This is a genomic window from uncultured Roseovarius sp. (assembly GCF_947489715.1).
GTDB lineage: Bacteria > Pseudomonadota > Alphaproteobacteria > Rhodobacterales > Rhodobacteraceae > Roseovarius.
This window is the reverse complement of sequence record NZ_CANLER010000008.1, coordinates 113,476-171,146: the sequence shown is the minus strand read 5'-3', so window position 1 is coordinate 171,146 and position 57,671 is coordinate 113,476. Positions and strand designations below refer to the sequence as shown.

At 57.8% G+C, this 57,671-nt stretch carries 51 protein-coding genes, 1 tRNA gene and 1 pseudogene (1 of these 53 running past the window's edge); 28 read left to right on the top strand and 25 right to left on the bottom strand.

What is annotated here, in order from left to right:
• Both Q1B27_RS18725 and Q1B27_RS18720 read right to left on the bottom strand, forming a co-directional pair.
• Nucleotides 1-897 carry the 5' portion of a pyridoxal phosphate-dependent aminotransferase gene (locus tag Q1B27_RS18725; protein WP_299849832.1) on the bottom strand. 291 nt of this gene lie to the left of the window's left edge, so only the first 897 of its 1,188 coding nucleotides appear in the window; the start codon lies at nt 895-897; the stop codon falls past the left edge of the window.
• Complete coding sequence (locus tag Q1B27_RS18720) at nt 894-1,646, bottom strand: TetR/AcrR family transcriptional regulator (RefSeq protein WP_299849830.1); 753 nt, start codon at nt 1,644-1,646, stop codon at nt 894-896. Before Q1B27_RS18720 ends, Q1B27_RS18725 begins: the two co-directional genes overlap by 4 nt.
• Nucleotides 1,647-1,650: 4 nt before the next feature.
• Here Q1B27_RS18720 and Q1B27_RS18715 point away from each other — a divergent pair.
• Nucleotides 1,651-2,253: pseudogene (locus tag Q1B27_RS18715) on the top strand (ATP-binding cassette domain-containing protein); the annotation flags it as partial.
• A 334-nt stretch (nt 2,254-2,587) separates the two neighbouring features.
• On the opposite strand, the gene Q1B27_RS18710 reads toward Q1B27_RS18715, so the two are convergent.
• The 5 genes from Q1B27_RS18710 to Q1B27_RS18690 form a co-directional block, all read right to left on the bottom strand.
• The gene (locus Q1B27_RS18710; protein ID WP_299849828.1) at nt 2,588-3,001 is read right to left on the bottom strand and encodes a universal stress protein; all 414 of its coding nucleotides are present in this window, start codon (nt 2,999-3,001) and stop codon (nt 2,588-2,590) included.
• 68 nt (nt 3,002-3,069) lie between these two features.
• Entirely contained in the window at nt 3,070-4,398 is a 1,329-nt protein-coding gene (locus Q1B27_RS18705) for a TRAP transporter large permease (protein WP_299849825.1), read from the bottom strand.
• Nucleotides 4,399-4,408: 10 nt separating this feature from the next.
• Complete coding sequence (locus Q1B27_RS18700) at nt 4,409-4,921, bottom strand: TRAP transporter small permease (RefSeq protein WP_299849823.1); 513 nt, start codon at nt 4,919-4,921, stop codon at nt 4,409-4,411.
• A 122-nt stretch (nt 4,922-5,043) separates the two neighbouring features.
• Nucleotides 5,044-6,192, bottom strand: coding sequence for a TRAP transporter substrate-binding protein (locus Q1B27_RS18695; protein WP_299849821.1), 1,149 nt, complete (start codon nt 6,190-6,192; stop codon nt 5,044-5,046).
• 22 nt (nt 6,193-6,214) lie between these two features.
• Nucleotides 6,215-6,400, bottom strand: coding sequence for a hypothetical protein (locus Q1B27_RS18690; RefSeq protein ID WP_299849819.1), 186 nt, complete (start codon nt 6,398-6,400; stop codon nt 6,215-6,217).
• Between the two features lie 138 nt (nt 6,401-6,538).
• Here Q1B27_RS18690 and Q1B27_RS18685 point away from each other — a divergent pair, with 138 nt between their 5' ends.
• From Q1B27_RS18685 to Q1B27_RS18675, 3 genes are all read left to right on the top strand, one after another.
• Entirely contained in the window at nt 6,539-7,561 is a 1,023-nt protein-coding gene (locus tag Q1B27_RS18685; RefSeq protein WP_299849816.1) for a LacI family DNA-binding transcriptional regulator, read from the top strand.
• A gap of 215 nt (nt 7,562-7,776) precedes the next feature.
• Nucleotides 7,777-8,502, top strand: a complete 726-nt coding sequence (locus tag Q1B27_RS18680) for an ABC transporter substrate-binding protein (RefSeq protein WP_299849814.1) — start codon at nt 7,777-7,779, stop codon at nt 8,500-8,502.
• 6 nt (nt 8,503-8,508) lie between these two features.
• Nucleotides 8,509-10,686, top strand: a complete 2,178-nt coding sequence (locus Q1B27_RS18675; protein WP_299849812.1) for a bifunctional diguanylate cyclase/phosphodiesterase — start codon at nt 8,509-8,511, stop codon at nt 10,684-10,686.
• A 244-nt stretch (nt 10,687-10,930) separates the two neighbouring features.
• Here Q1B27_RS18675 and Q1B27_RS18670 read toward each other — a convergent pair.
• The 4 genes from Q1B27_RS18670 to Q1B27_RS18655 all read right to left on the bottom strand — a co-directional run bounded on the left by Q1B27_RS18670 (nt 10,931) and on the right by Q1B27_RS18655 (nt 16,023).
• Nucleotides 10,931-11,007 (bottom strand) — tRNA-Met (locus Q1B27_RS18670).
• Between the two features lie 44 nt (nt 11,008-11,051).
• Nucleotides 11,052-14,075, bottom strand: coding sequence for an efflux RND transporter permease subunit (locus Q1B27_RS18665; RefSeq protein WP_299849810.1), 3,024 nt, complete (start codon nt 14,073-14,075; stop codon nt 11,052-11,054).
• A 4-nt stretch (nt 14,076-14,079) separates the two neighbouring features.
• Entirely contained in the window at nt 14,080-15,183 is a 1,104-nt protein-coding gene (locus Q1B27_RS18660) for an efflux RND transporter periplasmic adaptor subunit (protein WP_299849808.1), read from the bottom strand.
• 15 nt (nt 15,184-15,198) lie between these two features.
• Nucleotides 15,199-16,023: a DeoR/GlpR family DNA-binding transcription regulator gene (locus Q1B27_RS18655; protein ID WP_299849806.1), complete on the bottom strand. Its 825-nt coding sequence runs from the start codon at nt 16,021-16,023 to the stop codon at nt 15,199-15,201.
• A gap of 112 nt (nt 16,024-16,135) precedes the next feature.
• Here Q1B27_RS18655 and glpD point away from each other — a divergent pair, with 112 nt between their 5' ends.
• From glpD to glmM, 3 genes are all read left to right on the top strand, one after another.
• A complete protein-coding gene (gene glpD, locus Q1B27_RS18650; protein ID WP_299849804.1) occupies nt 16,136-17,710 on the top strand; it encodes a glycerol-3-phosphate dehydrogenase in 1,575 nt (524 codons plus the stop codon).
• Nucleotides 17,711-17,770: 60 nt separating this feature from the next.
• Nucleotides 17,771-19,249: a glycerol kinase GlpK gene (glpK, locus tag Q1B27_RS18645; RefSeq protein ID WP_299849801.1), complete on the top strand. Its 1,479-nt coding sequence runs from the start codon at nt 17,771-17,773 to the stop codon at nt 19,247-19,249.
• Nucleotides 19,250-19,348: 99 nt separating this feature from the next.
• Complete coding sequence (glmM, locus tag Q1B27_RS18640) at nt 19,349-20,689, top strand: phosphoglucosamine mutase (protein WP_299849799.1); 1,341 nt, start codon at nt 19,349-19,351, stop codon at nt 20,687-20,689.
• Between the two features lie 126 nt (nt 20,690-20,815).
• Here the strand turns inward: glmM and Q1B27_RS18635 are convergent, their stop codons facing one another.
• The 14 genes from Q1B27_RS18635 to Q1B27_RS18570 form a co-directional block, all read right to left on the bottom strand.
• Nucleotides 20,816-22,324, bottom strand: a complete 1,509-nt coding sequence (locus Q1B27_RS18635) for a TIGR01777 family oxidoreductase (RefSeq protein WP_299849797.1) — start codon at nt 22,322-22,324, stop codon at nt 20,816-20,818.
• 5 nt (nt 22,325-22,329) lie between these two features.
• Nucleotides 22,330-22,974 (bottom strand): DUF4166 domain-containing protein, encoded by a 645-nt coding sequence (locus tag Q1B27_RS18630; RefSeq protein WP_299849795.1) that lies wholly within the window; start codon nt 22,972-22,974, stop codon nt 22,330-22,332.
• A gap of 78 nt (nt 22,975-23,052) precedes the next feature.
• The gene (locus Q1B27_RS18625; RefSeq protein ID WP_299849793.1) at nt 23,053-23,613 is read right to left on the bottom strand and encodes a MarR family transcriptional regulator; all 561 of its coding nucleotides are present in this window, start codon (nt 23,611-23,613) and stop codon (nt 23,053-23,055) included.
• A gap of 194 nt (nt 23,614-23,807) precedes the next feature.
• On the bottom strand, nt 23,808-24,038 hold the full coding sequence (locus Q1B27_RS18620) for a hypothetical protein (RefSeq protein ID WP_299849791.1): 231 nt from the start codon (nt 24,036-24,038) through the stop codon (nt 23,808-23,810).
• Nucleotides 24,039-24,050: 12 nt separating this feature from the next.
• Nucleotides 24,051-25,490 carry an ammonium transporter gene (locus tag Q1B27_RS18615; RefSeq protein ID WP_299849789.1) on the bottom strand — a complete coding sequence of 480 codons (1,440 nt, stop codon included), beginning with the start codon at nt 25,488-25,490 and terminating at the stop codon, nt 24,051-24,053.
• A gap of 306 nt (nt 25,491-25,796) precedes the next feature.
• Nucleotides 25,797-27,074 carry an aminotransferase class III-fold pyridoxal phosphate-dependent enzyme gene (locus tag Q1B27_RS18610; protein ID WP_299849786.1) on the bottom strand — a complete coding sequence of 426 codons (1,278 nt, stop codon included), beginning with the start codon at nt 27,072-27,074 and terminating at the stop codon, nt 25,797-25,799.
• Between the two features lie 11 nt (nt 27,075-27,085).
• Nucleotides 27,086-28,189, bottom strand: coding sequence for a mandelate racemase/muconate lactonizing enzyme family protein (locus Q1B27_RS18605; protein WP_299849784.1), 1,104 nt, complete (start codon nt 28,187-28,189; stop codon nt 27,086-27,088).
• Nucleotides 28,190-28,342: 153 nt separating this feature from the next.
• Nucleotides 28,343-29,452 carry a mandelate racemase/muconate lactonizing enzyme family protein gene (locus tag Q1B27_RS18600; protein ID WP_299849782.1) on the bottom strand — a complete coding sequence of 370 codons (1,110 nt, stop codon included), beginning with the start codon at nt 29,450-29,452 and terminating at the stop codon, nt 28,343-28,345.
• The gene (locus Q1B27_RS18595) at nt 29,449-29,733 is read right to left on the bottom strand and encodes a cupin domain-containing protein (protein ID WP_299849780.1); all 285 of its coding nucleotides are present in this window, start codon (nt 29,731-29,733) and stop codon (nt 29,449-29,451) included. Before Q1B27_RS18595 ends, Q1B27_RS18600 begins: the two co-directional genes overlap by 4 nt.
• Nucleotides 29,730-30,842, bottom strand: a complete 1,113-nt coding sequence (locus tag Q1B27_RS18590; RefSeq protein WP_299849778.1) for a mandelate racemase/muconate lactonizing enzyme family protein — start codon at nt 30,840-30,842, stop codon at nt 29,730-29,732. The genes Q1B27_RS18595 and Q1B27_RS18590 overlap by 4 nt, the downstream gene beginning before the upstream one ends.
• 181 nt (nt 30,843-31,023) lie before the next feature.
• Entirely contained in the window at nt 31,024-32,154 is a 1,131-nt protein-coding gene (locus Q1B27_RS18585; protein ID WP_299849776.1) for a mandelate racemase/muconate lactonizing enzyme family protein, read from the bottom strand.
• Nucleotides 32,151-32,750, bottom strand: a complete 600-nt coding sequence (locus Q1B27_RS18580) for a dimethylsulfonioproprionate lyase family protein (RefSeq protein WP_299849774.1) — start codon at nt 32,748-32,750, stop codon at nt 32,151-32,153. Before Q1B27_RS18580 ends, Q1B27_RS18585 begins: the two co-directional genes overlap by 4 nt.
• Nucleotides 32,747-33,832 carry an alcohol dehydrogenase family protein gene (locus Q1B27_RS18575; RefSeq protein WP_299849772.1) on the bottom strand — a complete coding sequence of 362 codons (1,086 nt, stop codon included), beginning with the start codon at nt 33,830-33,832 and terminating at the stop codon, nt 32,747-32,749. The genes Q1B27_RS18580 and Q1B27_RS18575 overlap by 4 nt, the downstream gene beginning before the upstream one ends.
• A complete protein-coding gene (locus tag Q1B27_RS18570) occupies nt 33,829-36,291 on the bottom strand; it encodes an FAD-dependent oxidoreductase (protein ID WP_299849770.1) in 2,463 nt (820 codons plus the stop codon). Before Q1B27_RS18570 ends, Q1B27_RS18575 begins: the two co-directional genes overlap by 4 nt.
• A gap of 71 nt (nt 36,292-36,362) precedes the next feature.
• Between Q1B27_RS18570 and Q1B27_RS18565 the strand changes: the two genes are divergently transcribed.
• From Q1B27_RS18565 to Q1B27_RS18465, 21 genes are all read left to right on the top strand, one after another.
• A complete protein-coding gene (locus Q1B27_RS18565; RefSeq protein ID WP_299849768.1) occupies nt 36,363-37,250 on the top strand; it encodes a MurR/RpiR family transcriptional regulator in 888 nt (295 codons plus the stop codon).
• Nucleotides 37,247-38,326, top strand: coding sequence for an aromatic ring-hydroxylating dioxygenase subunit alpha (locus Q1B27_RS18560; protein ID WP_299849766.1), 1,080 nt, complete (start codon nt 37,247-37,249; stop codon nt 38,324-38,326). The genes Q1B27_RS18565 and Q1B27_RS18560 overlap by 4 nt, the downstream gene beginning before the upstream one ends.
• Nucleotides 38,327-38,329: 3 nt before the next feature.
• Nucleotides 38,330-38,974, top strand: coding sequence for a DsbA family protein (locus tag Q1B27_RS18555; protein WP_299849763.1), 645 nt, complete (start codon nt 38,330-38,332; stop codon nt 38,972-38,974).
• Nucleotides 38,968-39,786: a hypothetical protein gene (locus Q1B27_RS18550; protein ID WP_299849761.1), complete on the top strand. Its 819-nt coding sequence runs from the start codon at nt 38,968-38,970 to the stop codon at nt 39,784-39,786. The genes Q1B27_RS18555 and Q1B27_RS18550 overlap by 7 nt, the downstream gene beginning before the upstream one ends.
• Before the next feature lie 48 nt (nt 39,787-39,834).
• On the top strand, nt 39,835-40,575 hold the full coding sequence (locus tag Q1B27_RS18545) for a sulfotransferase family protein (RefSeq protein WP_299849759.1): 741 nt from the start codon (nt 39,835-39,837) through the stop codon (nt 40,573-40,575).
• 82 nt (nt 40,576-40,657) lie between these two features.
• Nucleotides 40,658-42,100 carry an aldehyde dehydrogenase family protein gene (locus tag Q1B27_RS18540; protein ID WP_299849757.1) on the top strand — a complete coding sequence of 481 codons (1,443 nt, stop codon included), beginning with the start codon at nt 40,658-40,660 and terminating at the stop codon, nt 42,098-42,100.
• A gap of 161 nt (nt 42,101-42,261) precedes the next feature.
• A complete protein-coding gene (gene ppk2 / locus Q1B27_RS18535; protein WP_299849755.1) occupies nt 42,262-43,092 on the top strand; it encodes a polyphosphate kinase 2 in 831 nt (276 codons plus the stop codon).
• Between the two features lie 133 nt (nt 43,093-43,225).
• Nucleotides 43,226-43,612 (top strand): carboxymuconolactone decarboxylase family protein, encoded by a 387-nt coding sequence (locus Q1B27_RS18530; RefSeq protein WP_299849754.1) that lies wholly within the window; start codon nt 43,226-43,228, stop codon nt 43,610-43,612.
• Between the two features lie 42 nt (nt 43,613-43,654).
• Nucleotides 43,655-44,488 (top strand): 3-keto-5-aminohexanoate cleavage protein, encoded by an 834-nt coding sequence (locus Q1B27_RS18525; RefSeq protein ID WP_299849752.1) that lies wholly within the window; start codon nt 43,655-43,657, stop codon nt 44,486-44,488.
• A 377-nt stretch (nt 44,489-44,865) separates the two neighbouring features.
• A complete protein-coding gene (locus Q1B27_RS18520) occupies nt 44,866-46,008 on the top strand; it encodes a porin (RefSeq protein ID WP_299849750.1) in 1,143 nt (380 codons plus the stop codon).
• 97 nt (nt 46,009-46,105) lie between these two features.
• Nucleotides 46,106-46,933, top strand: coding sequence for a sulfotransferase domain-containing protein (locus Q1B27_RS18515; RefSeq protein ID WP_299849748.1), 828 nt, complete (start codon nt 46,106-46,108; stop codon nt 46,931-46,933).
• Nucleotides 46,933-47,802: a sulfotransferase domain-containing protein gene (locus tag Q1B27_RS18510; RefSeq protein WP_299849746.1), complete on the top strand. Its 870-nt coding sequence runs from the start codon at nt 46,933-46,935 to the stop codon at nt 47,800-47,802. The genes Q1B27_RS18515 and Q1B27_RS18510 overlap by 1 nt, the downstream gene beginning before the upstream one ends.
• Nucleotides 47,803-47,909: 107 nt before the next feature.
• Nucleotides 47,910-48,416, top strand: coding sequence for a hypothetical protein (locus Q1B27_RS18505; RefSeq protein ID WP_299849744.1), 507 nt, complete (start codon nt 47,910-47,912; stop codon nt 48,414-48,416).
• A gap of 503 nt (nt 48,417-48,919) precedes the next feature.
• A complete protein-coding gene (locus Q1B27_RS18500; RefSeq protein WP_299849742.1) occupies nt 48,920-49,177 on the top strand; it encodes a hypothetical protein in 258 nt (85 codons plus the stop codon).
• A gap of 11 nt (nt 49,178-49,188) precedes the next feature.
• Nucleotides 49,189-50,838, top strand: coding sequence for a hypothetical protein (locus Q1B27_RS18495; RefSeq protein ID WP_299849740.1), 1,650 nt, complete (start codon nt 49,189-49,191; stop codon nt 50,836-50,838).
• A complete protein-coding gene (locus tag Q1B27_RS18490) occupies nt 50,838-51,611 on the top strand; it encodes a hypothetical protein (RefSeq protein WP_299849738.1) in 774 nt (257 codons plus the stop codon). The genes Q1B27_RS18495 and Q1B27_RS18490 overlap by 1 nt, the downstream gene beginning before the upstream one ends.
• A 9-nt stretch (nt 51,612-51,620) precedes the next feature.
• A complete protein-coding gene (locus Q1B27_RS18485; protein WP_299849736.1) occupies nt 51,621-54,233 on the top strand; it encodes a G8 domain-containing protein in 2,613 nt (870 codons plus the stop codon).
• Nucleotides 54,234-54,243: 10 nt separating this feature from the next.
• Nucleotides 54,244-54,612, top strand: coding sequence for a hypothetical protein (locus Q1B27_RS18480; RefSeq protein ID WP_299849734.1), 369 nt, complete (start codon nt 54,244-54,246; stop codon nt 54,610-54,612).
• 222 nt (nt 54,613-54,834) lie between these two features.
• Entirely contained in the window at nt 54,835-55,875 is a 1,041-nt protein-coding gene (gene dusA / locus Q1B27_RS18475) for a tRNA dihydrouridine(20/20a) synthase DusA (protein WP_299849732.1), read from the top strand.
• A gap of 72 nt (nt 55,876-55,947) precedes the next feature.
• Entirely contained in the window at nt 55,948-56,772 is an 825-nt protein-coding gene (locus Q1B27_RS18470; RefSeq protein WP_299849730.1) for a sulfite exporter TauE/SafE family protein, read from the top strand.
• The gene (locus tag Q1B27_RS18465; RefSeq protein ID WP_299849728.1) at nt 56,766-57,554 is read left to right on the top strand and encodes a hypothetical protein; all 789 of its coding nucleotides are present in this window, start codon (nt 56,766-56,768) and stop codon (nt 57,552-57,554) included. The genes Q1B27_RS18470 and Q1B27_RS18465 overlap by 7 nt, the downstream gene beginning before the upstream one ends.
• Nucleotides 57,555-57,671 lie beyond the last annotated feature (117 nt).

Sequence of the window (57,671 nt, the reverse complement as noted above, 5' to 3'; positions counted from 1 at the left end):
TTCTGCATATCGCTGGCGCATGCCGGGGGCGACGCTGGAGCCTTCTCGAATGGCTTTTTCAGTCATATCTGCGATGAAGGGCTGATTGCCGAAAAGCATGGTTTCCGAAAGTGGTAGCAATGCCTCGGTAAAAGCGGTCGGTCCGACGCACCAGCCACTGCGGAAACCGGGAGCGGCATGGGATTTCGAAATCGACGACACGACAATCACTCGGTCTGCCAATTCGGATCGAGAAAGCGGAGAGGAGAATTTTAAACCGTCGAAAATCAGTTCTTCATAAACCTCGTCCGAGATAAGCCACAAATCATGTTCAATTGCCAATCGGCCAATCTCGTTGATGTCAGCATCGGTCAGGATGGATCCGGTGGGATTATGCGGTGTAGTCAACAAAATTGCGGATGTCTTGGATGTGATACGTTCGGCAACGTCTTGTGCGCTGATGCGAAATCCGTTTTCGCTCCTCAAAGGCACCGGAATCATGTCGGCACCGCTGGCTCGGATAACGCCCGCATATGTGGCATACATCGGGTCGCCGACAAGCACCTCGCAGCCCGCTTCGGCCACGCCCATAAGTGCGGCAAAAAGCGCGGTTTGCGTGCCTGGAAAACAAAGAATCTGATCGCTTGAAATATCACGACCTGCGCTCCGCGAATATCGCTCCGCCAGCGCGGCTCGCAACCCGGCCTCGCCACGCCCGTTGGAATATGTGGTGCGCCCTTGATGTAGCGCGTCCACAGTAGCGTCAATCAGTGTATTAGGGGTTGGAACATCCGGTTCACCAATGGTCATTTCGATGATGTCGTGCCCTTCCGCCACCAAATCCTTTGCCTTTTGGTAAACTTCCCATTTGGCGCCGCCCAGACCTGCAAGGCGCTTGGTGATTGCAGTGTGTTTCATGAACGGTTCTCCGTTTCTTCCAAATCCAATCCAATAATCGCCCCAACCGATCTGAGGCCGATTTCAGGCAATTCGCCGGTTTCAAATGCGCCGGGTAGGGCACCACCTTCCATCCATAGGCCGTCGATAACGGCGTTACAGGCAATCGCCAGTCCACGTAGCTGTGAAGACGGGGTGTCAATCTCCGCTTCGGTCAAAGCATCTGCGATCAAAGCCTCAAGCCGGTCGCGAAAATCGTGATATGTTTGTTCGTGGATCGCCTGCATCCGTGGATCTTCGCGGATTTTATTGAGAAAGCCCGCCCACAATGAGACTGAGCGGGGATCAACCACTGGTGGCTTCAAACCGTTTGTAACAAAAGCTGCCAATCGTGATTTGCAAGAGTGGTGTGATGCAGCGCCAGGCGCTGCGGTCAGATCAGTCATGTGGCTCATATGGTGTTCGTAGGCCGCAGTGATCAGATCTTCCTTGGACGAAAAATGATGGCGAATTAACCCCTGCGTGACATCAGCCCTGCTGGCAATCGCGCGCACGGTGGCCCCCCGGACACCCTTTTCGGCAATCAACGACAAGGTTGACAGAATCAGCGCTTCTTTGCGCTGTTCAGCAGGCTCACGTCTGAATTTTGGTCCAGATTCCGACACAGGGTTTCCACGCAGTATAATTATACACTTGTATAAATACCAAATGCCAGCATTACTACAACCCATAAAATGGGGGTTGGGCGCTGAAGAACCAATCAACGGCACAGATATGGCATCTGACGTTCAAGGTGAGGCCATAAGCATTACCGATCTACAAAAGTCGTCCGATGAGCTTGAAGTGTTGAAAGGGTTCCCTAACCGCTCAAAAAGGCAACGTGGTGGCGATCATTGGAGGAAGTGGATCGGGCAAGTCTACTTTCTTGCGTTGTATCAATTTCCTGGAAACCCGATTTCCGGCCAGATCGTGTTGAATGGTGAAGAGATTGCCACGCGGCCCGATGGCGTTCCGGTCAATCGCCGCCAGATTGAGCGTATATGCAGCCATCTGGGTATGGTTTTTCAAGCATTCAATCGTTGGACGCACCGAACCTTGTTAGAGAATGTAATCGAGGTTCCGGTCTGTGTACTCAAAGCACCGCGCACCGAAACCGTTGAGCGTGCCAAGGTCTTGCTGGATCGGGTTGTCCTGGTTGATAAAGCCGAAACTTTCCCCTCTTATCTGTCTGGTTGCCAACAACAGCGCGCGGCCATCGCCCGCGCTTTGGCAGTAAACCCAGGTGCGATGTTGTTTGACGAACCGACCAGCGCGCTTGATCCTGAATCTGTAGGTGAGGTGTTGACCGTCTTTCGTGACCTTGCCGCAGAAGGCCGCATCGAAGAGCAGGGTCCTCCTGCCGACCTTGGGTGGCGAACCATTCTTCAACTCAAAGCGACGCCGTTGGTCGCGACAATCACTGTGGTCGAAATTTGTTCGGTGTCATCTCGCGTCCGTCCGGACACCTTTATCGTCTATGAGCCACTACTTTTGCTGGCGGTGTTATACATGATGATTGCGGTGCTACTCACGTTGATGTTCCGGTGGTTTGGAGACCGTGTTCCCGGATAATATTGGCCTGGTTCCTGTTTCTCAGGGAATGTGTCAGGCATATGCAAACAAACACTTCGGGTTTATCTAACTCAGTGAACCGATACTGAAAGCGAAGGCGTCACTTTTGATCGCGTTGAACGTGAACTGCGCAGACCGCGTGGCGCACAACACGACTTGCTGTCGAACCCAGAAAAAAATCACTCAGGCCGGGTTTGTGCGAACCCATTACAATGCAGTCGATGGCGTTTTCTGATGCGAAATCGATGATTGTGCGGGCAGAGTGCCCTTTCACGATCTTCGGCGTGATCCGTGACAAGCCAGCCAACTTTTCAACAAGCTGGCGCTCAGCCGCTTCAAATCCGGCCTTCACATCATCCTTGTCAAGATAAGCACTGACCGAACCTTGTGGCATTTCATAGACATGAAGAGCGATGATTTCGCCACATTCTGCACACAGGGTTTCTGCAACCTTAAGCGTTTGCGGTGACAAACCGTGGTCAAGCGCCATCGGTACGAGGATCTTATTGTACATATCTTATCTCCGTAGAAAGGATCATCGTCTCAACCAACAGGGGTATGAAAGGTCGTTAGTGTGTGGGTTTATTTGTATATATCCGGAAGGAAGGTTGTTGATAGGGCAGGGACGTAGGCAATCAGCAGCACCACGATGAACATGCATAGTACAAAGGGCACGGCACGGGCCGCGATCTTCAGGATAGATTCCCCGGTGATACCTGACACGACGAAGAGGTTCAGCCCAAGCGGCGGTGTGATAAAGCCGACGCCGAGTGCGGTGATCATCATGATACAGAATTGAATCTCGTTCATGCCGATATTGTCTGCCAGTGGTTTCAGGATCGGGGCCAGGATCACGATGTTGGGCGTCGTTTCCATCACGCAGCCAGCGGCAATCAAAATTCCGATCATCAGCAGGATCAGCAACCATGGCTCATCTGTCAGCGAGGTCACCGAGGTCACGAAGCCTTGTGGCACGCCCATAATCGCAAGTGCTTCTGCCAGAGGGGCGGAAAAGGCGATGATTGGCAGAATGACACCGTTCACCTTGGCTGAGCTTACGAGCATCGCAGGGAAGTCCGACAGCGACAGTGTTTTGAGGATAAATCCCATGGCAATCGTCACAACGACGGCAGTTGCTCCAGCTTCGGTCGGCGTCAGACGACCAGAGAAGATGCCGTAGAAAATAATTCCGGGAACGATAAAGGCATACCAGCCAGATTTCAGCGAACGACCCAGATTGCCGAACCATTCCGCCGCAGTCATCATGCCACCACCCTCATACCCGTAGATGCGGTTCACAATCAGGTTGGTGATCAGGATCGAGATCAGGATGGCCAGACCGGGTATCAGTGCGGCAAGGAAAAGCGTTGATGCAGATATGCCCAGCACGAGGCCGATGATGATATAGGCGATCGAGGGGGGAATGAGGATACCGGTACATGCCCCGGCTGCCACAAGCGCGCAGGCATAGGGGCGTGGGTAGCCGCTCTCAACCAGCCTGTCGATCGTCATGCGCCCGACTGCGGCTGCACCAGCGGCATCCGATCCGGAGATCGCGGCAAACATGCCGCAGACCAACACTGTGGCCGATCCGAAGCCGCCCTTTGCGAAGCAGGTCAACGCCTCGGCTACATCCAGGAACTTTCGCGACAGGCCTGTTCTGACCAGCACGTCACCCGTCAAGATAAAGAGTGGTACAGCGGTAAGTGCGAAGGCATCAATGCCGGCAAAAAGGCTTTCGCCCACCAGGCTGAGAGGAAGATCGCCGGACATGATCAGCATCGTGATCGCGGCGGTTCCGATTGCGGCCCACACCGGTACTGCGAGTGCAATGAGACCCACGAACATTATTACGGGCAGATAGAAATCCCAGCCCAATTCAACCGTCTGATTGAGTGTATTCCAAAGCATGATCTATTCCTCAATCAAAAAGCTTGTCGCCTTCGAAGACGGGGGTCCCGTCTCTTAGGGATTTCAAATCGCGAAGAAAGGATTGCAGCAATCGCCAGATCATCAGCGCAAACCCGGTGGGAACTGCCATCAGAAACCAGACTTTGGAAATGCGCAGCCCGTCAGTGACCGAACCGAACTTGGCCGAGACATGGACGGCCTCGAAAGACCAGTAGAGGGCGATGATCGCGACTACAAACATCACCAGATCACCGAATATGTACAATAACGCTTTGGGACGTGGTCCGATGTAGTGCATCACCACATCAATTCGGATGTGCGCGCGTTCCTTGACTGCCGCTGCCGCACCGATCCATGCCAGATAGATAAAGGAATAACGCACGATTTCCTCTCCCCAGATGGAGGAGTAGGAGAAAATCTCGCGGCGCAGCACTTCGATTGCCATTGTGATGACAAGCATCACGTAAAAGACGAGAAGCAGCCATCGCTCGGCGTCACGGTCAATTCGGCGGAGTGTGTCCATTACTTATCCAATCTATTGGCAACAGTGCTTTACGGCGGACCTAGCGGCCTGCGCACGGTGATCTAAACGGATTCAGGAAAAGGTGCGGGCGCCTGCTCTTGCTGAGGCACCCGCGCAGCTGTTTATGCGTCGTGGACGTAATATTTGCCCTGCGTGCTGGCCGCTTCTTCCAGTTTATTGAAAGCCTCGATTGACCCTGCGAGCTCAGTCTTGAATTCATCCCATTCAGACCGCTGGTAACCGCCAGCTTCCTGCCACTCAGCTAGCTGATCTGCGCTCAGTGAATGGAACTCAACACCAGCCTTGCGCAGTTCCGCCATTGCATAGGCACGAGCCGATGGCACCTTAGACAGATTTTGATGTGCAGTCATTTCCGAACCCCACATAATCCCTTCTTGCACATCAGCCGGCATGGAGTTGAACCATTCTAGATTGCACGAATAGACTTGGCTGTCTGGCACCGCCTGCGTGAAGGTCACATGGCTGAGGATATCCTTGAAGCCAAAGACGTAAAGCGCGCCCACAGACGGATCCAGCGCGTCGGCGACACCTTGTTTGATTGCGGATGGCGTTTCACCCCATGCTACCGGTGTCGGGTTTGCGCCAACCATCCGGTAATATTGCTGCAACATCTTCGAACCGGGGACGCGGAATTTGACACCCGAAAGGTCACCTGGGCTTAGCACGGCTCCGGCGCCGCCTTTACGCACGGCGACGACACGAGGGTCAATATTGACATAAAACAATGCCTTGAATCCCGCGGCTTCGACCTTGGGATGCACTTCGGCATTCCAGTAATCTGAGTTAACCAGGTTGGTGAAGCGTTGGTTTGAACCACACAGATAGGGCATGTTGATGAGATCAACGGTCGAGGCAAAGGGAGCAAAGTTCGACAGCGAATGCTGCGCCGCCTGAATGGTACCACCCTGAACTTTCTGAACCAGCGAGCCGCCTGCGCCCAACTGACCACCCGGGGCCAGTTTGACGTACACCTTGCCGTTAGTGGCATTCTGAATGTTCTCTTTCAGATCAAGCTGCATAATAGGATAGCTGCGCGAGGCACCCAGCACATAGGCTGTTGCCAAGGTCATCACGTGCTCTGCCGCTTTCTCTCGATCACGCTCTTCATTTGCAGTCTGCGCGCTCGCGTCAGTTGACCAGAGCATGCCACCTGCACCGGCAACCAAGGCTGCCGTGAAGCCGCCGCTTGCGGTCAGTTTCAGAAAGTTGCGGCGCTCAGCCGACGCGAGTTCCTTTTGGTCTTTCTCCATCAATTGTCCTCCCATTGGACCATTAGCCGCCGTTTTTTTCGTCGCGGTCGGCTTCTTTTTTAAGAATTGCGATGACGAACAAGATCGACGCCGCGAATAGAACCAGCATTTCGCCGACGTCGCCCAAGAAGGCGCTGCCAGCGAATGCGCCCAGTGCGACATTCGCGAAATAAACTACAAACACGGCGATTGAGGCGATGAGAAACATTTGGTGGTTCTCCTGGGCGATTCGATTGCTACCTCAGTGTAAGCGCTTACATTAACAAAATGCAAGCGCTTACATTTTATGGTTTCATGAGACCAGTTTTGCTGCTAAAAATACATATCGCGTTTTTTAAGGCTGGGCATGACTGGTAATAAAACCGTTCCGACGCTGGATGATGTTGCAAAGACAGCGGGCGTATCAACCGCGACCGTATCGCGCTGCATCAATACGCCCGAGCGTGTCGTCGAAAACACCCGCAATCGCGTTTTGAAGGTAATAGATCAACTCGGATATACACCGAATTTCGGTGCGCGTGTGATGGCCGCGAAACGTACTTATACGATAGGCGCGATCATACCCACGATGGAAAACGCCATCTTTGCCCGTAGTTTGCAGGCATTTCAGGAGGCGCTGCACCAGAAGGGCTATACGCTTTTGGTCGCAAGCTCGGCCTATCGGCCGGATGTTGAGGAAGAGCAGATTCGCGCGCTGGTGTCACGCGGCGCTGATGGATTACTTCTTATCGGACATGACCGGGATGCTTCAATTTATCAATATTTGAAACAACGAGAGGTGCCAGCGCTGATCGCGTGGACCTTTGCAGATGATGCGCCGCACCCGTGCATCGGTTTTGATAACAGGGCATCTATGCGCGCCCTGACCGAAGAAGTTCTGAAACGCGGCCACCGAAGGGTTGGTATCATCTCTGGCGCAACACAGGGAAACGACAGGGCTCGGCAGCGTATAGAGGGTATCAAAGATGCGTTGACTTCCAATGGGCTTGACCCGGCGAATTTGAATATTGTCGAAACCAAGTATGAAATAGAATGTGGCGGCGAAGCTTTTGAAAAATTGATGTCTTTCAAGAAGCCACCAACGGCAATCTTATGCGGAAACGATGTGCTCGCGGTCGGTGCAATTCGACGCGCGCGCGAGCTTGGACTGGATGTGCCCGGGGATGTTTCGATAACGGGATTTGATGATATCGAATTAGCAAAAGTTGTATTTCCAGCCTTGACCACTGTGCATGTGCCCCACCGGGAAATGGGTAGCAAGGCGGCAGTTGAACTTGTGAATATGGTTGAGACGAAAAGCGCTGGCAGCTCAGCGGAGCTTAACACGACCATACAAATCAGGGGATCATTGGGTCACGCAAAGAACTAAAAAATTATTTACAGCGATCAAGGGATTTCAGCTTCGGCAAAACGCAAGATTTTATCTTTTTGACTTAAAAAATTTGATTGATTGGAAAGGCCACTCCCAGAGGCGCGTACGGGTGATTAATCTGTCGCAAATTTTATGGATGCCCCGTTTGCAAACGAAATTTCAAACCTCCCTCTCTAGGTATTCAAGAAATCCTTTAGAGTCGGAGCTTGTGTATGCGTATCCTATCCTTAATGACATCTGTCTGTCTGGCGATAGCCACGATTTCTCATTCTGAAACGAGAACACTTTCAATAGCGACAGGAAGTTATGCGCCTTTCACGGGCCAGGACCTGCCCGGTGAAGGGATTGTAAATCAAAGCGTTCGGAACATCGCAAAGAACGCAGGATTTGAAATATCGTTCGACTACATGCCTTGGAAACGGACGCTCGAGGCGACGAGGCGCGGCATGTATGATGCGACGTCCTACTGGTACTATAGCGAAATGCGCGAACCGCACTTCATTCATGTAGGTCCGGTAATGAGAGAACGCGAAGTCTTCTTTACAATTGCGGATTCAGACGTTCCGAATTGGAATTCTCTCGAAGATCTGTCGGGTCTGCGTATCGGCGTTGTGCCGGGGTACACCTACACTCCGCAGCTCTGGGAAATGGGTGAAAGTGGACGTTTGACTTTGTCCGAAGCGACATCTGACGAAGCTAATCTGCGAAAGCTGCTTGCAGGGCGAATAGATGTTTACCCCATGAGCGAAACCGCTGGATGGCATCTGATCAGTGAATTATTTTCAGAAAGCGAACAGGCCCGTCTCCGGGTGCTGGATACACCTCTGGTGATCAGCGGCGGCTACCTTCTGGTCTCGCGCAGTAAACCGGATGCCGAAGCGGTAGCCCAAGCCTTGCAAATTGCCGTCGATGCCGCGGAAATTCAACTGTCCAACTGACCTCAGATGCGCTCTGCGAAACCGCAAGAAACAGGCACGTTTACCGCGCAGCCCAGAGCCCTTAGCAAGGTACTGCTGAAGATCACTCTGTTCTTGGCATTGGTTCTTGGTTTGTTTGCGGCGCTGATACAATTGTCGCTCGACTTACAACAACAAAAGAACGCGGTTGAAGACTCGGCCGAAGCATTCTTGGACAGCATAACGCCTTCTGCCGCTTCCGCAGTCTATAATTTCTATAATGAGGCAGCGGATCAAGCCGTAGCTGGCCTTTTTACGCAACGCGCCATTCGCTATGTTCAAATACTTAATGGCAGCGAGGTTATGGTGGAGCGCGGGCGTGTTTTGACACCCACATTGCCGACAGTAGCGCTTATCGCAAAGAGTGATGAAGTTCTATTGACCCGAGAGCTTCGAAACCCTGAATTGGATAGTGGCGAAGTAATCGGCGAGCTGACGATCATTGTTGATAGGTCCATTGTCCCGCCCGCAATTGTGCGCCGAATGGTTTCATTCTTTCTGCTCTCCACTGTGAAAAACTTATTATTCGGTTTGGCACTTGTAGCTTTGGTTTATGCCGCGTTGACCCGCCACATCATCCAAATCGCTGAGGCGACGTCGCGCTGGAAGCCAGGTGCTGGCGCGCTCACAATTCCCAAACCGCCGGGATTTTTACGAAACACAGAAGTTGAACTCTTGGGTGACCGTATCGTTGCGATGTCTGGCACCGCTGAAACTGCAATTCATGAACTTGAAGATGCAAGCCGAGAAGTACGCAAGAACAATTCGGAGCTAAGCCAACGTTCTTCGCAGTTATCCAAGGCTGTGAAAGCACGAACACAAGAACTTCACACCGCCAACTTGGCTTTGAAACATCAGGCAGATTGCGATGCATTGACGGGTTTGACCAACCGGGGCGCGTTCGACAGGTTTGCTATTCGCAGTGTCAAGGATGCTGCTGAAGATCATGCATCGGTGGCGTTGATCATGATCGATCTCGACCAATTTAAGCCCTTTAACGATCATTATGGGCATCAGGCAGGTGATAGCTGCTTGGTTTCTGTCGCGTCAGTTTTGAGTGATCTGGGCGATGACAATGAGACCCTTGTCGCACGGTATGGAGGTGAGGAATTTATTTGTCTCATCCGAAATGGTGGTCGACAGAAGGGTGAAGACTTTGCAGAGCAGGTTCACAAGGCACTTGCAGAGCTGGCGGTCCCACATGATCGTTCAAGTGTGAGTGATGTTGTGACGGCAAGCATCGGAATAGCCTGGGAAAAATGCGGACGTTCGACCACGCTTGAGACCCTGACAAGTGCTGCCGACGAAGCTCTATACGAAGCCAAGCATAAGGGGCGCAACCGGACGATTTTCTCCACTGAGAAAATTCGCGAGCGGGTCAGGAAGCGGCGAAAAATTGTCACAGACCTCCTGGAGGCGATCGAACTTCGTCAATTCGAACCCTTTTTCCAATCGCAGGTCGATGCCAATACAGGTGAAATTGTTGGTATGGAAGCGCTCGCGCGGTGGTGCAAGCCTAATGGTCAGGTTTTAAGCCCGCAGGAATTCATGCCAACGGCAGAAGAAAATGATCTTGTACGGATAATTGATGGAATCATATTCGACAAATGCGCCCTGTTCCTGCGCGAGGCGCAAGAACTTGGTTTTCATGTTCCGCGTATGTCGGTGAACTTGTCTGAAGACCATCTGAAAGACGATGCCTTGATCGACCGGCTGCGTAATTTGTGTGACGGGGTGACAACGCCGATTGCTGTAGAGCTGCTTGAAACAACCGCGCTTGACAGCCCTTCACCAAAACTAGCCTGGACGATTGATAACATCCGCGACCTGGGGATGGAGGTCGAAATTGACGACTTCGGAACTGGTAAAACTTCGATTGTGAGCTTGATGACAATGCGTCCATCCCGTTTAAAGATTGCAAGAGAGCTGGTGATACCTGCCCCCTTGCAGGACCGTAACAAGAGGCTGTTGTCCTGCGTCCTTGAGATCGGAAACACGCTCGGAATTGACATCGTTGCAGAAGGCGTTGAGACACAAGAACATCGTAAGCTGTTATTGGATATGGGCTGCACGATCCATCAAGGTTTTCTGTATTCGCGGCCTGTCAAAGCTTCGGAACAGATGAAACAACTTAGCGATCACAAGAACCAAAAGAACGTGTCCTGATCTGGGCCTGACCCTCAAAACTGGGTGATCCCGCATAAAGCGCTAGGCAATAAAGCTAACGTGCTTGCAATAGAGGCGGCTATACACGAACGAATATTTCAATCTGGATGCAAGCTATGGGAAAAAGAGGCGCTCTAAAATTCACGGCCCAAGTAGCCAGTAAGCTGGAAGCAGATAATTAACGCGTGGCAGTTCCAAAGCTTTCAGCTTTCATTCCAAGACGCCACATTAGGAAAGATAGAGATGGTAGCGGAGGAGGGACTTGAACCCCCGACACGCGGATTATGATTCCGCTGCTCTAACCAACTGAGCTACTCCGCCGGACCGAGCCGGTAGGTAAGACAGGAGCGGGGCCGCGTCAAGTCTCAATCGCGGCGAAAAAACAAGCGATAGGTCGGTGGCACAAAGATCAGCGTCAGCGGCGAAGCAATGAGCAAACCGCCGATCATCAGTGTTGCCATAGGTTCGAATAAAGCACCACCAGCAAGGGCCATCGGCAAGAGGCCCAGCACAGTGGTCAGCGACGTTAGCAAGACCGGGCTCAGGCGTTTTTTTGCGGCGGTGACAATCGCCTCGTCAAGCCCAAGGGTTTTTCGTTCTATGTCGATCTGGTCGATCAGGACAATGGCGTTGTTGATGATGATACCCATCAGTGAGATCAGCCCGAGGATGGCAAAGAAGGATAGGGGCTGGCCGGTCAGCAAAAGTGCAAGCGGGGCGCCCACGACAATGAGGGGGATGGTCATGAAAGTCAACGCGACACGGCGGACGGAGTTGAACTGAAAGATCAGCGCGGCAATCATGACGACGACCGCATAGGGCATACCAGCAGCTAGGTCGGCATTGGTTTCAGCGGAATCCTCGCTCTCACCTCCAATTTCGATTTCATATTCCGGTCCCAGATTCAGTGATTCCAGCGTAGGGGTGATCATTTCTTCTACTTCGGCGGCGGACAGCGTGGCGCTTTTGCCTGAGATGATGATCTGACGTTCCTGATCCATGCGCAGCAGTTGTGCCAACTCAAGCCGGGGCTGCCAAAAAGAAACCTGATCAAGCGATATCAGCCCTGAATCGGTGGGCAGTGAAAGGTTTGCCAGGTCTTCGAGACTGTCGCGGAAGGTATCTTCGGCGCGCACGACAACTGGAATCTGGTCGGGCCCCTCGCGATAGACAGTGTAGGTTGTTCCCGAGAAATAAGCCTCCATCACGTCTGAAACTTCCTCGGATGTCACGCCCAGTTCACGTGCTTTTTCCTGAAGAATCTCAATTCCAATTGTGATGACCTTGTTGCCCCAGTCATTTTCATTCAGGACCAGCGCAGGAACCTGATCGAAGGCTTTTTCGACTTCCTGCGCCGCCGAAAGCAGGGTGTCGGCATCGGGTCCTGTGATTTCGACCTCGACAATGCCGGATTCAGCACCGCCCATCGACAGCCGCGTGATGCGTGCCCGGGCGGCAGGATGATTGACAGCAAGATGTCGCCGCGCTCGCTCGGCCGCAACGACTGCATCTTGGAAAGACTTTGTATTAACGAGAATAAAGGCACTGGCGGGGTCAGTATCGGCAGGCTCGAGAGCAAGGTAGAAACGGGGGCCACCATCGCCGACAAAGACAGTCGTATTATGGGTTTCCGGGTTTTGCTCGGGGTCACGCAACCACCTATCAACAGCCAGCGCCTCGTCCCTGGTCGCCGAGATAGAAGTTCCTTTGGGCATATCCAGGTAGACCAGATACTCGGCTCGTTCGCTAAGGGGGAACATCTCGGATTTGAGGTTGCCGAACATGGAAGCCCCGAAAAAGACCAGTAGGTAGGTCAATGCGATCACTGGCAAGCCCCACCGAAGGGTTTTGGCGATAATCGTTCCATAGGAACGGATCAGAAAATTCTCTGAACTTTCTGTCTCTTTCTTCGGTTTAAGCAGGTTGGCGGCAAGAAAAGGCAGGATGTAATGGGCGGTCAACCACGAACCACTGAGCATAAGTGCCACCACGGCCCCAAGGGAAAAGGCGAACTCGCCCGATGTGCCCTCGACTAAAAACATCGGTAAGAAGGCCGAAACGGTGGTGATCGAAGCGACTGCGAGCGGGATGAAAAACTGCCCACCGGCGGCTATCGCCGCGTCTTTTGGTGTAGCGCCCGCGCGGATGCGGTTTTCGATATCCTCGACCACGACGAGGCCGTTATCCACCAGAAGACCTAGTGAGATGATGACCGCTGCAATCGAAATCTGTTCTAGGTCGATACCAATTCGGGTCATCAAAAGAAGGGAAAAGGCCACCGTGAAAGGCACGATACTGGCGATGATGAGTGCGGGGCGGAACCCCAGGAACAGCATGATTACGACCAGAACAACTGCAAATGTCTGGGCGACATTGGACAGGGCGCCGTTGATCGACTGGGTGACGTTGGTTTCCTGAAAGGTTGAAATGTTAAAGCTGATCCCGATGGGATGTTGTTGTTCGAACCGCGGGATTTCGCGTTTGAGCAGGTCGCCGATCTTCTGAATATCACGGTCATCGGACATCTCAACACTGACAATCACAGCGGGTTCGCCATTGAAATATATTGGCTTGTCCATCGGATCGACATACCCGCGTCGCACCGTCATGATGTCGCGCAAGCGCACGATCCCACCTTGAGGTAGCTTGGTCAGGACGCCACCGATTTGCTCAAGTGATGTCAGGTTTCCGTTGGCCTCCAGAATGATATTCGTTCCGTCGGCATCAATCCGGCCTGCGGGCAGTATTACGTTCTGGGCGCTCAGATCGTTAAGAACGGTGGGAATTTGCACTCCGATTGCCGCTAGCCTGCGGCTATCAATTTCGAGCCAAATGCGCTCATCCTGTTCGCCAGAAAGGGTGACTTTGGTAATGCCGTCCAGTTTGTAGAGGTTTTGTTGTAGATCCTCCGCTGCATCCGAGAGTTCTGCATAAGAAAAGCCGTCACCTGTTACGGCGATTGTAGCGATGGCAACGTCGCCATAATCGGTGTTGATAAATGGACCTTGCGTACCGTCGGGCAATTCGCCGGCGGTATCCTCGATCTTGTTCCGCAGATCAACGAAGATGGCCTCGATATCATCCTTTGGGATGCTGTCGCCGAGCGTTATCTTCAAAAGCGCGTTGCCAGTTGTAACCAGGGTCGAGATTTCATCCACTTCGCCGATCTCGCGTGCGGCGCGCTCCAGCGGATCCGCGATCAAGTCTTCAACCCGTTCGGGTGCCATTCCGGGAAAAGACGCCGACACGGCTGCGGTGCGGATGGTGATTGCGGGGTTCTCTCGTTTGGGTAAGCCGAAATAGGCCAACGACCCCATCAACAGAAGGCCTATCATCACCAGGATTGTCAGTCGGGATTTTTCGATGCCGAAGCGCGCAAGAATATCCATGGTATTATTCCTGCTCGTCGAGCAATTTGACCTGCTGGCCATCTTTCAGGAACGAGACACCAGCCGACGCGACCAGATCACCTTCGCTCAATCCATCGACAATCACGATGGAGTTTTCCCGCACACCGCCAACGGCGACAGTGCGGCGTTTGATTGTGCTGCTCGCGGGATCAAATACATAGACGCCTAATTTTCCAGGCTTGCGTGGACTGCCCGGATCACCATTCTTGCCGTCCTTGATGATGGCCGAGAGGGGCAGGGTAAAACCTTCCTCTTCTGGCAGGGCAAAGGAAAGTGCTGCCTCGACTGCCATGCCCGCCTTGAGTAGATTGTTGGCTTCTGTGAGGCTCAGGACAATCGGAAAGCTCGACACCGCATCTGCGCGCGAGCCGATTTCGCTGACCACGGCATCCAGTTCAATATCCGGGCGATCGGCCAGGCGAACTTTGGCCGGGGTTCCGACCACCAGACGTTCCACCGTATCAAAATTGACCGAAAAGGAGACTTCAAAACCTTTTGGAGAATAGATTGAGGCGATGGCTGTGCCGGCGGTGACCGTGGCATATGATTGCACGTCGACGGAGTTCACCACGCTATCGAACGGCGCCAGGATTTCAGATTTGGTAAGGTCTTCCTCAGCTGTTTCCAGCGCCTTTTTGGCTTGCACCAGAGTAGCGGCGGTCGTTTCTGCTTCGGTGCGTGCGTCGTCGACAGACACCTTGGTCGTTGCGCCACGCTCGAACAATTCCTGCTGACGAACCAGCGTGTCGGCCGCGTTCTGGGCTGCCGATTGCGCCTGTGCGACACCGGCCTGTGCGTTTTCCACCTGCAATTCCAGCGTGGTAGGATCAATTCTTGCAACCAGATCACCCGCTTTCAAAAGCTGGCCGACATCAAGATCGATTGCTTCTAGTTTGCCGCCGACCTCAAAGGCCAAGGTATTCAGTTCTGCAGGTTCAAGAACCGCAGGGAAGCGCCGGATCGTGGATTTTTCGACATTCGCTATTCTATGGGTTTTCAGCCCTCGAATGACAGTTTCCTGTTCGGGCGCTTCTTCTTTGCAACCAGACAGCGCGACGATAAGACCAGCGATCAGCCAAATTCTCATGATTTGATCCTCAATTTACTTGAGGTCACTGTCGCGCGTGCGACTGCGGCTGTCCAGTTTGTTCCGTGGTTGCCCGTCTGTTTTGGTGATTTGAATTTCCGTGTCCAGCGACGCACATCTTTCTGAGAGTTCCGTGGGCAGAGGTTTATCTGAAATGATCGTGTCGATCTGGCTGATCGACGCAATGCGAACCGGTGCCGTACGGGTGAATTTTGAGCTGTCCGCCAAAAGAATACTGCCGCGTGATCGCTCAAGCGCGCGCCTGCTTACAATTACCTCCTGCGGATCGAAATCCAGCAATTCTCCATCGGTATCCACCCCGGAACAGCCGATGATGGCGATATCGAATTTGAAGTTCTCCAACGATGCGGCGGCCATCTCTCCCACCAGCCCGCCATCGCCAGACCTGAAACTGCCACCGGTCAGTGTGATCTGGCAATTTTTGTTCGCTGCCAGAATTTGCGCTACGTTAATGTTGTTGGTCGCCACGATCAGATTTTCATGACCTATGAGTTCGCGTGCCAGCGCTTCTGTCGACGTGCCGATATTCAAGAAAATGCAGGCATTATATGGGATCATCTGTGCTGCGGTGCGGGCAATCGCCTCTTTTGCGGCACTGTTGAGCTGACGGCGTTCCTCATAGACGATGTTGCGGATACCCGAGGGTAGTGTTGCGCCGCCATGCACCCGTGTCAGCCGCCCCGCTCTTGCCAGATCGGTCAGATCGCGGCGGATTGTCTGAACGCTGACCCCGAACCGCTCTGCTAGTCCGTCAACTGTTACTTTCCCCTCCGCTCGGGCGATCTCAAGAATATCTGGATGGCGAAACGTTTGCGGCATGTCCGTTCCTTGATGCAAAAAATTAGAACGAAAGTAAACGAACGCGCGATATTGACAAGTTTTATATTATAAGTGATCAAAGATGCTCTGTTTCAGGGGCAAGGGGCCTCATTTGTCTGCTTCGTCACAATCTTGGGATGTTGATCTTTTCGTGATCGGCGGCGGTATCAATGGCTGCGGCATAGCGCGTGATGCCGCGGGGCGGGGTCTGCGCGTGGAATTGGCCGAGATGAACGATCTGGCCTCCGCCACATCCTCGGCCTCGACCAAGCTGTTCCACGGTGGTTTGCGATATCTGGAATATTTTGAGATCAGGCTGGTGCGTGAGGCGCTGATCGAGCGCGAGACATTGTTGCGGGCGATGCCGCATATCAGTTGGCCGATGCGCTTTGTGTTACCCTATCACCGTGACATGCGTTTTGATGTGGAAACGCCCACGTCAAAATTGCTTGGCTTTATGATGCCGTGGATGAAAGGGCGCAGACCTGCCTGGCTGATCCGGCTGGGGCTTTTCCTTTATGATCATCTTGGTGGGCGAAAAATCCTGCCTGCGACAAGCGTGGTCGATCTGGCGAACGATCCGGCAGGCCGCCCATTGCAGGATCGCTTTACCAAAGCATATGAGTATTCGGACTGCTGGATCGAAGATAGCCGCCTTGTCGTGCTCAACGCGCGCGATGCCGAGGCAAGAGGCGCCCGGATCAATACCCGCACCCGTGCGACACGGGCCGAGCGACGCGCGGATCACTGGGTGATTTCCCTGGAATCAGCCAATGGTGAGATGCGGCAGGTGCGGGCTGGAATGCTGGTCAATGCAGGGGGGCCTTGGGTCAAGGATGTGATTGAAGGTGTTGCCGGTATCAATGCATCCGAAGGCGTTCGGTTGGTACGGGGCAGCCACATTGTCACCCGGAAACTTTTTGATCATGACAAATGCTACTTCTTTCAGGGCGAGGATGGGCGGATCATCTTTGCCATTCCTTACGAGACGGATTTCACCCTGATCGGCACCACGGATGCCGAACACGCGGATGTCGGCACGAGGCCGGTTTGCACGACAAAAGAAGCGGACTACCTGCGCAAGTTTGCGGCATCTTATTTTAGCCAACCGATTGAGAAGTCTGATATTGTTTGGACCTATTCAGGTGTGAGGCCGCTTTATGATGACGGCGCAAGTTCGGCGACAGCGGCAACACGAGACTATGTGCTCAAGGTCCGAAGCGACGGCGGTGCGCCGATGCTGAATGTTTTTGGTGGCAAGATCACCACTTACCGCAAGTTGGCCGAGGCGGCGCTTGAAAAGATCATGCCTTTCTTTCCCGGTGCCACCGGGCCTTGGACTGCGGGGGTTGCCATGCCGGGCGGGGATTTCCCGATGGACGGGTTTGATAGGTTGGTCGCTGATCTGGCGCAGGACTTCCCGTTTCTTGAACAGCGCCAGGCCCGCCGCATGGTGCGTGCTTACGGAACCGAGGCACGTGAAATGCTGAAGGACGCCGACAGCCCAGATGATCTGGGCCAGGATTTCGGTGCGGGTCTAAGTGCGCGCGAGGTGCGTTGGCTTATGGATCGCGAGTACGCGCACACGGCCGAAGACGTGGTATGGCGTCGGACAAAGCTTGGCCTGCGGATGAACGATGAGCAGATCGCAGCCCTGGACAAGTGGATGCAGGAAAACCAGACGTAAGTCATATTGCCTTCCGTCGGTCGCGTTGCCAAACTGGTCGGACAAAACGGGGGTATTTCGGTGACACATATTGTTGCGATTGATCAGGGCACAACATCGAGCAGGGCAATCGTGTTTGATAGCGCGATGCAGCCCGTGGCCGTGGCGCAGCAGGAATTTCCTCAGCATTTTCCAGCTTCTGGCTGGGTCGAGCATGACCCGTCAGATCTTTGGCAGACGACATTGGCGACCTGTCGCGAAGCGATGGAGCAGGTAAGCAACAAGATCACTGCCATCGGCATCACAAATCAACGCGAAACCACGGTGGTCTGGGATCGCACCACCGGCGAGCCGGTGCATAATGCCATCGTCTGGCAAGATCGGCGCACTGCGGATTATTGCAAATCCCTGCGCGAAGCAGGGCATGCCGAGATGATTACCGAACGTACTGGTCTTCTGGCGGATCCCTATTTCTCGGGCACCAAACTGCGGTGGATATTGGAGAATGTTGACGGCGCGCGCGTTCGGGCAGAGGCGGGCGAGTTGCTTTTCGGTACGGTCGATAGCTTTCTTATCTGGAAGCTGACCGGCGGGCAGGTACATGCGACGGATGCCACCAATGCAGCACGCACCTTGCTTTATGACATCCGCAAAGGACGTTGGAGCAGTGCGATTTGCGACTTGCTGGACATTCCGATGCAGATGTTGCCCGAGGTGCGCGATTGCGCGGCGGATTTTGGCCGCACGCAACCGGATTGGTTGGGGCAAGAAATACCGATCCTTGGTGTAGCGGGCGATCAGCAGGCGGCGACGATCGGGCAGGCGTGCTTTAGTCCGGGCATGATGAAATCGACCTATGGTACCGGCTGTTTTGCGCTGCTCAATACCGGGGACACTCCGGTTGTGTCCAGTAATCGTCTTTTGACAACAATTGCTTACCAGCTTGACGGTAAACCGACCTATGCGCTGGAGGGTTCGATTTTCGTGGCGGGGGCAGTTGTGCAATGGCTGCGGGACGGCCTGAAAATCATCGCGGATGCGGGTGAAACCAAGGCGCTGGCCGAAGCATCAGACACGGCCCAGAACGTTGTGATCGTCCCTGCCTTTACGGGGCTGGGGGCGCCGTATTGGGATGCCGATTGTCGCGGGGCGGTTTTTGGCCTGACCCGCAATTCCGGCCCCGAGGAATTTGCCCGCGCGGCCCTGGAAAGCGTGGGCTATCAGACCCGCGATCTGCTTGAGGCGATGCGCGATGACTGGTCGGACGCTGGCGGGCAGGCGGTACTGCGCGTCGATGGCGGGATGAGCGCGTCGGATTGGACGATGCAGTTTCTGGCCGACATCATCGATGCGCCGGTGGATCGACCGAAAGTCCTGGAAACAACGGCGTTGGGCGCTGCCTGGTTGGCAGGCATGCAGGCGGGTATCTATCCCGGGCCCAAAGAATTCGCCCAAGGATGGGCGCGGGATCGGCGATTTTCCCCTAATATGGAAAGCGCGGCGCGTGATAGCAAATACGCAACCTGGAAACGCGCGGTTGCGGCAACAATGGCGGTATGATCGCGCCGATTTGCCGATAAGACGCTAGAAGTTGCGCGGATCAGCGGGTAAAGGAATAAGCGCCCTGACCGGGGCAGGATTTTAGTGATCGGACGTGGCATGGCGGATAAACTTTTTGGCACCGATGGGGTACGTGGACGCGCAAATAGCTGGCCGATGACGGCCGAAATGGCGCTGAAGCTGGCTGCTGCTGCCGGGCGCTATTTTCGCCGTGACAAGAACGAGCACCGCGTCGTGATCGGCAAGGATACAAGGCTTTCGGGCTACATGATCGAAAACGCGCTCACGGCGGGGTTCACCTCGACCGGCATGAACGTGTTCCTGCTGGGGCCGGTGCCGACACCGGCGATCGGGTTTCTGACCCATAGCCTCAGGGCAGATTTGGGCGTGATGATTTCGGCCAGCCACAATCCGGCCTCGGATAATGGGATCAAATTCTTCGGACCGGACGGATTCAAGCTGAACGACGATGCTGAAAGCGAGATTGCGCGGCTGCTGGAGGCGGGGGTTTCGCCGGCCGCGCCCGAGAATATCGGACGTGCCAAGCGGGTGGATGACGTACGCGGGCGCTATATCGAATATGCCAAAACCACCTTTCCGCGGGGCAAGCGGCTGGATGGGTTGCGCATCGTTTTGGACTGCGCCAACGGAGCGGCCTATCGCACCGCGCCGGAGGTTCTGTGGGAGCTGGGCGCCGATGTGATTCCATTAGGAGTGGACCCTAACGGATTCAACATAAACGAAGATTGCGGATCGACCCATCCCGAGAAAGCGGCGCAGAGAGTGCGTGAAACCCGCGCCGATCTGGGCATTTGCCTGGATGGGGATGCAGACCGGGTGATCCTGATTGACGAGAATGGGCGCGTGTCTGACGGGGATCAGATCATGGGTCTGATCGCCTCGCGATGGGCCCGTGAGGGGCGGTTGAGCGGTCAGGCGCTGGTGGCGACGGTGATGTCCAACCTGGGACTGGAGCGTTTTTTGCAGGACCAGGGGATCGGGCTGGAGCGGACCGCGGTTGGCGACCGCTATGTCGTTGAAAGGATGCGAGAAGGCGGCTTTAACCTGGGCGGAGAACAATCGGGTCATATCGTGATGACCGACTATGCCACCACCGGCGACGGGCTGATCGGTGGATTGCAATTTCTGGCCGCGATGGTCGAGACCGGTCAGAAGGCAAGCGCGCTGGCACAAGTCTTTGATCCTGTTCCACAAAAGCTGATTAACGTCACCTATGAACAAGGCAAGACTCCGCTTGAAGCCGCGCCGGTTCAGGACGCGATTGCAGCCGGTGAAGCCGCACTTGGTACCGGCGGGCGGCTTTTGATCCGCAAGTCAGGCACGGAGCCTTTGATCCGCGTGATGGGCGAGGCCGAAGACCTGCCGCTGCTGGACAAGGTGTTGGGCAGCATTACGGATGCGGTGCGCGCTGCAAGCTGATTTTCTAGCCGGAAAAAGTGAACGCTGCGGAGTGTGACCCCGGCAGCGTCCAAAGTTGCAACTGTGTAAACTGTGTACGCGGATTGTGTACACATTGCCCGGATGGGGCGGTGCCTTAAGGCGCTGTTAGGGGACACGGACCGTTTTTTGCCGTTTTTGCCGATGTTCGGCGCGACCAAAACCAGTGGATTTCGACCCGGTGATCCGGCGCAGCATCGGGCCAAGCTCGGCATGCTGAAACTCGAACCCATGACGCAGAAGCGCGGCGGGGATCACACGCTGTCCACCCAGCATGGTCTCGCGCGCGAGATCGCCCAGCACGCCCGCCAGAAGCCAACCGGGGAACCGCAGGAACAGCGGGCGGTGCAGGGCGCGGGCGAGGTCGCGGGAGAACTGATCATTGCGCACCGGGGTCGGGGCCACGGCATTGATCGGGCCGCTGATCTGCGGATTGGCCAGGGCGAAGGTAATGACACGGATCATGTCGTCCTGTTCGATCCAAGGCATCCAGTGTTGTCCGTTCCCCATGATACCCCCTGCACCGAATTCGAACGGGGTCAGCAGCCGGGCCAGCATGCCGCCATCGACGCCCAGCACCAGACCGGTGCGCAGGACCACCAGACGCACGCCGTGATCGGTGACCGGTGCGGCGGCGTCTTCCCACGCGACGCAGACATCGCGGGTAAAGGCGGGTGCCGGGCTGGCGTTTTCGGACAGCTCGGCGTCACCGTGCAGCCCATACCATCCCATCGCCGAGCCGCTGATGAAACTCTCGGGCTTATGGTGCAGCCGGGCAACCAGTGCGATCAGCGCCCGGGTCATCTCAACCCGCGAGGCGATGATGCGCTGCCGTTTGCGGGCGGTCCAGAGGCCATTGGCAATCGGATCACCGGCAAGGTTGACGATGGCATCGACCCGGTCCTCATCCGCGATCTGATCCAGAGCGGTGATCAGGCGCACCGGGTGGGCCAGCGCGTCGGCGCGGCGCAAATCACGGGTCAGCACGGTGACATGATGACCGGCGGCTACAAGCGCCTGCACCAGACGGGCACCGATGAAGCCGGTGCCGCCGGTGATCAGGATATTCCGTCGGGGCGGCATCCCTGCCACCAGTGCCGCCGGATCGCCCCGGTCCAGCCGATCGCTGCGCGCCGCCGCCAGCAGGTCACGGATGCTGAACAGGCCGACACCCAGGGCCGAGGCGGTGGCCATCACGCTCCACCAGCCATAGCTGACGGGGATGATGGCGCTGGGCAGAAACGCCCAGTCCCAGAGGTAGGGTGCGGCCAGCGCAAGGATGGCACCATAGTTCAATGCCAGTAGGGTGTGATTGATCCGCTCGGTGCCCGGCAGTTTGCGGGTCATGTCCTCTTCGACGAAATCCCACAGGGTGATCAGCACCTCGGTTGCAAGGATGCCCGCGAGGATCATGGTGAAGATGCCGTGCGGTTCGAACCAGCCAAAGCAGAGAAAGATCACCGCGTAAAAGAAATTGCGCACGCCGTGCAGGCGCAGTTCGTGCTTTTGCGAGGGGCGCCATGCCAGACGCTCGGAGCCTTCGTGATGCACCAGCGTGTCGAAGGCACCCATGAAGACCTGGATCGAAATCAGGGTCCAGAGGATCGGATTGTCCATTTTGGTTACTCCTTGGCGTCGTGAAAGAGAGCGTCTTGCCGGATCAGGCAGCCGAACAAACGGTGGGTGAGGGTGAGGGCGAAAAGGAACTGGCCGTCGCCCAGATCGTGATGGCCGATGACCAGCGCGCCGGGGCTGAGGGCACGCGGCAGGCGCAGGCGGCGGCCGAGGATTTGCAGGAAGTAGTGATCGCTTTTGAAAAGAAGAGCGTTACCGTCGGCCTGCACCCGAAGTGCCATGCCGATGCCATAGCCCACGTATTCCTCAAGCCCGGTCGGCCCGGCAAAGCGTTTGGAGCTGTGCAGGATCTGCGGAAACCCCGCCGCGCGGCCATATTGACGGATCCAGAACTGGCCATCGCTGGCGACATCTTCGGTGACCGAGACCACGGCGGGGTGTCCGACCGACGACAGGTCATAGGGCAGGGGTGCACCGATCAGGCGGGCAAGATTGGCCAGCACGCGGCCCGCAAGGGACAGGCGCATCGTGGTCACCTTGCCCTGATAGGTAACGCTGGCCCCGCCGCTCAGGCGTTTGCCAAAGCGATTGCGGATTGCGACGGGCAGATTGTTCCACGCCTCCTCTCCCAGCAGATTGCGAAAGCGGTGGTCGGGTTCTTTGGTGCAGGTCGGTGGGGTGGGGTACATCATCATATTATCACTCGTTCTGTAGGATCACTTATTTCAGTATTGAGAGAAATAATGGGATAAAAAAAGGGAAAGCGCGGATTATTCGGATTTCTTGCCGGTCAGTTTCAGCAGGGAAAACACCTTATCGCCCATCTTCATCAGGGCATTGAGCCGGGATTTCGGGACGGACAGCATTTGCGACGACCAGCGGTCGGCGGTTTGCAGAAACTCCTGCATTTCCTTCATCCGGTTCAGGATGACCGGGTTCAGGTTAGGCTCGTCATCGGCCTGGCGGATGCACATGTCGATCGCGGCCATCGCCGGATCAATCTCACGCTCCTTGCGGCCCTGGGCGATCAGCATGGCCATTTCCCAGACATCGACCTCGGCCACGAAATGTTCGCGGCGATCACCGGCGATGGGCACGCGGCGGATCAGTTTCCAACCGACCAGTTCTTTCAGGGAGTTCGACACGTTGGAGCGGGCGATGCCCAGCTCGTCCGAAATCTGTTCAGCGTTCATCGGGCTGGTGCTGAGGAACAACAGCGCATGGATCTGCGCGACTGAACGGTTCACGCCCCACTGGCTGCCCATATCGCCCCAATAGAGGATGAACTGATCCTTGGCGGTTGATTCGTTTATGTCTTTAATTTCTGTCATAACAGAAATATCTGTTATTTACGCATTAATGTCAAGATGCGCCTGTTTCGGGGTGATATGTGGGCGAGGAGCGGGATGAAGTATGGGGTGTCGCGCGCTGTTTGGGCGATCTCCCACTTGGGCGTGTCATGCCCCTGAAATCAAAACGGCCCCGCGATCTGCGAGGGCCGTTTCATGTTGGTCCGAGGCTGCGCCTATTCGTGCGCTTCCTCGTCGAAGACCCGTTTTAATCGTTCCGGGCTTCTTGCGGCGGCTTCGTCAGCCTCCATTTCCTTCTTCTCGATCCCGGCCTGCATGACGTGGAAGGCCAGCCAGAAGAGGACGCAGACGACGAAGAGGATAAACTCCATCCCCACCATCGGGTAGATTGGACCGATTTGCGACAGGTCGGCTCCGGCCCAGGTTTCTACTTGTGTCGTTGACATTTGCAGTCCTCCTTAGTTCAGCAGGCCAAGGCGCTTGGCCTCAGCGATGTCGGCTTCGGAAATCGCGATGGCATCCATTTCCTCGGCGATCTCTTCGCTCATGTCGAGACCAACGAGTTCAACCGCCGGCGGCACCCGCAGCATGCCCATGCCCGAAAGGATTTTCGAGACGATGAAAGCAGGCAGGAAGCCCAGAACACCGAACATGATGATCGCGCCCGCAAGCTGACCCCACGGGGTGATATGCGCTGCCGGATCGTGATAGGCGGCGGTGGCCGGGTGACCCCAGAGCATGAAACCGCAGATGATCAGGCCGATGAAACCGGCATAGCCGTGCACGGCAATTGCGCCGACCGGATCGTCGATCTTGAACTTGCGCTCGACCCAGAAGTGCAGCTTGTAGGCACAGTAAGCGCCGATCGCACCGATGATCATCGCCTGGTACGGATGGTAGAGGTCGTTGCCCGCAGATGCGGTGATGACCCCGGCAAGACCAGCCGAGTAGGTCCAGAACGCCTCGCCCTTGGACACGATGTAGCCCATGATCAGACCGCCTGACAGAGACATCAGGAAGTTGAACACGATGGCCGATAGCGTCGTCGGTGTGAGGTAGATCGTCGTCGCGGTGAAGTTCACCACGCCTTCGGCACCGCCCAGCGACTGGTGGTCGATGATCGGCACGTTACAGGCGACGTAGAAGCCCCAGAAGCCGCAATAGATCAGGAAGAGGCCGATGGTAACGAGCCACTTGTTATGCGGGTTGATGTTGCGCGGGGTGCCATCGGGGGCAAACTTGCCGATCCTTGGCCCCAGCACACAGACCACGCCAAGCGCGAAACCACCGGCGATGGCATGGATCACACCCGAGGCGTAAGCGTCGTGATAGCCTAGCTGCGTGACCATCCAGCCATCCGGGTGCCAGCCCCAGGCGGCGTCGATGATCCAGGTGAACGAGCCGATGACAACGGCCAGGATCCAGAAGGCCGAGGGGCGGATGCGTTCGATTGTGGCGCCCGAGACGATCGAGGCCGCAGTCCAGGAGAAGAGCAGGAAGGCCGCCCAGAACACGCCGTTGATGCGCGCCCAGAAGCTGTTACCCAGCTCAACCCCGTAACCCATGACGGGGTCCTGGCTGGCGATGCCGGGTCCACCCAGGTGGGTGCCCATCAGTTCGCCCCACGGAACCGCGTTATCGGATTGGGTAAGGCCACCGGTGATGCCCGGGCCATTGGGGAAGGCGAAGTAGATCCACCATCCGAAGAAGAAGAACGTGACGGTCACCAGCGGGATGAGCATGGTGTTTTTCATCAGCGTGTGAACGTGGTTTTTGTGGCGGGTTGCGCCGACCTCATACATGCAGAAGCCTACATGGATCAGGAACATGAAGGGTACAGTCACCCAATAATAGAACTCGGTGAAAATCACCGTCAAAGCACCGATATCGGTATCCATTCAGTTGTCCTCCCGTTTGGACAGTTGCTTTTTTGTGGGGCTCTTGTTCAGGTGGCCCCTTTCTTTTGGTTTAGTATTGGTCCATCAGTGGTTCGGATGGTACACCAATATTACCTCTAACTCGACTCTTTTCCTATCGAAAGAGCCGTGTCGCAAACAGATTAGCATGCGTCGTGTTTCCTGTCAGGTAAAAATTATTCCTGAAAATCCGCACCATATGTTGTAGCTACACTTTGGGATAGGTGCATACCTGCGCTACCCCTGCGGTTGAGGGGGGCACATCCGTGCAAAAAGGAGTGTCTGATTCTAGCCGGCGATGGCCTGTGCGGCGCGGTCATATGCGGTCCGGGTTTGGGCCAGATCTTCGTCCGTGAGCGCAAGGCAGGGGTAGGTCTTGCCGGTCGATTTGAACAGCCCTTCCTGCCGCAGAACGGCGTTGAACCGCGCGGCCCGGGCCGTATCGGACTGCAGCACATCGCGGTAATTGCCGACATCCTTGTCGGTAAAGACGATTTCGAAAAGCGTGCGGTCGCCGACGATCCGGTGGGGGATGGCATGCGCCTCCAGCGCCTTGCTCGCCATATCCATGATCTGTTGGCCAAGATCGCGCAGCCGGTCATATTGCCCGTCGCGGCGCAGGATCTCCATCGTCTTGAGCCCCGCCACCGCCGCCACGGGATTGCCCGACAGCGTGCCCAGCTGCATCAGCCATTTATCCGCGCCCACGGCGGATTTGTCGAAATGCGCCATGATGTCCGCGCGCCCGGCAATGGCGGCAAGGGGGAAGCCGCCGCCGATGATCTTGCCAAGGGTGCAGATGTCGGGGGCCACGCCGTAAAGTTCCTGCGCGCCACCGTAAGAGAAGCGAAAGCCGGTCACGACCTCATCATAGATCAGCACGATGCCGTATTTGTCGGCCTCGTCGCGCAGTAACTGCAGGAAGCCCGGGGCCGGCGGGATGATGCGCTGCAATGGCTCGACGATGATGCCCGCCACCTGATCACCCCATTCGGCCAGCAGGGAGCGGATATAATCGGGGTCGTTGAAGGGCGCGATCAGCATTTCAGCCGCGACGCTGTCGGGGATGCCGGCACTGTCGGGCACCGCTTGCGGGAAATTGGCCAGTTGCGTCGGCGCCAGCGACATCTGTGCTTCGGCGGACATGCCGTGATAGCCGCCTTCGAACTTGACGATCTTGTCGCGCCCGGTAAAGGCGCGGGCCAGCCGAATGGCGTACATATCCGCCTCGCCGCCAGAGCTGACATAGCGCAGTTGCTGGGCGCAGGGGACGGCGCGGCAGATTTCCTCGGCCAGTTCGATCGCGGGGGCGTTGTTGGCAAAGAAGGTCATGCCACGGGGCAGTTGTTCGAATACCGCCTCCTGCACCTCGGGGTGGCCATGGCCCAGCAGCATCGGGCCGGACCCGATCAGGTAGTCGATATATTCGGTGCCGTCCTCGTCCCAGACGCGGGCACCTTTGCCCTCGCGGATGAAAATGCCGGGGTCGAAATTGCCGAAACCACCGGCGGGTAGGACGTCCTGTGCGCGGGCAATCCATTCGTCCTGGGTGCGGGTCTTGAGCATTTGGAAACCTCCTAGTCGAGAACCAGATCGGGGTGGCCGAGGAAATCGGGATCAGGCGTGACGCCAAGGCCGGGGCCGTTGGGCGGGGCGATGCGGCCATTCTGCCGCGTGGGCGCGTCGGGCGCGAGGCGGGGGCCGACATAGTGGCTGAGATCGCAGGCATTCATCAGCCCGCGTGCCGGGGTGGCAGCGGCAAGGTGCAGCACGGCGGCGGTAGTGATGTCGCTGCCCCAGGTATCTTCGATACACATCTGGGTGCCCAGCGTCAGGCAGAGATCGCGGGCGCGTCTGGTGGCCGACAGCCCGCCGAACTTGCTGAGTTTCAGCGCCACCGCATCCATGCATCCCAGTGCTTGGCCTTCAAGCAGCGACGGGATATCATGTGCGTTTTCGTCCAACTTCATGGCCAGGCCGGTGGCGGCGCGCACGGCAGCGCATTCGGGGATCGTGGCGCAGGGCTGTTCCAGCATCACATCGAGATGCGCCACCGCCCGACCGACGCGTGTGGCGGTCAGCCGATCCGCGCCGCAATTCCAGTCGCCATAGACCAGCGGGCCGGAGCCGACCGCAGCGCGCACCTGTGTCAGCCGTTCGACATCAGCCTGCCAGTCATCATCTGCGCCCAGCTTGACCTGAAACTGGGTCATGCCCTGCGCCTGTGCGTTCCGGGCCATGCGCGCCATCTCGTCCGGGGCGACGCAGGTGATGGAATGGTAAAGCGGCATGTCGGGCACCGCGCGGCCCCCTAGCAGCGCATAAAGCGGCAGGTTGGCGACCTTGCCGGTCAGGTCCCAGAGCGCGATGTCGAGGGCGGATTTGGCATAGACATGGCCTTGCAGGTGCTGGTCAAGCCGAGCCATCAGTGCCTCAGGCCCGGTGGGGTCAGCACCAAGCAGCAGGGGCGCCATGTCGGTGATCGCGGGGGCGACGCCGGCGGCATAGGCGGGCAGGTAATGCGGGATCGGGCAGACCTCTCCCCAACCCGAGAGGCCGGTATCGGTATCGAGCCGGAGTACGACAGTGGGGGTCGTATCGCAGGTTTTGCCATCGGCCATGTAATAGGTGTCATGGGCGGTGAGGGGCACGTGCCAGAGCGAGAGGCGTATGAGTTTCATGGATTTGTGCCTGCCGGAGGTTTTGCGCCGCGCCTGCGCGCGTCGCCGGGGGGCGGCCCGGCGGGCCGCGGTTGGGTGGTGCCCGGGAGTGTGGCGGTGCGGGGCGATGTCAGCGGTATGATGTGAGTATTTCGGCCAAGAAGAAGCATGGGATCAGTGCTCGTAGGTTGCGACGGGAGAACCGAGCCGGTCCGGATCGGGGGTGACGCCGAGGCCCGGGGCATTGGGCGGTGTGGCGGTGCCGCCAGCGTTGCGTGCGCCCTGGCCCGGGACCGGATCGACCGCGAGGTGATCGTGGCAGAGCCAGGACGCAAGGCGATAAGCCTCGGGCGTGGCGGCGGCGAGGTGGATCGCGGCCGTATCGGCCAGGGCCGAGCCGCCCACGTCTTCGATATGCATTTGCCAGCCGATCGAGAGGCCGAAATCGCGGATCTGTCGGGCCTTGGTCAGGCCGCCCAGCCGGTTTGGCTTGATCTTGACGCCCTCGCAGGCGCCCTGCTGCCAGGCCTCGAGGTGATCGTTCATGTCGTGCAGGCATTCATCGAGCAGGATCGGGTTTTGCACGCGGCCCGCCACATGGGCGCATTGGGCCAGGGTTTCGCAGGGCTGTTCGACCCAGTCGCGGGCGGCGGTGGAGGTCAGCACCTCGATCGCGGTGGCGGGCGTCCAGGCACGGTTGACGTCGAAGGTGACGCGGTGGCCGGGGGGCAGGGCAGCGGAAATCGCTTCGATCCGGGCGATATCGGCGGCGGGATCAGCGCCGCCGACCTTGGCGGAATGAACCGTGTAGCCCTTGGCCGCGGCGCGGGTGATCCGTGCGATCATCTCGTCCGGGGTGCCGGTGGAGATCGAGGAATTGACCGCGACGGGGGCAGGTGCATCGCCGCCCAGCAATTGCCAAAGCGGCATGTTGGTGGCCTGGCCGAGGATGTCCCAGCAGGCGATGTCGATGGCGGATTTGACGAAGTTATGTCCCGGCAGCTGCACATCCATCACTCGGTTGACGTGATCCACGCTGCGCGGGTCAAGGCCGATAAGTGCCGGTGCCAGCGTTTCCAGACCGGCGCGGATGCCGGGGCCGTGGGCGGGCAGGTAGGTGTGACCCCAGGGGCAGCCTTCGCCCCAGCCGCTGAGCCGCGCATCGGTGTCGATGCGCAGGAATGTGCTGTCGAGCTGATCAAAGCGCAGCCTGCCGCCGGAGAGCCAGTAGGGCTCGGTCAGGGGCAGGTCGAGCTGCCAGACGGTCAGACGGGTGATCTTCATTTCAACTCGACCTCGATGAAGGACATGGGCGCGTCGCCCGCGTTGATGACGTTATGTTCGACGCCGGCGTCGCGGCGATAGGCGGCGCCGGCGGGGACGGTAACGTCACGGCTTTCGCCGCCCGGTTCTTCGAGGCGCATGTGGCAATCGGTCAGTGCGGTGATGACGTAATCGTAGTCATGCACGTGCCAGCCGGTTTCCTGTCCCGGGGTGAATTCGAACCGGGTGACGCGGGTGCGGGCATCGTCGATCAGCGGGGTGGCGGTGCAGGGATGGGTCATGATGGGCCTTCATAGGTTGCGATGGGTGCCCCGAGGCTATCCCAATCCGGCGACACGCCAAGGCCCGGCGAGTCGCTGGCATAGAGTTTTCCGGAACTGGCCTTAGGGCCGCCGATGCCGGTATTGCGGGTGTTGTAATTCATCAGGTCGGTGGAATTGACGAGATATTCCGCAGGGGTCGAAGCGGCGAAATGGGCCACGGCGGCGGAGGTGATCTGTCCGCCCCAGGTGTCTTCGGCCACGACGGGAATGCGGTTTTCAACCAGGTAATCCCGGACGCGCCGGGCCTTGGAGAGCCCGCCGAGATTGGAAATCTTGAGGCAGCAGATTTCCGCGCCGCGATCCTGCACGACGCGCTGGGCGGCATGAAGGCCAGTGATGCATTCATCAAGCTTCATCGGTTGGGTGGCGATGCGGCGCACCTGTTGGCATTCCTCATAGGTCTTGCAGGGCTGTTCGAGGATGTAATCGAGATCAGCCGTGGCGCGTGCCACGCGGATGGCATCATCGACACGCCAGCCCTGATTGGCGTCGGCCATCGCTTTCTCTCCGGGGTGCAAAAGCGGAACGGTCTGGCGGATACGGTCGATATCGGTGGCCCAGTCGCCGCCCACCTTGATCTGGAACTGGCGATAGCCGGATTTGCGGTGGCGGTCCATCTCGGCGATGGTTTCGGTCACGGGCTTTTGCGGGGCGACGCGGTACATCGGTGCGCCATCGGTCAGTTTGCCGCCCATCAGCATCCAGACCGGTTGACCCGTGACCTGGCCCAGAAGATCCCAGCAGGCGGCGTCAAAGGGGGCTTTGGCATAGCCGTGGCCCTGCACGAGCGTGTCCATCAGCCGTTCGATCCGGGCTACCTGTCGGGGGTCTTCGCCGATCAGGGAGGGGGCGATCAGGCGGGCCAGCGCCTCGACCCCCTCGGAATGGGCGACCATGTAGTTTTCGCCGCAGGGGGTGAATTCACCGCAGCCCTGCAGACCGGCATCGGTGTCGATCACCACGACCGAGGCTTTGGCGGTGGCGATGGCGTTGCCCGCGCCCCAGACATATGTGCCGTCCACATAGGGCAGGTCGGTCTTGAAGAGGCGGATGCGGGTGATTTTCACGGGGTTGCCCCCCGGGGGTGTTGCGCCGCGCTTGCGCGCGTCGGGCCGGATGAGTATTGCGCCGCGCTGGCGCGCGTCGCGGGGGGCGGCCCTGCGGGCCGCGTCCGGGTCAGGTCCGGAGCTGCGGTGGCGAGTGGCAATTTCGCCGGGGCAATGTGAGTATTTTGACCAAGAAGAAGCATCATGACCTGCCACCATAGCTTGCGACCGCATCGCCCAGCACCTGCATGTCCGGGGTGATGCCAAGCCCGGGCGTGGCTGGAGCCGTGACGCCGCCATCGGTGACCGGCGCGTCGAGATGCGCCACGCTGAGATCGACCATGGTGCGCGGATCAAGGGCGCAGCGCAACAGGGTGCGCGGGGTTGACTGGGCGATATGCAGGATGGTGGCGCAGGATATTTCACTGCCGACGGTATCCTGGATCGACATCACCATGCCTGCCGCCGCCGCGATGCTGCGCTGGCGGATCATCGGGGTGACGCCACCCTGTTTCGAGACCTTGAGACCGACGCCATCGCAGCTGTCATTGGCGATGGCCTGAATGAGATCGCCCTCGGACTGGATCAGCTCATCCAGCAGGATCGGCACGGTGCTGCGGGCGCGCAGGGATTGGGTCTCGCGCCAGGTTGCGCAGGGTGCCTCCAGCACGAAATCGAGCCCGTCGGGCAAAAGTGCGAGCATGCGCAGCGCGTGTTCCGGCGTGAGGCCGTTATTGGCATCGGCCAGAAACCACTCTCCCGGCTGGCGGTCGGCAAGGCAGGCGCGGATACGCTCGGCGTCAAGCGCGGGGCCGCCCTCGGTTTCGGCCGCGCCGATCTTTACCGAATGACCGATGAAACCCTGCGCCCGGTGGGCGGCGATCTTGGCGCGCATCGCCTCGGGCGTGTCGCCGCCGATGGAAGAGATCACCGGCACGCGGCCCGGCACACGCCCGCCCAGCATGTCACAAAGTGGCAGACCGGCGGCCTGCGCGGTGATGTCCCAGCAGGCCACGTCAAGCGCGGTGCGGGCGTCGCGGTGGCCGCGCAGGGTTGTCTGCATCTTCTCCCACAAGCGGTCGTGCTGGCGCGGATCCATGCCGATCAGGGCCGGGGCCAGCAGGTCAATCGCGGCGCGGGTGCCCGCGGCATGGGCGGCAACATAGGTGGCACCAAACGGCGTGCTTTCGCCCCAGCCAATGCGCCCGCATGCGGTGGTGATCCGCGCGATCGTGGCGTCATAGCTGGTAAATTCGCGCCCCCCCGACAGGCGGTAAACCCCGCCCCTGACCGGCAGATCGACCTGGTAGATGTCAATCCGGGCGATCTTCATGATGGCATGTCCTCGGGCGTCAGAACGGGCGGTGTATCGAAACCGTTGCGCCAGATCACGTAGTTCAGCACCGAGCTGCCTTCAGTTTCCATTGCGTGGGGCTGGTTGCTGGCATGTTCTGAGGTCTGCCCGGCCGAGAGTACTTCGGGCGCCGCGCCCTGACAGAAGAACCGGGCGCTGCCGGCAAGGACCAGATACATCTCTTCCGCCGGGTGGTGATGCCAGCGGTAATGCAGATGGGGCGGCATATAGACCATCCAGGCGCGCATGGTCCGGCTCTGGAACGGGCCGCCATCGCCGATGATGCAGTAGCAGCCGAAACGATCCATGAAATCATCGCCGATATCGGTGCCTTTGTAGGTCTCGCGCCAGTGGGCATCGGGGCCACCGGCGCGGATCGCATCGCAGAGCGGGCCGAAGGGCGATCCCGACAGGTCGGTCTCATCGGCAAAGAGATCGGCGGAGGGGATGTGATACGGGGTCACCGGCTGGGCGGTGATGTCATCGGGGAAAGGACAGAACGCCGTCAGCCTGGGATGGGCCCGGTGCATTGCGCGAACCTGATCCAGCAGGGTATCCCAGACGGCGCGGGTCACGGCAGCACCACGATATTGCCGGTGTGGCGTTTTGCGATGAAGGCGGCCTGGGCGTCGCGCAGCTCGCTCAGCGGATAGGTGGCGGCCAGCATCGGTCTGATCTCTCCCCGTTCGATATAGCGCACCACGTCGTGAAACACGTGCTGTGGGATGATGGTAGAGCCGGTGAAGGTCAGATCGCGCAGATAAAACGTGCGCAGGTCAAGCGTGACCATCGGCCCGGCAATGGCACCGGAACAGGTATAGCGCCCGCCGCGTTCCAGCACATCTATCAGCGCGGGCCATTGGGCGCCGCCGACGATATCGGCAACGACAGTGATCTTTTCGTCGCCAAGTGCCGATCGCAGGTTGTCGGGGCAGCGCGGTAGGATCACATCGGGGCCCATGGCGGCCACATCGGCATGCTTGGCCTCGGACGCCATGGCGATGACGCGCGCGCCGCGACGCTTGGCCAGTTGAATGAGCGCGCCGCCGACACCGCCTGATGCGCCGGGGATCAGCACCGTATCGTCGGCACCGACACTGGCGCGGGTCAGCATGCCCTCGGCGGTGGTGTAGCTGCATTGGAACGTCGCCAGTTCGGCATCGCTGAGCGGGCTGTCGACCACGGCAATATCGCGCCTGTCGGCACTGGTGTACTGGGCATAGCCGCCGTCCCGTTCGGAGCCGAAATAGCCGGTCTTGTCCATGTTGTCCGGGTCAGACCAGTCGCGCTGCCAGCCATCGACCATCACGCGCTTGCCGATAAGGGACTGATCTGCGTTCGCCCCCGCGGCCACGACCCGGCCCACCGCATCGGCCCCCTGAATGCGCGGGAAACTCAAGGGCCTGCCGCCCCAGGTGGGGTCTTCTTCATCCACCTCGTCGAAGGCCCCGCCGGTGGTGGCATCGTCCACCGCCTTGGAATACCAGCCCGAGCGGGTGTTGACGTCGGTATTGTTCATACCGCAGGCGCCAACCTTGATCAGCACATCATCCGGGCCGATCCGGGGCACGGGCCAGTCTTCGTGCCACTCATAAGCATCCAGATCGCCGTGGCCTTTCAGCACCATGGCCTGCATTACGCTGGGAATATCGTTCATCCGTCCGTCCTCGGTTTCACGCTATCGGGGTCATAGGCCGGGGCGTCCAGAATGCGGCCTTTGCGGGGTTCACCCGCGATCACGACCTCGATCTCCGTGCCGGCCACGTTGGCGTGGGGTTTGATGTAAGCAAAGGCCAGAATCCTGCCCATTGTGTGCCCGTAGGCGACAGAAGCTGTCGAACCGACGACCTTGCCGCCCAGCAACACCGCCTCGCCGCCATGACCGTCATTGACGCCATCGGGTTCGATTTCCATGTAGGCGCAGACCCAGGGCATCGCGTCACTTGCGGCCTGGGCAGCGCTGGTGCGGGTGGCCTCTGCGCCCAGATAGTCCTTGTCCAGCCGGGCAAAGCGCATCACGTCGGCCTCGGGCAGGGTCACTTCGTTGGTCAGTTCGCCCGCGCCCTTGAACATCTTCTCCATCCTGAGCGCGTTCATGGCGAAAGACCCGGTATCGCGCAGGCCAAGCGGGGTGCCGGTATTGCTGATCGCCTCGTAGACCGGGGCCAGATGGGCCATCGGCATGTGCAATTCCCACCCCAGCTCGCCGGCGTAGGACATGCGCATCGCCTGCACCGGTTGTCCGGCCACGGCGATGTCCTGCGAGGACAGCCAGGGGAAGGCGGCGTTGGAGAGATCAGCATCGCTCAGTTGCCGCAGGATGTCGCGCGATTGCGGGCCCTGCAGCGCCAGCGCACCGTATTCAGCGGATTGATTGTGCAGCGTCACCTCGGCGCCTTCGGGGATGTGTTGCGAAAGCCAATCCATCACGCGTTGTTCAAAGAAGGCGGCGCAGGTCAGGTAGAACCAGTTTTCCGCCAGCCGGACGATGGTCACCTCGGCCTCGATCCGGCCCCTTTGGTTCAGCAGATGAGTCAGGATGATCTGCCCATCCTTGCCGGGCAACCGGTTCGCAACCATCCCGTCAAGGAAGGCTGTCGCATCCGCGCCCGCAATCTCGATCTTGGCGAAGGAGGAGATGTCCATGACCCCCGCCGCCTCGCGGATGGCGCGACATTCCTGCGCCACGATGTCATGCACCGGCGTTCGCCCGAAACCGTAGTAATCGCGCTGGTCCACCCCGTCGCGGGCAAACCAGCGGGGGCGTTCCCAACCATAGACCTCTTCATGCACCGCGCCCTTGTCCTTGAGCGTCTGGTATATGCCCGAGGTTTTGATCGGACGGCCCGCAAGCCGGTTGAAATGCGGGAATGGGATTTCGTGACGCAGGCAATAATCTTCTTTTGCCTTAATGACTTGCCAGTCTTTCTTTGCGTAAGCACCAAAGCGACGCGGGTCATAGTCACGCATCGAGATATCCGCCGCGCCATGTACCATCCAGCGGGCCAGTTCGCGGGTCAGGCCGGGGCCCCAGCCGATACCGATCTGGGTGCCGCAGCAGCACCAGTAATTGCGCACGCCCGGTGCCGGGCCGATCAGCGGGTTGCCATCCGGCGGGTGGCTGATCGCGCCATGCACCTCGCGGGTGATGCCAAGCTCGGCAAAAATCGGCATCCGGCCCATCGCGTTTTCCAGCCAGGGCATGATCCGGTCGTAATCGGCGGCGAAAAGCTCGTTTTCGGCCTCCCAGGGGCAGTGATCCTCCCAGACGGTATTGGGGTTCTCTTTCTCGTAGATGCCGATCAGCCCGCGTTTCTGCTCCATCCGGATATAGCCGGATACCAGCTTATCATCACGTATCACCGGAAGTTCGCCTTCCAGATCATTGAATTCAGGCACATTTTCCGTAACCAAGTAATGGTGCGTCATCGAAGTCATCGGCAGTTGCAGCCCCGACCATTCACCCATCTGGCGGGCATAGGTGCCGCCCGCATTGACCACATGTTCGGCCCTGATCGTGCCCTGATCGGTCTCGATCAGCCACTCTCCATTCTCGGCCTGCGTGATGTTTGTCGCCCGGCACCGGCGGATGATCCGCGCGCCCAGTTGCCGCGCCCCCGCCGCCATTGCCATCGTCACATTGGTCGGGTCCACATGGCCGTCCTCGGGGGTGTGCAGCGCCCCCAGCACACCATCGAGATTGTAGAACGGGTGCAGCTCGGCAATCCGGTCGGTGCCGACCAGTTCAATGTTGAACCCCAGCGAACGACCCACGCTAAGTGTATGCCGCAGCCAGTCCATCTCGTCCGTCGTATAGGCCAGCCGGAACGACCCGCAGCCATGCCAGGTGACGGCCTGTCCGGTCTCGGCTTCCAACCCGCCAGCGTAAAGCCCGATATTGTAGTCGACACATTTGCCCAGCCCGAAAGAACTGGTCGAATGGGTGATCTGCCCCGCCGCGTGCCATGTCGATCCGCTGGTCAGCTCGGCCTTTTCCAACAGCACAACTTCGGCCCCCCAGCCCTCATGCGCCAGGTGATAGGCCAGCCCCACCCCCATGACACCACCGCCGACAATGACCACCCGCGCGGTGCTGGGGAACGTTTTTTCGGACATGTCGGATTTCCTGTGTGACCCGGTGAAATTTTCCTCGACAGGCTAATAGCACATATGTACCATAGTCAATCATGAATGATACAAATGTACAATCAACCGTGTTGGAGCGCCTGACCGAAGAATGGTCGGCCCTGACGCCCGAGGCGCAGAAGGCGGCGCGCTATGTGCTGGAAAACCCGGCGGATGTCGGCGTTTCCACCGTGCGCGAGATCGCCCATGCGGCCAAGGTCAAGCCCAACACCTTTGTGCGCATGGCGCGGCAGGTGGGCTTTGACGGCTATGACGATTTCCGCGAGCCGTTCCGCGAGGCGATCCGGCGCGGGCAGGTCAGTTTCCCTGACCGGGCGCGCTGGTTGCAGGAGGTGCGCAAATCCGGCGATCTGGGCGGGCTTTATGCCGATCAGGTCGCCGCCGCGATCCGCAATATCGAAGAAACCTTTGCCGGGATCAGCGCCGAGGCGCTGAAAATCGCGGCCGAGGCGATCTGGAATTCGCGGCAGGTTTTCGTGATGGGCGTGGGCGTCAACAATTCGAACGCCCGCAACTTCACCTACCTGGCCTCGACCGGCATGACCCGGTTCCACACCATTCCGCGCGCCGGCTCGGTCGCGACCGACGATCTGGCCTGGGCCGATAATCGCGACGTGCTGATTGCGATCACCTGCCACCCCTACCGCGCCGAAGTGATCGAGGCGGTACGCATCGCCCGCGAGCAGGGGGTCAAGGTCGTTGCCATCTCGGACAGCCCGGCCAGCCCGATCATCCTGGCGGCGCAGCACGGCTTTGTCGTGGCCGCCGATACGCCGCAATTCTTCCCCTCGTCGGTGTCGACGATCGCGCTTCTGGAAACGCTGCTCAGCTTCGTGATCGCCGTCTCCAGCGAAGAAATCGTCGAGCGGGTCGAGAAATTCCACAAACGCCGCCACCAGTTGGGGATCTACCAGGAGGAGCCCGAATGAGCGCACCCATCCGCTCGCTCGACGCGCGCTATTATACCGATCCGGCGATTTTCGAGGCCGAGCGCAAGGGGCTCTTGTCCCGCAGCTGGCAATTCGCCGGACATGCCAGTGCACTGACCGAGGCGGGCGCCTATTTCACCTTCGATCTGGGCGGCGAAAGCCTCTTTTGCATCCGGGGCCGTGATGGCGAAATCCGCACCTTCTACAATGTCTGCCAGCACCGCGCGCACCAGCTGGTCGAAGGCAGCGGCCAGACCCGCGTCGTGGTCTGCCCCTATCACGCCTGGACCTATGAACTGACCGGTGAATTGCGTGCAGGCCCCAACATCAAGGCGGTGGAAGGCTTTGATAAATCAGGCATTTGTCTGACATCCGTGCGCACCGAAGAATTCCTGGGCTTCATCTTCGTCAATCTTGATGACGATGCCAGGCCGATGGACGACTGGTTCCCGAACGCCCGCGCCGAGCTGGAAGAATTCGTGCCCAACTGGGCCGACCTCAAGCCGCTCGAATGGGTTGAAATCCCGGAAAACTGCAACTGGAAGGTCAGTGTCGAGAATTACTCGGAATGCTATCACTGCGCCCTCAACCACCCGACATTCGCCACCGGGGTGATCAAGCCCGAAACCTACGATATCCAGCCGCAGGGCTATTGCCTGCGCCACACGACCGAATGCAATGCGCTGGATCAGATGAGCTATGACATCAATTCGGGCTTTGCCCATAATCAGGAATATTCCAGCTGGTTTCTCTGGCCGATGTTCTCGTTTCAGGTCTATCCCGGCAACCTGCTGAACACCTATCACTGGCGCGCGATTGACGCCGATCATGTGGTGGTCTGGCGCGGCTGGTATTCGGTCGGGGGGGCGGAAAACGCGACCGTCCGCCAGATGGCCGTTCAGGATCGCGAGACCACTGTCGAAGAAGACATCCACCTGGTCGAATCCGTTCAGCGCGGTTTGAAATCACGGGGTTACGTGCCGGGTCCGCTGGTGCTTGATCCGAAATGCGGGGTCAATTCCGAACATTCGGTCATGCATCTGCAACACTGGATGCGGGAGGCGGTAGACGGCTAGGGGATGGGCGCGCGGGTCGAGGTCTTTTATTCGCTACAAAGCGACTATTGCTATTTCCTGCTGGATCGCCTGATCGGGCTGGCCGGGCAGCGGGTCGAGGTGGTTATTCGCCCGGTTCTGGGTGGCGTGGTTCGCCTGCCCGAGCGTTTTCGGGACCGGGACGCGTTGGAACAGCGCTATTTCGCGACCGACACCGCGCGGCAGGCGGAATATCTCGGTTTACCTTACGCTTACCCGCAACCGTCGCCCATCGCCTTCAAACCCAATTCGCTTTGGGTTGCCGAGGAAAAACAACCGCTTAATGAGCATCTCAACCGGCTTTATGTTGGCGCAACCCGGCATGGCCGCGGTCTGGCGTTTCTTGATACGGTGGGCCGCATGATCTGGAACGGGTCGACGCCCGGCTGGGACAAGGGCGATCATCTGAAAAACGCGATGGCAATGATTGGATTGGAAATGGACACTGTGCTGGCCCAGACCAATTGGGCGGCTGCCAAGACGGATCTGGACGCCAACGCGCGGGCGATGCTGACAGCGGGCCATTGGGGCGTGCCGCTGATGATCTATCGCGATGAGCCCTTTTACGGTCAGGACCGGTTTGATCAGTTGATCTGGCGGATGAAACAAACAGGAGATTTGCCATGCTGATGCCCGAAACCTGGCGGCCCGAGCACAAGCTTTTCCCGCATCAGGTGGGATTTACCTGCCCGCCGTTTGATTATGACGCCGCCCCCAGCGATTTCCTGCGTATGGCGCCGGACACCGTCGGTGTGCATGGCTGGATGCTGCATGCGCCGGAGTACGCGCACGGCCTTGATCAGCGGCGCGAAAATTTCTCCATGATGGAGGATTTCGTGCATTGCATGGCCCGCAACGGCGTCGATGTGGCGGGGCAGGTGGGTTCGAACTGGGTGCATGCCAGCGGTCTGGGGGTCGACGGCATCCGCCAGCATTGCGAAGACCTCTCGGACAAGTACGGCGTGCGCTTTCACATGGCGGGCTACGCGATGGTCGAAGCGCTCAGGTCGATGAATGTCGAAAAGGTAGCGCTCAACGCCGCCTATCACTGGCCCGAATGGTGGCAGGGCACGGTTGGTTTTCTGAAAGAGGCCGGGTTTGATGTCATCTGGGCCGGCAATTTCCACGATCAGGGCTGGTTTGACAGTCAGGAGGCGGTGAATGAGTGCCGCTGGGTGTTCGACGGCGATCTGGCAACAAAATCCTTTGACTATGTGGCCAATGAGGCACCGCAGGCCGATGCCTACCTGATCAACGGCATGTGCAATTTCCGGTCCGGACCGGGCGGCCTGCCGCAACGGCCCCTGCACCTGACAGGCATGCTCGAAGATCGCCTTGGCAAACCGGTGATCGGCCACGACACGGCGCTCTACTGGCGCATTTTCAAATCCCTCGGCCTCGCCCCGACGACGCCGCGGGGAAGATTGCTCGGCAGCCTGTGATCGCCGCTCTTTTTCTTCTTGGTTCAAATACTCCCGCCGGAGGCAAACATGCATAAAATCGTCGCCCTCTGGGCCGTTCCCCGCTCAACCTCGACCGCATTTGAATGGATGATGCGCCAGCGCGGTGATCTGGACTGCCTGCACGAACCTTTTGGCGAGGCATGGTATCAGGGCGAGGAACCGCTGTGGCACCGGTTCACCCCCGGCGATGTCACCACACCGGGCCTTACATTGACGAGCGTGTGGGCCGAAATTCAGGCCCGCGCCGAACACGGCCCGGTCTTCCTCAAGGACTTCCCGCATTACATCAACCACATGTGGCATGACGAATTTCTGTCGCATTTCACCCATGCCTTTCTGATCCGTGATCCCGCCAAGACCATCACCTCGATGCATCACAAATGGCCGGATTTTCACGAGGGCGAGGTCGGGTTTCCCGAACAGCGCGCCCTGTTCGATCTGCTTTGGGCGCTGAACGGGGCGCCGCCGCCGGTGATCGACAGCGACGATCTGCTGGAAAACCCGCATGACATGACCCGTGCCTTCTGTGGCGCCGTGGGCATCCCTTTCCTGGCGCAGGCGCTGCGCTGGGAGCCGGGCGGCGATCCGTCGGCACATAGCTGGTGGGATGGCGGGTCGTTTCATGCCAATCTGGCCAAATCGACGGGGTTTACGCCGCAGAAACGCAAATATATCTCGCTGGATGATACGCCGCACCGCGTACAGCAGGTCTATCGCCGGATGAAACCGCATTACGACCGGCTGTATGCCAACAGAATTCAGATTTGACGTCGGTGGATTTCACCGACGTAATACCGACAAAATACCGACGTTATACCGACATCGGAAAATCGGCCCGGATGGGGGGTAAATGAAGGACTATTGGCAGAACTATATTGACGGCAGATGGGTCGATGGCGGGGTAGGGCGCGTCGACGTATTCAACCCCGGTACCGGTGAGAAACTGACCGAACATGCGCTGGCGGATGAGGCCGATGTGGACCGCGCCGTGCAGGCGGCAAAGCGCGTGCATGCCTCGGGCGTTCTGACGGCGATGCGGCCCATCGAACGGGGTCGGATGGTGCAGGCGATGGGGCGCTACCTGATTGATAACATACATGAAATCGCACGCACCCTGTGCCTTGAGCAGGGCAAACCCCTATGGGAGGCCGAGCGTGAGGTGCGCGGTGCGGCGCTTTATTTCGAATATTACGGCAATCAGGCCTCGACGGTCGAGGGCCGGTCGATCCCGCTGGGGGAGGGGTATTTCGACTTTACCGAGAATGAGCCCTATGGCGTCTCCGCTCAGATCATCCCGTGGAATTTTCCACTGGAAATGACCGCCAGATCACTGTCTGCGGGATTGACCACAGGCAATGCCTGCGTGGTCAAAACGCCCGAGCTAACACCCTGTTCCAATTGGGTTTTCGCTGATGCCGCACGGGCTGTCGGGTGGCCCGACGGGGCGGTCAATCTCCTGTGTGGTTGGGGGCATCAGGCAGGTGCCGCGCTCAGCGCACACCGGGACGTGAACCAGATCGTCTTTACCGGCTCGGTCAGGACCGGGATCGCCATCGCCACGGCTGCTGCCAGCAATGTCGTGCCCTGCGTGCTGGAACTGGGCGGGAAGTCCGCCGCAATCGTGCATGACGACGCCGATCTGGACGCGTTCGAGAATGATATTCGCTGGGGGATCTACCTGAATGCCGGGCAGGTCTGTTCCGCGATGAGTCGGGTGATCGTGCATGAAAGCCGCCATGACGAAGTGGTGGAACGTGCTGTAAACATTGCCAAATCTCTTTCTGTCGGGCTGGGAATTGAACGTACCGAGGCGGGCGCGAATATGGGGTCGATGGTATCGGATGCACAACGAGACCGCGCCGCCGGGATGGTGGCCGAGGCCGAAGCGCAGGGCGCGCAGCTGGCCACTGGCGGGCGCAAGATGAACATCCCCGGTGCGTTTCTGGAACCCACAGTGCTTCACCATGTCAGCCCCGATATGACAGTGGCCCAGGACGAGGTTTTCGGACCCGTCATGTCGGTGATGAAGTTCCGCGACGAAGCCGAAGCGATCGAGATTGCCAATGGCACGCAATACGGTCTGGTAGGCGGTGTCTTTACCCGCGATCTGGATCGTGCCACCCGGTCGGCGCGCCAGATCCGAGCGGGACAAATCTTTGTAAATCAATGGTTTGCCGGTGGCGTCGAAACACCTTTCGGTGGCTATGGTAAATCCGGCTATGGCCGGGAAAAGGGGCGTGAGGCGTTGTGGAACTATGTTCAGACCAAGAATGTCGCGATCAGGCTGGGCTGAATAAGGCCGGGGTATATACCGGCGGGTTAATCACAAGTGAGACCACTGGCACAGGCAGTCGACGCAGTTGCGTTTTGCCCAAAGCTTGCGTTGAGGCCCGCAGATCGTGTTCAATCCCACGATCAATCGCCGCCAGAGCGTTGAATTCAGGGAGAGATATAATGACAGAAGCCTTTGCCGAAGACAAAACCACGAAATCCCGCAAGATTTCCAACAAGAAATACAATGCCGCGATGTCTGAAATGCAGGTTGAACTGGTCAAGCTGCAGGAATGGGTCAAGCAGGAGGGCTTGCGTGTTGCGCTGATATTCGAAGGCCGGGATGCGGCGGGAAAGGGCGGGACCATAAAACGTCTCACGCAGTCGCTAAGCCCTCGTGTTGCAAGGATTGTTGCCCTGCCGGCACCCACCGAGCGCGAGAAAACCCAATGGTATTTTCAGCGCTACGTCACCCATCTGCCCGCCGCCGGTGAGATCGTGATTTTCGATCGGTCCTGGTACAACCGTGCGGGTGTCGAGCGGGTGATGGGGTTTTGCACCGAGGAGGAATACGAGGAATTCTTCACTTCGGTCCGCGAGTTGGAGCGGATGCTGGTGCGGTCCGGCATCACCCTGATCAAATACTGGTTCTCGGTCAGTGATGTTGAGCAGGAACGGCGGTTTCAGTCTCGTCTGACCGATCCGCTGAAGCGATGGAAGCTGTCGCCAATGGACCTGGAATCACGCAAGAAATGGGTGGATTATTCCAAGGCCAAGGACGAGATGATGGCGCGATCAGACATCCCCGAGGCGCGCTGGCATGTGGTGAATGCAGATGTGAAGAAACACGCAAGGCTGAACTGCATCGCGCATTTTCTGGATCAGATTCCCTATAAGGACACGACGCCCGAACATATCGATTTTGATGAACGTCCCGAGCATCCAGAATACGAGCGCCCGGCGTTTTCAACACAAAATATCATTCCCGAACCGTTTACGCCGAAAAAAGGATAAGGTATTGATGTTAAACGGGATATCTTGGTTTTATGAGAGGTTCTGAGCGCCTTTGACCTGAATGTCTGGCTGTGGCCGGGCGCGATCTTACCAAAAAGCTGCTGACGGCATATCAAAGAAGGAAGTCACGACGATGAGCACATTTGACGAAGACCTGTTTCTGAAAGGTCTTGAACAGCGCAAGGCCACGCTTGGCGCGGAATATGTCGAAAACAATCTGGCGGCGGCGGATGATTTCACCCGGCCTTTCCAAGAGGCGATGACAGCTTGGTGCTGGGGCTTTGGCTGGGGCGATGACGTGATCCCGGCAAAGACGCGTAGTATGATGAACCTCGCCATGTTGGGGGCGTTGGGCAAGATGCATGAATGGGAGGTGCATTGCCGGGGCGCGATCACCAATGGGGTGAGCCACGAAGAAATCCGCGCCATCATCCACGTTGTTGGTATCTACTGTGGTGTGCCGCAGGCGATCGAGTGTTTCCGGTCCGCCAAGAAAGTGTTGGCTGAATATGAGGAGTGAGGCCGTTCGACAGATGCAACTGGGCGCGCTATCGTGTCGGGCATGACCCAGCCTTGTATCATATGTGTCGCCATCACCGGGTCGGTTCCAACCAAAGCTGACAATCCGGCCGTGCCTGTTACCGTCGATGAGCAAGTCGAAAGCACCCATGCCGCGTTCGAGGCTGGTGCGTCGATAGCGCATTGTCATGTGCGCAATGATCAAGGATTGCCCTGTTCCGATCCTGATCGGTTTGCCTTGCTGAGGGAAGGCATTCGGAAACATTGCCCCGGCATGATCGTGCAGTATTCGACCGGAGGGCGGTCAGGTGCGGGGGCTGAACGTGGTGCGATGTTGTCGCTCAGGCCGGATATGGCCTCACTTTCTGTGGGATCGAACAACTTTCCGACCCGCGTCTATGAAAACCCGCCGGACCTGATCCAGTGGCTGGCGGCCGAGATGCGCACCTATCAGGTGACACCCGAGATCGAGGCATTTGATCTGAGCCATATCCTGCATGCGATCCGGCTGCATCGCGAGGGTGTTCTATATGGTCAGTTATATGTGCAGTTCGTGATGGGCGTGAAGAATGCCATGCCTGCGGATCGCGAAGTGTTCGATTTCTATGTCCGTATCCTGAGTGAACGCGCGCCCGAGGCCCAGTGGTGTGCCGCCGGCGTCGGCCCCAACCAGATTGCGGTCAATGAATGGGCGATTGCCGCAGGCGGGCATACCCGTACCGGTCTTGAAGACAACATTCGCCTGGATCGCCATACGTTGGCGCCATCGAATGCGGCGCTGGTCGCCCGCTGCACCGCGCTCTGTGAGCAATATGAACGCCCAGTGGCCACGGTGGCTGAGGCACGTGCGATCCTGGGGCTTGAGGCCGCCGCATAGCCGGAATCACCACAGGCCAATTCCTACGCGCTGCCGATTCTGTGCCCGGGTGAGGAGATGTGGCCAAATCGCAACGCCCAAACCTTTGCTGAGCGCGAAAATCAAACGTGGCCACAACGCCACGCTGTATCGGACCATCAAGCGTAGAATGTCAGGGAATCCCAGTAAAATAAGGGAAATACAGGTGGGTGCTTCGGTGGGGGTCAAAGTGGCGCTGCGGGAGTGTGTGATTTAAACGTCACAACGCCGGCAACAACGATTTGGTAGAGGGGGCATTCGTTGACAGTCGGGGGGTATTTGCAGCATTCCATCATTCAAGTCGTGTCCACGTTGGGGACGGCGGAACTTTAATCTCTTGCTTATGAGGAGGGACACCCTTGAAAAAGCAACTTCTCTGCACCAGCGCGATCGCACTTGGCGTTGCCGCTGCTGCTCCTGCTTCGGCCCAAAGCTGGGACCTGGACTGGGGTGGATACATGAACCAGCACGTAGCATGGTCGGACTCGTCCGGCACAGGCTTGGCTGCGGGTACAGAGTTTGACGGCATCGACACGCTGAACAACTCGGAAATCCACTTCACTCCGTCGATCACTCTGGATAACGGCCTGACATTCGGCGTTAACATCCAGTTTGAAGGCACCAACAACGGTGGCGGTGCCACCGGCATCGACGAATCGTACATGACCATCAGTGGCGACTCGTTCGGTAAACTGGTTATCGGTAACGAAAACTCGGCAGGTTACCTGTCGCAAGTTGCCGCTCCTCAGGTTACTTCGATGTACATCAACTCGCCTTCGGTTTCGGCCTTCCTGCCGTTCACCGCAGCCGGCGTTGGCATTCCTTTCCGTGACGCGAAGCACTCGGGTTACACCGAAGTTGCGGGTAACAACGACGTTAACCGCCTCACATACTACACACCGAACTTCAACGGTCTGGTAGTTGGTGTTTCGTATGCCGCAACCGACACTGTTAATGCTGGTAACAACTTCAGCATCAACCGTAACGGCGCAGGCACTGTTTCCGATATCTTCGACATCGGTGTTAACTACAGCGGCACCATCGGTACCGTTGACCTGAACGCTGGCGCACGCTGGGGTACAGGTTCGGTTAACGCAGCAACCAACCCAGGTGTTTCGGATCCCGAAACATGGGGCATCGGCGCAACTGTTGGCTTCAGCGGCTTCACCATCGGTGGTGGCTATGCTGAGAACGACAACGGCGGTGTTGGCGGTGTTGGCGGTGTAGCAGGTCGTCCGGACTCGGAAGGCTGGAGCTTTGGCGCGACATATGACGCACCTGGCCCATGGTCGTTCGAAGCTCTGACCTACCAAGGTCAGAACGACAGCGCAGCAGCTGGTGACGATGACTACGAAGCCTATCAAATCGGCGCCGCCCGCGACTTGGGCCCAGGCGTTAGCTGGAACGTTTACGCCGTATGGCTGGAAAGCGACCTGGCAGCGACTGCAGGCACCGACCTGGAAGGTACCATCATCGGTACAGCCATCAACCTGAGCTTCTAATTCAGGTAGATATTATGCGGCGGGGGGGTGACAAACCTCCCCGCTGTTTTTATGTGAAGTGGTACGTTTATCGCCACAACACACGGATTTCCCCCAAATGAAGAAAAGCATCGTCTGGCTGGCATCCTATCCGAAGTCAGGCAATACCTGGACGCGGATTTTCCTTGCCAATTACCTGACGAACGCCAAAGAACCTGTGCCGATCAATCAGGTGCATAAATTTGGTATGGGTGATTCAATTCCCAAGACCTATCGCATGGTTGGCGGTCCCGATGTCGATACCATGAATGTGAATGTGACGCTGGCCCTGCGAGATAAGGTTCTGCGCGGCATCGTGGCGAACAATGCCGATGTCAATCTGGTCAAAACCCACAATATCAACAGGCCCGCCTTGGGCGCGACGCTCATCCCTGAAAAATACACCAGGTCGGCCGTCTATATTCTTCGCAACCCGCTTGATTTGGTTCTGTCATACGCCCGACATTATGGCATGAGCGTTGATGATACGATCACGGCGATTTCTCATGCCGATCACGTAAATCAACCGGATGAAACAACGGTTTTTCAGTTCCTGGGCAGTTGGTCTGACCATGTTGAAAGCTGGACAAAGGCGACGCCTTATCCAACCTGTGTTCTGCGCTACGAGGATTTGCTGGCCGACCCGCATGTCTCTTTCGCCAAGGTTCTGCAAAATATTGGTGTCCCGGTAGAAGATGAGCGGCTGGATCGTGCTGTCCGTCATTCAAGTTTCAAGGAAGTATCGCGCCAAGAAAAGAAAGATGGGTTTGCCGAAAGATCGCGGCATAGCAAAACTTTCTTCTCGAAGGGCAAGAGCGACAACTGGAAGACGGAGTTGAGCGAAGAGCAGGTTGCCCGGGTGCGAAAGCTGCACCGTAAGGTCATGAAAGCATATGGGTATTTCTGATGAATGATCTTCGTCGGATTATCTGGTTGGCGTCTTTTCCCAAATCCGGGAACACCTGGGTGCGTGTTCTTCTGGCAAACTACTTTATGCCAAAGACCAGCGCCCCGGATATTAACAGCCTGAGCAAGTTCACGACGGGCGATATTCGGAAAGATTTTTTTGACCGGGCATTAGGACGGCCCTACAGCGCATCGTCGATCGAGGAATGGCTTCAGGTTCGGCAAAAGGCCCTGAGGTTGATCGCGGCCTCCAAGCCCAATCATCATTTCGTAAAGACGCATTGCCAGACCACCCGGATGTATGATCTGGATGTGATCCCGCCCGAGGTCACGGCTGCTGCGGTCTATGTCATTCGTAATCCGTTTGATCTGGCGCCGTCTTTTGCCCGGCACCAATCTGCGGATCTTGACACGACGATTGAGCGGATGTGTTCGGATAAGAATATCATGGCGACGGATACAGGCATGTATGAGTTGCTTGGCCGGTGGGACGATCATGTGAACGCCTGGACAATGGCGCCGGGCCTGCCGTTGCATATCATTCGGTACGAGGACATGCTGGCCAGCCCGGGCAAAGTAATCTCGACCATGCTTGAGAAGTTCATGAAAGTTAAGGTTGATCGGCCCAAGCTGGCCTATGCGGTCAAGGCGGCAAGCTTCAAGTCATTGCAAAAGCAGGAAAAAGAGATAGGGTTTTCGGAAAAGCCCGCGACGATGAAAAGCTTTTTCACGAAAGGCAAGTCAGGGGCCTGGCGCGAGGATCTGACGCCGGCGCAGGTTGGGAAACTCCGAAGCGAATTCGCGGCCACGCTTGAAAAGTGGTATCCTGAGATGCTGGAAGAGACCGCGGCTTTTTCTGCAGGCGCCTGACATGTAATGACGGGTTGTTGAAACGGGTTGAATGGGCTTTTGGCTTGTAATCCGTTTCCACAGGCGCAAGATTTCGATCCAAACGCAATCGACGGAAGGCATGTGCCATGAAACTGACAAGCGCAACGCTGATATCAACCTTGGCGATGGCTTCTTGCACGACATATGTTGGTCAGACTTACTCTGCTCTGCTTGGCGATGATCTGTTGCTTTCAGGCGGAAGCTATTCTTCGGGCGGCGGGATCACACTTGCCGCGGAATTCCGTGAAAAGGATGGTCGTACGCTGCTTTGCGGTGCCTGGGCGCAAAGCAAAGAACAGTCTATATTGACCAAAGGCGTCGCGAAAAACGTGCTGGCGTCGGGTGCGATTTACCAAGGTCGAGACCGGGTGGCGCAGGGGCTTTCGTTCATGCAGGAGGTTGCACCGACTGCTGAGTATACCGGAAGTGATGCGCTGTGCCGCCTGACCGAACGACCATGGAAAGCCGGTGATGATGCGCAGGACTTCACCATCCGCCTGCCGCGCAAGCTGGTTTATCAGGATGTCGATGACCTGGGTGGCGGCATATTCGTGTACTTCACGCAAACAGGCCCGGGTGCAGGAAGCCCCTGAGTCGCATACACCTATGAGTAGTATTTTGTGGATAGCCGGGACCGTCTGATTTTACGGTGTTGCGGCCAAGGTTTGATTAACCTTGTAAACCTCGGTCAGAGCTTTGTGAAACGTGATTTTATATACAGTTTTGTTTTTTATACATAAAAAAAGAAAAAAGCTTCTATTGCTGACGCTGAGAGCGAAAAAACTTTCACCTGCTTATGAGGCAACTGGTGAGCATCGGCCAGTCTGGTTACTAATTCTTCATTGAACCAACCAACCTTGTCGCTCGTACTTTGCAACCAAAGCGGGTGTTTGGGAAACATGAAAAATTTGGAATTTGCCGGATGTCGTTTCAACGCATTCGGTCCGGGTGTCTTTGACGTCGGTCGGCTTGATCACGTTGACCAAGCACCGTCCAAATCTTCCTGATCTGCCTTTGGCAAAGCAAAGAGCGAACGTCTCGCAAGAGCGGATCGCGTGCATCTTTACTTGGTTGATCCCGACAGGCCCTCCACGCGTTGGCCCGGGTTTTTCTAGCGAAACCCATTGGTGAAGCGTCGGGCACGGCCCTGGCGACGGTTGGGGCGAACATATCCAGTTTCGATCCGACCGGGATTGCAGCGGGTAACTGGCGATTGCATGTCGGGGTTATCGACGGGGCAGGCAATGCGTCGAATGTCCTGAGCGGGGATTTCACATTTATTTCCGGAGGCTTGGAGCTGAACGGCGATCCGCTGGTTTGGAACGGCGACCCGGTGATCTTTAACGCGGCATGAGGAGTTAGACCATGGCGACAGAATTCAATACAGGCGGTGACGGCTCTCTGAACGAGGCGGTAAAAAGCCGATACGAGGCGAATACAGACACGAATGCCTTTACAGATGCTGAAAAAAGCAAGCTGGCAGCGATCCCGGCGAATGCAGAGGCAAACGCAGTCGATAGCGTGAATGGCGCGACAGGTAATGTTGTGCTTGATGCTGACGATATAAACGACGATGCGAGTGCCCATAAGTTCGCGACCGGGGCGCAGCTTGCCAAGATCGACAGTGTCGAAACTGGGGCGACCGCAGACCAATCAGGTGCTGAGATAGTATCGGCGATTGACGCGGAACTGGGGGGCGCGACATGGCAATCCGGTGGTGGCGGGGGCAGCACTGTCGACGTTGTGTCGAATGTCGCACAAGGCCGAATTCTGGGGCGGACCTCAACTGGCAACGGTGATAGCGAAGAGTTGACCGCGGCGAATGTCAGAGCGTTTTTGAATGTTGAGAATGGTGCGACTGCGGATCAATCGGGTGCGGAAATCGTATCGGCGATTGATGCGGAACTGGGTGGTGCGACATGGCAATCCGGTGGCGGTGGGGGCGGCACGGTCGATGTCGTTTCAAATGTCGCCCAAGGCCGTATTCTGGGGCGAACCTCGGGCGGCAGTGGCAATAGCGAAGAACTGACCGCAAATGATGTCAGAAGCTTCCTGAATGTCGAAAACGGTGCCAGTGCCGATCAGTCCGGGGTAGAGATCAAGGCGCTCTATGAAGCGGAAAGCGACACAAACGCTTTTAGTGACGCAGAGAAATCAAAGCTTGCAGGCGTGTCCCCCGGGGCCACGGCGAATTCCGGTGCTCTAGCGGATGCCGACACAGTGGGAACCGCAGAGATCGACAATGGCGCGGTGACTCTGACCAAGATTGAGCAGATTTCTACAAATCGACTGCTTGGCCGTACCAGCGGAGGCACTGGTGAGGTAGAAGTCTTGAGCGCAGGCGCTGTTCGGGCGATCCTGAACGTGATGACATCCGCGACGTTGTCCTCGAATGCTGACGGATCAGGTGCCGCACTTGTCGGTATCGCGGATGCAGGCGCATTCACTTCGGAAACGGATGTCGAGGGGGCCCTACAGGAGATTTATGGGGTTCTGGACAATCATGGGGACATTGTCACTCAGGACATTTCCAACTTTGTTCGTAAGAGCGAGCGTGAGGTCATTGTTTTTGACGCTGGTGGATCACACACGGTACCACGCCCGACCCAGGCCAGCGACAAGACGGTTATATGGTTCAATCACGGTTCACAACTCCCTGATAACATGGGTGCTTTTGATATCGCGACGGGTCAGGGGTTTGGTGTCGCCAACGTCAAAACGCAGACCGGTGCAAGCTATACGCCCGTCATCGGCGATGTGGGCTTCAATATTGACATGGATAATGCGTCGTCAAACACGGTGACAATCCCGACAAACGCAACGGTCGCCTTTGAAGTCGGTTCGGTCATTTCCATCACTCAACTTGGCGCTGGTGCAACCACGGTCGCAGGCGATGCTGGCGTGACGGTTAACGGAACAACGGCGGGCAGTGTCACGATCAACAACCGGTATTCAGGCGTTGTGTTGCGCAAAGTCGCAACGAATGAATGGGTTGCCCAGGGAGATATCTCCTGATGGACAGCGCAGCATTCAGCCTGATCCGCAGCGGCATTGCGCAATCTGTCCCAAGCGTATTGGGCTTTGCCGAAACCGGTGCCAGCAGCGGCGGTTCTGCTTGGTTGCAATTTCCGTCGCCTCTTCCCTCTAGCGCGGAACATCTTTGGTTTCTTTCCTACGAATCCTCCCAGGATGCCAAACGGACGTTGGTGGGTTTTGAAAATTCCAATATCAGAAACGGGCTTTCGCAGGATTGGAACAACGGTACCGATGGCTTTCAGACGCCTCGTCTAAAGGTCATCATAGATTCCGGCATCAAGGATTACGTGATGCCGGCACAGGTGCTCGGGGATAGGCTGCATCTGCTGGTGTCGTTCCAGATCGTTGGAACGGATGCCCAGATAAAGGCCTATCTTTGGGATGAAACCAGCGGTGCCTGGACCGAGGCGATTAACGCCCTTGAAACTGGAGGAACATCGACGGTGTTCCCCTATGGGGCGGAAAGCGGCACGTCGCTGTTTGCATCCTTGGGCGGGCAGCGGATAACCGATTTGATTTCGTATCGCGCCTCTTTTTGGACAACGACGGAACTGTCAGGCGGGCTGCCCGACATTTCGCAGGCTGCTGTACGGAACAATTTCACCAATGGTCTGAACCTTGTCGATCCCGCGATCAGCCATTCCGCCTTTGGTGTTCCCCTCTATGACATCCACGGCCCGGCTGCGACCTACAACGCTGGAACCAATCTGGGGTCTGGCGGAGATTTCACGGTCAACGGCACCTTCACGTAAGGACAACCCATGCAGACAATCGACAGCAAGCCACTGACGGCGACCGGCAGTGGACCCATTCGAACAATCCCCCGCGTTCCCAATAACGGAAACGAAAACCCAAGCGGCGATCCGGCAACGCTTTCTGCTGCGGCAAAGGCGCTTGCGGAATCCTATGACGATGCGGCCTATTCAGACACGCGGCTGCGGATGGATGTAAACAGCATCAAAAGTCACTGTAATCGCGCCACCGCCAATGTGGTTGCCGTCGTCAACGGGAACTGGTCGAGTGATACGACTTGGTACAACACCGACAGCGGAACGCAGGTGAAGCCCGTCTCAGGCGACAAGATTCTGATCCCGCAGGGGATCGAGGTCACCTATGATGAAAACTCGGATATCGAATACGACTGGCTTCGGGTTGACGGAACCCTCAGCTATGACACGTCCGGGGACAGAAAGATCGTGGTCGACACGATTTTTGTGGATCACACAGGCCTTTACAAAATTGGTACGCAGGCAAGCCCGGTTCCTGCGGATACGACGATCAACATCGAATTCGCAGATAACGGCGATCTGGATGTGTCGAATGACCCCTTCAAGATGCAACGAGGTTTCGTGTGTTTTGGCACCTCGCTTATCTATGGCGCGCCCAAGCAGGCATATCGCCGTGCGGTAGGGAGCATTCCGCAAGGAGCAACCTCAGTTACATTGGATGGCGCTGCATCCGGGTGGCAAGTTGGTGACGAAATTCTGATCACCGGCACGCGCATGAAGGGGTATTCGGACGCTAACTGGGAGCCTTGGGAAAACGAAACGCGCCTGATCACGGCGATCGACAACAGCTCACCATCGGCACCGGTCATTTCTTTCGCCGCGCTAAGTTTTCCGCATCCGGCCTGTCATCGCCGGGCATCCCTGACGGCGCATGTGGCCAACCTGACGCGTAACATCAAGACCTACACCGCAGGTGCCAATCCGCTTAACAAGCATCGTGCACACCAGTTGTTCAAGAACAAGGACGCCAACGCGGTCGAGTATATGGAGGCCCGCAAAATGGGTCGTACCGACATGGATGCGCGCAATGGGCAGACCCCCGTTGATCTGATGAAATACATCATGGGCGGCGGTACCGTCGACGCAGATACCAACACGACCGGTCGCTATGCCTGGCACTTCCATCGGAACGGTCCGGATGACCCGACACTGAACCCGACGATCTTTCGGGGGCTAGTGGGCATGGATAACCCGGGCTGGGTATATGTTCACCATGACAGTCACGGTGAAATGCACGATTGCATTGCCTATGATTTTCAGTCGGTGGGCTTTACCGGCGAGGGAGGCGGCAGTTTTGGCGAATTCAACGGCTGCTTTGCTTCTGGTTCTCGTCGCCCCTGGACATCACTTGAGGGGAGCAAGCTAAAAGACGGTGGTCATGACATTGGTGATCTGGGTCATGGGTTTTGGACAAACAGCCGTCCGCTCAACGTCAAAAACTGCATCGCATCAAATTGCCAGTCGGGCTTGTTCTGGACCTCGCGGGTTAGTTTTGGCACCAACGTGTACCCCGGCATCACCGAAGAAATTCGTGCGTTTTATGGGCTTTCCGCCCTTCCGGGAACAACCATCCCCAAAGCATTCTCGGCAATTGAGGGCTTTGAGAATAACGAGGCCTATGCCTGTACTTTCGGTGGTGTGGTCGCCAAGAAGCAACCGGTCCAGCATCACAATCTCAGATCATTCCTCGACGGGTTCACCGCGTGGGAGGTCGATACCGGGTTCCATTGGCAATACACCTCTGGCTATTCGATGAGGGATTTCGACCTGATCGGATTTGATTCATCACACCGGACCGGATCGCCGAACAACCCGGGCATCGGTTTTGATGTTTTCCGTCAAACAGCGGATATGGTTCTTGTGAATCCCAAGGCAGAGAACTTTGCTCGTGGCGTCTCTTTCCCGCAAAGCTCGGGTGAGAATTTCGAGACCAACATGCTGCACAAGGTCATTGCGCCGACCTTTACGGACTGCACCAATAATTACTACGCAGGCAGTGCAACCGGAAAAGCCGCCTATGCGTTTACCCCGCCGTGGGATGCGTTGGGAAATGGCAATCTGGATGTCGAGGAACTGGCGCCCGGCTCACTGGGACCAGGGGGTGTTGGCAGCATTACGACGACCTACACCACAGATGTCAGCTATTGGACAGGAACGGGCAACTTCACGATTGCCAGCCAGCATAGCTACACAGACAGCGTCGGCACACAAGAAAGGTATTCGGGCAGGTCTTCATCCGCGAATGGGTACGGTGACAAAATCATCGGCCAGGAAAACACCCGTAACGAGGGCAAAGTCCAGAAAGAGCTGGGCATACTGGTTCTGATCAGCAAGACGCAGATGGAGCAGATGATTAAGGCTGAAGGTGTCTTTACCAGTGCCGCCGGTGACAAGGTGCTGCTGATCCCTGACATCATCCAGGACCGCGCGGATGGCACGTCGACCTATTTCTACACGCCCGTGGCTCTGCGGATGCCAACCAATCAATTCAACAATATCGGACCCGCCGACAACGGGCCGCTTGATGACGGACCGGGTGGCGCCTGGGACAGTTTCAATCCCGCCGGTACGCCGGGCCTCACCTAGGAGAATTATAATGCACCATCATATCCCAATGCTTACACCGTTCCTGTCATGGGCGCTTATGCTGATCAGCGGGGCATCGTTTTATTTTCACTGGTATAATCGGAACAACGCTGGCTGGCTTTTGAAATACAACCAGATGGAGTTGGCGACGATGGCCCGTCGTGGTGAAGACAACATGGGCATCGACTGTGCGATCATGGGCTTTGGCATGGGGCTGCATAACCTCGACTTCCTGCCGGCCTGGCTGATTTTCTGGGTGGGCCTGGGGATCGTAGCGTTTCGTGCATATGTCCTCGCCGTCACCATCAAACGATCCCGACGCATCTACCGTTTTAAATGGGACACTCTTCGGGGTGGATTAGGTGATCTGACACGTTAATCGGCGCTGCTGGGCACCGACCAATCTAGCCAAAAGATAAAATTGAACGGGGCTCGTCATATGAGGCCCCGTTTTTCTGTTTTCGCGCGCCTTTTTTCTGAACGCAGCCCCCTTTGGTAGACGCGCAGTGCTATCTGCTCTATCAACCTCAACGCCGCGCGGGCATTGATCCGGTGGTAACATGTTGCGGATATCGGATCGGCAGAGCACCGGGAATTCTGAATGACCAGGATCGAGATGAAGACGACGCGCCCCAACGCGCCCGTTGCCGGATCGCAGGCGACAGTGCCAGCCGCCGTTGCAGCACGTCTTTCTGTGGCGCCGATGATGGACTGGACCGATAGGCATTGCCGTTTTCTGCATCGCCTTCTGACGCGGAATTCCCTACTTTACACCGAGATGGTCACCGCACCTGCGCTTGTCAGGGGCGGGGCCTTGCATCTGTTGGATTTTTCGCCGGCCGAGCATCCGGTCGCCCTGCAACTAGGCGGCTCAAACCCGGAAGAGTTGGCGCAGGCTGCCAGGCTCGGGGCAGAGGCCGGATATGATGAGATCAACCTGAATGTTGGTTGCCCGTCTGACCGGGTGCAATCTGGTACTTTCGGGGCCGTACTGATGAAAGAACCGGGTCTGGTGGCCGAATGCTGCGCCGCGATGATCGAGGCCACGGATGTCGAGGTGACGGTCAAGTGCCGCATCGGGGTGGATGAACAGGAGCCCCGCGATGTCCTGCCTGAGTTTCTGGCGCGTGTCAGTGCGGCAGGTGTCGGGCGATTTGCCATCCATGCGCGCAAGGCCTGGCTGAAGGGACTCAGCCCAAAGGAAAATCGCGACATTCCCCCGCTGGATTACGAGTTGGCGGTTCAGATGAAGGGGCTGTTTCCTGCCCTTCATCTTAGCATCAATGGCGGGATCACGACGCTGGATCAGGCCGAGGCTTTTCTGGATGCGGGCATGGATGGGGTGATGTTCGGCCGTGCCGCATATCACCAACCTGCCGACATACTGTGCGCTGTGGATCGCAGAATTTTCGGTGTTGATAGGCCCGACAGTACAGCCGAAGACGCGGTCCGGGACATGCTGCCCTATATCGAGGTTTATCTCGCTGCCGGCGGTCGACTGAATCAGATCAGCCGCCATATGCTGGGCCTGTTCGCGGGCCGCCCCGGGGCACGGGGATGGCGGCGCAAGTTATCTGAAGGGGCGCATCGTGACGGGGCAGGGCCGGAACTGATTCTAAAGGCGCTTGCCTGCGTGAGCTGAGGAAAAACCATTTGTCGACCGATCGCAAATCCGCTCTATGTGGCGATCAGATCGCTTCGGGGACCCGCCACCATGTCTGACCCATCACTCCTGTTCGCCATGCTGGCGCTGTTGCTGGTCATCGGGGCCTTTGCCGGCGTATTGGCCGGGCTCTTGGGCGTGGGTGGGGGTATCGTTCTGGTGCCTGCTTTTTTCTATGCGTTTCAGACGCTTGGCTATGGCGGTCCGCAATTGATGCAGATCTGTCTTGCCACCTCCCTGGCAACAATCATCGTGACGTCCATCAGGTCCGTTCTGAGCCATAACAAGAAGGGTGCGGTGGACTGGGACATCCTGAAAACCTGGGCGCCGGGCATTGCCGTGGGGGCCGTGATCGGGGTTACCGTGGCCTCGAACCTCAGTTCGGTCTTTCTGCAAGGTGTTTTTGGCGTGCTGGGCGTCGCCATCGGACTTTACATGGGGTTGGGCCGATCTGACTGGCGGCTGGGCGCCGAAATGCCGACAGGCGTCACCCGAGCCACCTTTTCCCCTGTGCTGGGATTTCTTTCCGTGCTTATGGGCATTGGCGGCGGCAGCTTCGGCGTACCGCTCATGAGCCTTTACAACACGGCCATTCACCGCGCGGTGGCAACGGCGGCGGGCTTTGGCGTGACCATCGCGGCGCCTTCCGTTCTGGGCTTTCTCTTGCTGACAATCGCCGCGGAACACCGACCGCCCCTGACCGTGGGCGCGGTCAACCTTCCGGCCTTTTTCACCGTCATCGCCATGACATTGATCACGGCCCCCCTGGGCGTGAAGCTGGCCCATGCGATGGATCCCAAACCGCTCAAACGTGTCTTCGCCGTGTTTCTGACACTGGTGGCGCTGAATATGCTGCGAAAGGCGCTGGGATGGTAGCGGCGTTGCTGGAAAAGGGCTGGGCCAGTTTTCCCACCGACACCACCACGCTTGACTGGGTGCGGGTGGCGGCAGCACTGGCAGTTGAACGCATTCAGGACCCGGAAGAGCAACGCCAGTGGCTGCAATGCCAGGGGACATGGTTTGTGGGGGTCGACACGCTGCCCAACGATACCAAAGGGACAATCCCGGGTGCCGCGCCATTATCGGGCACCGCCTATGAAGCGGCCTGCGCGCTTTATGGTGTCTTGCCGCTGCACCGGGCGCAGGTCTCGGTCATCTATCCTGGCTATCCGCGCGCCCGCGCTGGCGAAGGGGAGGGCGCGTTTCGATACCGCCTGAACCGTGACGCGGCCCATGTGGACGGGTTGCTGGCCGTGGGCGATGCCCGCCGCCGCATGCTGAAAGAACGCCACGCCTATATTCTCGGCCTGCCTCTGACGGATTGCAGCGCAGATGCCAGTCCGCTTGTGGTGTGGGAAGGCAGCCACCGGATCATGCGCGCGGCATTTGAAGGGGCGCTGGGTCACCTCGACCAGGCCGATTGGGCGGATATCGACCTGACCGAGATCTATCAGGCGGCCCGGCGCGAGGTATTTGAAACCTGCGCGCGCATTGCCGTGCCTGCGAAACCCGGTGAGGCATATCTGGTGCATCGCCACACGCTTCACGGTGTTGCCCCTTGGCCAGAGAGCGCCACGGCCCCGCCAGAAGGCCGGATCATTGCCTATTTCCGTCCAGAAATGCGCGCGGGAACCGACGATTGGCTGCGGGCACCTTAGGGACAGGCCGGGACAAGCAGGCGCGCTTGAAGGCCGTCAGGCGACACAAAACAACCAGTCAGTTGCCCGAAGCACATCACTCCTGCCAGGCTTATTTCGATATGTGCGGGCCGGGCA

What these genes read in the sequence shown, in the direction of transcription:
- Q1B27_RS18490 (WP_299849738.1), top strand. Translation starts at nt 50,838, where the DNA reads ATGGACAGCGCAGCATTCAGCCTGATCCGCAGCGGCATTGCGCAATCT.
- Q1B27_RS18710 (WP_299849828.1), bottom strand. Translation starts at nt 3,001, where the DNA reads ATGTACAATAAGATCCTCGTACCGATGGCGCTTGACCACGGTTTGTCA.
- Q1B27_RS18495 (WP_299849740.1), top strand. Translation starts at nt 49,189, where the DNA reads ATGGCGACAGAATTCAATACAGGCGGTGACGGCTCTCTGAACGAGGCG.
- Q1B27_RS18625 (WP_299849793.1), bottom strand. Translation starts at nt 23,613, where the DNA reads ATGACAGAAATTAAAGACATAAACGAATCAACCGCCAAGGATCAGTTC.
- Q1B27_RS18690 (WP_299849819.1), bottom strand. Translation starts at nt 6,400, where the DNA reads ATGTTTCTCATCGCCTCAATCGCCGTGTTTGTAGTTTATTTCGCGAAT.
- Q1B27_RS18575 (WP_299849772.1), bottom strand. Translation starts at nt 33,832, where the DNA reads ATGAACGATATTCCCAGCGTAATGCAGGCCATGGTGCTGAAAGGCCAC.
- Q1B27_RS18595 (WP_299849780.1), bottom strand. Translation starts at nt 29,733, where the DNA reads ATGACCCATCCCTGCACCGCCACCCCGCTGATCGACGATGCCCGCACC.
- Q1B27_RS18525 (WP_299849752.1), top strand. Translation starts at nt 43,655, where the DNA reads ATGACCCAGCCTTGTATCATATGTGTCGCCATCACCGGGTCGGTTCCA.
- Q1B27_RS18685 (WP_299849816.1), top strand. Translation starts at nt 6,539, where the DNA reads ATGACTGGTAATAAAACCGTTCCGACGCTGGATGATGTTGCAAAGACA.
- Q1B27_RS18675 (WP_299849812.1), top strand. Translation starts at nt 8,509, where the DNA reads ATGCGCTCTGCGAAACCGCAAGAAACAGGCACGTTTACCGCGCAGCCC.
- Q1B27_RS18485 (WP_299849736.1), top strand. Translation starts at nt 51,621, where the DNA reads ATGCAGACAATCGACAGCAAGCCACTGACGGCGACCGGCAGTGGACCC.
- Q1B27_RS18705 (WP_299849825.1), bottom strand. Translation starts at nt 4,398, where the DNA reads ATGCTTTGGAATACACTCAATCAGACGGTTGAATTGGGCTGGGATTTC.
- Q1B27_RS18565 (WP_299849768.1), top strand. Translation starts at nt 36,363, where the DNA reads ATGAATGATACAAATGTACAATCAACCGTGTTGGAGCGCCTGACCGAA.
- Q1B27_RS18615 (WP_299849789.1), bottom strand. Translation starts at nt 25,490, where the DNA reads ATGGATACCGATATCGGTGCTTTGACGGTGATTTTCACCGAGTTCTAT.
- Q1B27_RS18510 (WP_299849746.1), top strand. Translation starts at nt 46,933, where the DNA reads ATGAATGATCTTCGTCGGATTATCTGGTTGGCGTCTTTTCCCAAATCC.
- Q1B27_RS18610 (WP_299849786.1), bottom strand. Translation starts at nt 27,074, where the DNA reads ATGCTCAAGACCCGCACCCAGGACGAATGGATTGCCCGCGCACAGGAC.
- Q1B27_RS18570 (WP_299849770.1), bottom strand. Translation starts at nt 36,291, where the DNA reads ATGTCCGAAAAAACGTTCCCCAGCACCGCGCGGGTGGTCATTGTCGGC.
- Q1B27_RS18530 (WP_299849754.1), top strand. Translation starts at nt 43,226, where the DNA reads ATGAGCACATTTGACGAAGACCTGTTTCTGAAAGGTCTTGAACAGCGC.
- Q1B27_RS18680 (WP_299849814.1), top strand. Translation starts at nt 7,777, where the DNA reads ATGCGTATCCTATCCTTAATGACATCTGTCTGTCTGGCGATAGCCACG.
- ppk2 (WP_299849755.1), top strand. Translation starts at nt 42,262, where the DNA reads ATGACAGAAGCCTTTGCCGAAGACAAAACCACGAAATCCCGCAAGATT.
- Q1B27_RS18700 (WP_299849823.1), bottom strand. Translation starts at nt 4,921, where the DNA reads ATGGACACACTCCGCCGAATTGACCGTGACGCCGAGCGATGGCTGCTT.
- Q1B27_RS18465 (WP_299849728.1), top strand. Translation starts at nt 56,766, where the DNA reads ATGGTAGCGGCGTTGCTGGAAAAGGGCTGGGCCAGTTTTCCCACCGAC.
- Q1B27_RS18545 (WP_299849759.1), top strand. Translation starts at nt 39,835, where the DNA reads ATGCATAAAATCGTCGCCCTCTGGGCCGTTCCCCGCTCAACCTCGACC.
- Q1B27_RS18470 (WP_299849730.1), top strand. Translation starts at nt 55,948, where the DNA reads ATGTCTGACCCATCACTCCTGTTCGCCATGCTGGCGCTGTTGCTGGTC.
- glmM (WP_299849799.1), top strand. Translation starts at nt 19,349, where the DNA reads ATGGCGGATAAACTTTTTGGCACCGATGGGGTACGTGGACGCGCAAAT.
- Q1B27_RS18600 (WP_299849782.1), bottom strand. Translation starts at nt 29,452, where the DNA reads ATGAAGATCACCCGTCTGACCGTCTGGCAGCTCGACCTGCCCCTGACC.
- Q1B27_RS18630 (WP_299849795.1), bottom strand. Translation starts at nt 22,974, where the DNA reads ATGATGTACCCCACCCCACCGACCTGCACCAAAGAACCCGACCACCGC.
- Q1B27_RS18550 (WP_299849761.1), top strand. Translation starts at nt 38,968, where the DNA reads ATGCTGATGCCCGAAACCTGGCGGCCCGAGCACAAGCTTTTCCCGCAT.
- Q1B27_RS18660 (WP_299849808.1), bottom strand. Translation starts at nt 15,183, where the DNA reads ATGAGAATTTGGCTGATCGCTGGTCTTATCGTCGCGCTGTCTGGTTGC.
- Q1B27_RS18605 (WP_299849784.1), bottom strand. Translation starts at nt 28,189, where the DNA reads ATGAAACTCATACGCCTCTCGCTCTGGCACGTGCCCCTCACCGCCCAT.
- Q1B27_RS18560 (WP_299849766.1), top strand. Translation starts at nt 37,247, where the DNA reads ATGAGCGCACCCATCCGCTCGCTCGACGCGCGCTATTATACCGATCCG.
- Q1B27_RS18620 (WP_299849791.1), bottom strand. Translation starts at nt 24,038, where the DNA reads ATGTCAACGACACAAGTAGAAACCTGGGCCGGAGCCGACCTGTCGCAA.
- Q1B27_RS18695 (WP_299849821.1), bottom strand. Translation starts at nt 6,192, where the DNA reads ATGGAGAAAGACCAAAAGGAACTCGCGTCGGCTGAGCGCCGCAACTTT.
- Q1B27_RS18515 (WP_299849748.1), top strand. Translation starts at nt 46,106, where the DNA reads ATGAAGAAAAGCATCGTCTGGCTGGCATCCTATCCGAAGTCAGGCAAT.
- Q1B27_RS18585 (WP_299849776.1), bottom strand. Translation starts at nt 32,154, where the DNA reads ATGAAGATCGCCCGGATTGACATCTACCAGGTCGATCTGCCGGTCAGG.
- Q1B27_RS18555 (WP_299849763.1), top strand. Translation starts at nt 38,330, where the DNA reads ATGGGCGCGCGGGTCGAGGTCTTTTATTCGCTACAAAGCGACTATTGC.
- dusA (WP_299849732.1), top strand. Translation starts at nt 54,835, where the DNA reads ATGACCAGGATCGAGATGAAGACGACGCGCCCCAACGCGCCCGTTGCC.
- Q1B27_RS18540 (WP_299849757.1), top strand. Translation starts at nt 40,658, where the DNA reads ATGAAGGACTATTGGCAGAACTATATTGACGGCAGATGGGTCGATGGC.
- Q1B27_RS18635 (WP_299849797.1), bottom strand. Translation starts at nt 22,324, where the DNA reads ATGGACAATCCGATCCTCTGGACCCTGATTTCGATCCAGGTCTTCATG.
- Q1B27_RS18665 (WP_299849810.1), bottom strand. Translation starts at nt 14,075, where the DNA reads ATGGATATTCTTGCGCGCTTCGGCATCGAAAAATCCCGACTGACAATC.
- Q1B27_RS18480 (WP_299849734.1), top strand. Translation starts at nt 54,244, where the DNA reads ATGCACCATCATATCCCAATGCTTACACCGTTCCTGTCATGGGCGCTT.
- Q1B27_RS18655 (WP_299849806.1), bottom strand. Translation starts at nt 16,023, where the DNA reads ATGCCGCAAACGTTTCGCCATCCAGATATTCTTGAGATCGCCCGAGCG.
- Q1B27_RS18505 (WP_299849744.1), top strand. Translation starts at nt 47,910, where the DNA reads ATGAAACTGACAAGCGCAACGCTGATATCAACCTTGGCGATGGCTTCT.